The organism is Bradyrhizobium sp. (genome assembly GCF_049519115.1).
Taxonomy (GTDB): domain Bacteria; phylum Pseudomonadota; class Alphaproteobacteria; order Rhizobiales; family Xanthobacteraceae; genus Bradyrhizobium.
Genome location: NZ_JBEKRB010000007.1, coordinates 1 through 56461 on the forward strand (window position 1 = coordinate 1; position 56461 = coordinate 56461).

The following is a 56461-nucleotide window of genomic DNA, read 5'->3' on the forward strand; positions in this document are numbered from 1 at the left end:
GAAGATGATCTTGGCGTCGATCCGTTTACTATATCGGCGGATGCAAGCTTTCCACTTACGATAGGCGACTTCATCAAGGCCTATGAAAATGTCCCCGCGTGAAATTTTCGCGCTGCGTGATTTTCTCGATCCCGGCCTGAAGGGCCGCACGCTCTCGGACGCGCGGCACGCAGCATCGCTGACGGAACTATCTGATCGCACCTGCCTGAAGGGCCGCCTGGCGGAACTTTCCGGCCGCTCAGTGTTGCTGGCTGTTTCCAGCCAATTTCTCGCCAGTCTCGTGATGCTCGAGGTCGACGGCCTCGCGCGGCGCATGCTGCTGTGCCCGCCGGATATCAACATCGACCACCTTCAGGGCCTGATCGAAGACGCTGACATCGACGCTGTCGTCACTGATCAGCCCGATCGTTTTGTATCATTGGGAATTTCATTGGTCGTTACCGCCAGTGAAGAATTGATGGCTGCACCCCGCGCCCGGAGCGATCGCGGCCGACGGTCCGGCCCGCGGTTCCCGGCCGACCTGGGCGACGTTTTACGACATCCGCAGATATGGCGGCTTGCAGATTTTCCTGCGCGCGATCATCGGCGGCGGATCGCTGGTGCTGTCGAAGCCCGGCGAAGCTCCTGCCGACCACGTCGCTCGGTTGAACGAAAAAGCCGTCACGCATATTTCCGGCACGCCCTCGCACTGGCGCAAGCTGTTGATGAGCGGTGCGGCCTCGGCCTTCTCGCCACGCTATGTCCGCCTCTCCGGTGAAATCGCCGACCAGGCGGTGCTCGGCGGGCTGCATCAAGCTTTTCCGCAAAGCTCGATCGGCCATGCGTATGCATCGACCGAAGCCGGCGTCGGCTTTGCCGTCAATGACGGGCGCGAAGGTTTTCCCGCCGACATGATCGGCGTGAGCCGCGACGGCGTCGAGATGAAGGTCGTGGACGGTTGTCTTCTGATCCGTTCGCGGCGCGCGGCGCATGCCTATGTCGGCCGTCTTGCCGGCGCGCTGACGGACGACGAGGGTTTCGTCGATACCGGCGACATGGTCGAACTGCGCGGCGACCGCTATCACTTTGTCGGCCGCCGTGGCGGCATCATCAATATCGGCGGATTGAAAGTTCACCCCGAAGAAATCGAAGCCGTGATCAACCGCGATGACGCGGTGCGGATGTCGCGTGTCAAGGCACGCAAAAGTCCGATCACCGGCGCCATCGTGGTCGCCGACGTTGTTCTTGCCGACGGCTGCGATGCGAGCCGAAGCGACGACATCAAGCGCCGTATCGTTGCCGATTGCCGGGCGAGCCTCGCGCCCCACAAGGTGCCTGCCATGATCAAGTTTGTCGAAAAACTCGAGATCACGGCGGCCGGAAAGCTCGCGCGATCAGATGCATAATATTCTCGTTACAGGCGGCAGCCGGGGCATCGGGCTTGCGATCGCGCAAAGGCTCGCCGGCAGCGGCTATCACGTGATCGCGGTGGCGCGCCGCGAAAGCGACGAGTTGCGTGAGGCCATCGGTGTCGCCGGGAAAGAAGGCCGCGGGCAGATTCATTTCCGTCCCTTCGACCTCGGCGAGGTCGATGCCATTCCCGCTTTCGTGAAAAGCCTGCGCGACGAATTCGGCGCGATCTTCGGCCTCGTCAACAATGCCGGCCTGGGCACCGAAGGCCTGCTTGCCACGATGCACAACAGCGAAATCGAAGCGTTGACGCGCCTCAACGTGCTCTCGCCGATCATTCTGACCAAATATGTCGTGCGCCACATGATGGCCGACGGCGCCGGCGGCCGGATCATCAACATGTCCTCGATCATCGCCTCGACCGGCTATAATGGCCTGTCGGTTTACGGCGCGACGAAAGCCGCCGCGACCGGCTTCACGCGTTCGCTGGCGCGGGAAGTCGGCAAGCTCGGCATCACGGTGAACGCTATCGCGCCGGGCTTTATCGACACCGAACTGACGCACAGCCTCGGCCCCGAGCAGCGTCAGCGCATTGCGGGCCGCAGCGCGCTCCGCCGCCTGCCGGAAACCGGTGACGTGGCCAGCATGGTGGAATATCTGCTGAGTGAGGGCGGCCGCAACATCACCGGCACGGTCCTGACGGTGGACGCCGGGAATACGGCTTGACGCTTCAATTCGACCGGACGCCGATATAGCTTTATCGGTATATCTCTCTCGGTGCCGTGACGATTTGACCCGGTCAATCGGTGAGGCGCTGAACCTATCCTGCCGTCTCCTCCGTATCTCATGACCGAAAAGCCCAGCAAGCACCGCGCGCCATGACCGCATCCAACGGCAGCGACAAATTCTACGGCACCATTCCGGTGTTTCGCGGCTTCACGCGGCTGATGGACCCGTCACTCTACGCGCCGTTGCCGTCCGACTGGAGCATCGGGGTTGCCGATATCGTCGAGTCGACCAAGGCGATCGCGCAAGCGCGCTACAAGGCGGTCAATATGGCCGGCGCCGCCGTCATTGCGGCCGTGACCAACGCCCTTGAGGGCCGCGAATTCCCGTTTGTGTTCGGCGGCGACGGCGCAAGCTTCGCGGTTGCGCCGGACGATCTGGAGCGCACGCGGCAGGCACTGGCGGCGACCTCCGCCTGGGTCAAGGAAGACCTCGACCTCGAGATGCGGGTGGCGCTGATACCGGTCGCCGCGATACACGCGCAGGGGCTGGACGTTCGCGTCGCGCGTTTCGGGCCCTCGCCGAATCTTTCTTATGCGATGTTTTCCGGCGGCGGTCTCGGCTGGGCTGACGTTGCCATGAAGCGCGGCGAGTTTGCGGTCGCGCCAGCGCCGCCGGGTACACGGCCCGATCTCTCGGGGCTTTCATGCCGGTTCGAGGAGATACCGGCGGTACGTGGTCTCATTCTCGCGGTGCTGGTGATGCCGGTTCAGGGCGCGGATCCCGTCGCCTATCGCCGGCTGATCGACGACATTGTCGTGCTGGTCGAGCGCAGTCCCGACTCCGGCCGGCCGGTGCCGCCGGGCGGGCCGCCGCTGCGCTGGCCGCCGGCCGGCGTCGAATTCGAGGCGCGGGCACAGCGCGGAGGCGCTTTGTTGACCCGGCGGCTGCGTGTATTCGCCTGGACCCTGTTCTATTATTTTATCATGCGTTTCGGCATCAAGGTCGGCGGATTCGTTCCGCACATCTACGTGCAACAGCTCGTGGAGAATTCCGACTTCCGGAAATACGACGATGGCCTGCGGATGGTGCTCGATTGTACGCCGGAACTCGAACGCGAGTTGAGCGCGCGCCTGGCTGCGGCGTCATCCGCGGGCATCGCACGATATGGCCTTCACCGGCAGGATGCCGCGATGATGACCTGCTTTACCCCGTCGGCGATACGCAGCGATCACGTCCATTTCATCGACGGCGCGCGAGGCGGATACGCCTCGGCCGCGACCGCCTTGAAGGCGACGCTACCGCGACAATCCTGAACTTCACGTCAGCGTGAGCTGCGGCTCCAGTCCTCGCCGCCGCAGAGCGCGCCGACGCAACCTTCGACCTTCAGCGTCGCCGGCCCGGTGACGGAGACCTTGCTCGCATAGATCTTGCCGTCGTCGGCGTTATAAATCTGGCCCGACCATTGGCCGGGCCCGGCCGGACGCATGCCCAAGAATAACGAAATCCCGATGATGGGCCGCTTTGCCAGCGAGGGATTGGGGTTCTTGTCGTCAACTTGCGGCTTTCCGGTCAGAGGATCGATCGGCTCCTTCAGCCAGACCACGACCCCGCAAATCCCCGAGCCGCACTTCGAGACACGTACTTTTGCATCGCCTGCCTGGGTCAGCCAAATGCCGTCCGGGCTGCCGGCGGTGTTTTGGGCCTTTGCAGGGATTGCGACCAAGAAAGCGACCAGCGCGACAACGACGAATTCGAATCTGCGAGACATTTACCTCTCCGGCTACAACCGGGACTGCATAGCAACAAATGGCATTCCCGCAAGTCCGCCACTCGGGTCCCTCACCAGGGCAGCCCGCACAGGTCAAGCGTCCCGAGTGTTGGCGCGCGCCGCTTCAGATCCAGCACCATCGGCGCCATGATCTCAAAGTGAATCCGCCCCTCCGGCTGCTCGGCATAGACCGCTCCGGTAAATGCATGCCAGCCCCGCGACCGATAGAATTCGCTCATGTTCGGCTCGCAGAACAACAGCGCGAATTGTGCGGCGTCGTGATCGCGCATGGTGCGAACGGCGGCCTCAAGCGCGATGCTGGCATAGCCGCGGCGCCGGCAATCGGGGCGAGTGGCGACCTGGCCAATGCCGCCGACGTGAACTTTCTGGCCGTTCCAGGTCACGGTCCTGAAGAAAATACCGGTATGACAGGCGGGTTCGCCGTCGGGCGCGTCGATCAGCACGCGCAAATCCGGATCCGCCCACTTGATATGGCGCCAGGCGGCGGCGTCTCCCTCTTCAGCCGTCAATGACTGCGCGAACAGCCTCTCGACCAACGGCCCGGATTGACCGCCGTTCACAATCTCGATTTCGATACTCATCACGCCCCTCTGTATCCGCCTGGTAAAATACCGGAGCCGGCATGGAAACGACTGAATTCTAAATGCCGCACGGCGATATGATCCCTGAGCCGGGCAGGCGCGTGGATAGCAGACCGTCCGGTCACGGCAAATTCAGTGTGTCTAAGCGGATTGGAACCTTCTATAAGGGTTCCCGTTAGAGTTTGTCTCCCACCATTTTCGGACATGACCCCATGACCTTCACGCTCCCCGATCTTCCTTATGCCCATGACGCGCTTGCGCCATATATGTCGAAGGAAACGCTGGAATTCCATCACGACAAGCATCACCAGGCCTATGTGACCAACGGCAATAATTTGCTGAAGGGGACCGAATTCGAGGGCAAGTCCCTGGAGGAAATCGTCAAGGGCTCGTTCGGCAAGAACGCGCCGCTCTTCAACAATGCCGGCCAGCACTACAATCACATCCAGTTCTGGAAGTGGATGAAGCCCAACGGCGGCGGCACCAAATTGCCCGGCCGTCTGGAGAAGAAGATCAACGAAGACCTCGGCGGTCTCGAGAAATTCAAGACCGATTTTGCCGCGGCCGGCGTCGGCCAGTTCGGCTCGGGCTGGGCCTGGCTGTCGGTGAAGGGCGGCAAGCTCGAAATCTCCAAGACGCCCAACGGCGAAAACCCGCTGGTGCACGGCGCCACGCCAATCCTCGGCGTCGACGTCTGGGAGCATTCCTACTACATCGACTATCGCAATCGTCGCCCCGATTATCTGAAGGCGTTCGTCGATCACCTCGTGAATTGGGAATATGTCGACGAGCTGCTCGGCAAGGCCTGATCGGCATCGCATCGGTTTCATCAAAAGCGGCAGCCTCAGGCTGCCGCTTTTTCGTTGGCTTTTGCTAATTCGCTGCGCTTGCGGGCGTAGCCGGCTTGCGGCAAAGCTTGCGATGCCGGTGGTTTGAGATATGGAATGATACGATGAACTATCTTCTGGTTTTTGTCGGCGGCGGCCTCGGCTCGGTGCTGCGCCACACGGTAAACGTGATTTGCCCGAAATTTCTCGGGACCCATTTCCCGTACCACACATTCATCATCAACATCACCGGCTCGACCATCATGGGCCTGATCGCCGGTTATCTCGCCTTCAAGGGCGATGCCGCCCAGTCGTGGCGGCTGTTTCTGATGACCGGCATCCTCGGCGGCTACACAACTTTCTCGGCATTCTCGCTGGATGCCGGGCTGCTCTATGAGCGCGGCGAACTCGGGCTTGCGGCGCTTTATGTGCTGGGGTCGGTGGTCTTGTCGATTGTCGGCCTGTTTGCCGGGCTCGCTTTGGTGCGGTCGATGGTCTGAGGAGCCTTCAGGTCCGCTCCGGTGGACTCATCCAATGTTATATTATAACATTGAATGATGGTGTCTTCCCACTCCCACGATCACGCCCATCCGCACCCCCACGCCCATAGCCATGGCCCAGCTGCACCGCACCCCGCGCAGCCGGTCACCTGGTCGATTTTGCGCATGACGGTGCTTTCGCGGTTTACGGCGGCCGTCGCGGTCAGCGCCGCGCTCTGGGCGTTCGTCTGGCTGGCGATGAAGTGACGATGTCGGCGCAACTGCAATTTCGGGACGTCACGCTGGGCTATGACCGCCACCCCGCCGTTCACCACTTGAGCGGTGAGGTCGCAGCCGGCGCGCTGCTCGCCGTCGTCGGTCCCAACGGCGCCGGCAAGTCGACGCTGTTTCGTGGGCTCGTCGGCATCCTCAAGCCGCTGGCAGGCACCATTGTGACCGGCGGCATTGGCGCCAGGGATATCGCCTACCTGCCGCAAAGCGCCGACATCGACCGCAGCTTTCCGATTTCGGTGTTCGACTTCGTTGGCACCGGGCTGTGGCGCCGGACCGGCTTTTTCGGCGGCGTCGGCAAGGAGGCCCGTGCGAGTGTCGCGCAGGCGCTCTCCGCAGTGGGCTTGAGCGGGTTTGAAAATCGCGGCATCGGCACGCTGTCGGGCGGCCAGATGCAGCGCATGTTGTTTGCGCGGGTGGTGTTACAGGATGCGCGATTGATCGTGCTCGACGAGCCCTTCAACGCCATCGATACCAAAACCTCGGCCGACCTGATGGCGCTGGTCGAGCAATGGCATGCCGAGAAGCGCACCGTGCTGGCGGCACTGCACGATATGGATCTCGTGCGCGCCCGTTTCCCCGAGACCTTGCTATTGGCGCGCGGCAAGGTGGCCTGGGGCGCAACGGCCGAGGTGCTGACATCAGAAAATCTCACCGAGGCGCGGCGGATGTGCGAGGCCTTCGACGACAGTGCCGCCGCCTGCGTTGTCGACGCAGACGCCTCAAGGGCTGCCTAAACCATGATCTATGACGCGCTGATCGCGCCTTTCATCGAATTCGAATTCATGCGCCGGGCGCTCGCCGCCGTGGTGGCGCTCTCGCTTGGTGCGGCGCCGATCGGGGTGTTCCTGATGTTGCGGCGGATGAGCCTGGTGGGTGATGCGATGGCGCATGCCATCCTGCCGGGGGCGGCCGTCGGCTTCCTGCTCTCGGGCCTCAATCTGTTTGCTATGACCGCGGGCGGGCTGATCGCGGGGTTCGCGGTAGCGCTTCTGGCGGGCGTGGTGTCGCGCACCACCGATCTGAAGGAAGACGCTTCGTTGGCGACCTTCTATCTGGCGTCGCTGGCGCTCGGGGTGACCATTGTCTCCGTGAAGGGCACCAATATCGATCTGCTGCATGTGCTGTTCGGCAACATCCTCGCGATGGATGACCAGACGCTGCTCGTGGTCGCCTTCAACGCCACGCTCACCCTGATCGTGCTTGCGGTGATCTACCGGCCGCTCGTGATCGAAAGCGTCGATCCGTTGTTCTTGCGCACCGTCAGCCGCGCCGGCGCGCTCGCGCATCTGACGTTTCTGGCGCTCGTGGTCGTCAACCTGGTCAATGGCTTTCAGGCGCTTGGCACGCTACTCGCAGTCGGCCTGATGATCCTGCCGGCGGGCACGGCGCGGTTCTGGTCGCGCGAACTGACCGGCATGATTTCGATCGCGGTAGTAAGCGCGATCATCTCCGGTTATGCCGGATTGGTGCTGTCGTTCCAGACCCGCATTCCCTCAGGACCCGCGATCATCCTGGTCTCGGCCGCGCTCTATATCGTCTCGATCCTGTTCGGCAATGTACGCGGCGTGGTCAGGCAGTTGTTTCCCGCACCTCATCTCGAAGCGTGAGGCGTGCGATGCGAGGCTGGCACGTTCTTCTCTGGCGCGGTCTTCTGTTGGCCTTGGCGATATCGCTCGGCATAAGCCCCGCGCACGCGCAAACACGCCTGAACGTGGTCGCCAGTTTTTCGATCCTCGGCGATTTTGTGAAGAACGTCGGCGGCGATCGCGTCGCGGTCACGACGCTGGTCGGTCCCGACGGCGACGTGCATGTCTACACGCCGACGCCATCGGATGTGCGCAAGATTGCCGACGCCAAATTGCTGGTCATCAACGGCTTTGGTCTTGAGGGCTGGCTGCCGCGTCTGCTTCAGGCCGCCGGCAACAGGGCCTCGATCGTAACAGCAACATCGGGTATTACGCCGCTGAAGGCCGGCTCCGATGCCGATCCGCATGCCTGGCAATCGGTGGCCAATGCCGAAAGATACATCGCCAATATCCGCGACGCGCTGATATCAGCCGACCCGCCGGATGCGGATCATTTTCGGCAAAATGCGGTAGCGTATCTGGCCAAACTCGAGGCGCTGGACGCCGAGGTGCGGCAGGCGGTCGGCAAGATTCCGGAAAATCGCCGCAGGGTGATATCGACCCACGATGCCTTTGGCTATTTCGCCGCCCGCTACGGCATCCAGTTCATCGCGCCGGTTGGGGTCTCCACCGAAGCCGAGCCCAGCGCGCGGGACGTTGCAAAAATCATCGCGCAGGTCAAAGCCGAACGCATACCTGCGGTATTTCTGGAGCGGATCGGCGACCCCCGCCTGATGCAGCGAATATCGGTGGAGACTGGCGCCAGGGTCGGCGGGACGCTCTATTCCGACGCTTTGACCGATGAAAAGGGCGATTCCCCCACTTACATTGATATGGTCAGGCACAATATAAGAACGCTGACGAGCGCGCTGGCCAACTAGCGCGCTAATGACCGCCTTCCGGAGTAATCATGTCCGAACCGACGTCCTCCAAAATTCCAGTGCAAAAAATCCCCGTAACCGTGCTGACGGGCTATCTCGGCGCCGGCAAGACCACGCTGCTCAACCGCATCCTGTCGGAAAACCACGGCAAGAAATACGCTGTCATCGTCAATGAATTCGGCGAGATCGGCATCGACAACGATCTGATCATCGGCGCCGACGAAGAAGTCTTCGAGATGAACAACGGCTGCGTCTGCTGCACGGTCCGTGGCGACCTCGTGCGCATCCTCGAGGGCCTGATGAAGCGCAAGGGCAAGTTCGACGCCATCATTGTCGAGACCACCGGGCTCGCCGATCCCGCGCCGGTAGCCCAGACCTTCTTCGTCGATGAAGACGTGCAGAAGAACGCGCGCCTGGACGCGGTGGTGACGGTGGCTGACGCGAAATGGCTGAGCGATCGCCTGAAGGATGCGCCGGAAGCCAAGAACCAGATCGCGTTTGCCGACGTCATCGTGCTCAACAAGACCGATCTCGTCTCAACGGCCGAACTGGCCGAGGTCGAGGCGCGGATCAGGGGCATCAACCCCTATGCCAAACTGCATCGTACCGAGCGCTGCAAGGTCGCGCTGTCGGACGTGCTCGAGCGCGGCGCGTTCGATCTCGATCGCATCCTGGAGATCGAACCGGAGTTCCTCGAAGCCGGGGACGATCATCATCACCACGATCATGACCATCACCACCATCATGACCATGGTCATGGGCACGGCCTGAAGCATTACCACGACGAAGACATGCAATCGTTGTCCTTGAGCACCGACAAGCCGCTTGATCCGGCCAGGTTCATGCCGTGGTTGCAGGGTCTCGTCGCGAGTGAGGGGCAGAAGATACTGCGTTCGAAAGGGATCCTCTCCTTCAGCGACGATGACGAGCGTTACGTTTTCCAGGGCGTGCATATGATGCTGGAGGGCGATCACCAGCGGCCATGGAAAAACGGCGAGCCGCGCCTGAGCCGGCTCGTCTTCATCGGCCGCGAATTGCCGGAAGCGATGATCCGCGAAGGTTTCGAGCGCTGTATCGTTACGCAATGACCGATTTCGAGCCGGGCGAATCCGCCTCCATCATTTCCGTGACCGAGAAGGTGCGCAGCCTCGCAATCGGCGCGCCGCTCAGCGCCGTGCATTTTCTCGGGGATAGCGCGGCCTTCGTTGGGGCCGAAGAAAATATCTTCGTGGTCGCGGGCGATGGCGATCCTGTCGCGGTCTCTGTCCATGGCGGCGGCATTCTGTGCGCCACCTCCGACGGGACGCGTGTCGTCACTGGTGGCGATGATGGCAAGGTCGTCAGCCTCAACGCCAAAGGCGAAACCGGCGTGATCGCGACCGATTCGAAGCGGCGCTGGATCGACAATGTCGCGCTGCATCCGGACGGCGCCGTCGCCTGGTCGGCGGGCAAGACCGCCTTTATTCGTAGCAGCAAGGACCAGCAGAAATCGCTCGATGTGCCGACAACCGTCGGCGGGCTCGCTTTCGCGCCGAAAGGCTTGCGGCTCGCGGTCGCGCATTATAACGGCGTGACGCTGTGGTTTCCCAACATGGCCGCGCAGCCGGAATTTCTGGCATGGGCGGGTTCGCATCTGGCGGTGACCTTCAGTCCGGACAACAAGTTTCTGGTGACCGCGATGCACGAGCCGGCGCTGCATGGCTGGCGGCTCGCCGACAACCGGCACATGCGCATGACCGGCTATCCCGGCCGCGTGCGCTCGATGGCATGGAGCGCGGGCGGCAAGGCGCTGGCGACCTCGGGTGCAGACACCGTGATCATATGGCCGTTTGCCAGCAAGGACGGCCCGATGGGCAAGGAGCCCGCGATGCTGGCGCCGCTGAAAGCGCGCGTCACGGCGGTCGCCTGTCACCCCGATCAGGCTATTTTCGCCGCGGGCTATGAAGACGGCACCATGTTGATGGTGCGCATGGCAGATGGCGCAGAAATCCTGGTCCATCGCAACGGTGGCGCTGCAATTGCAGCGCTGGCCTGGAGCGCGAAGGGTACTTTGCTCGCTTTCGCGGCGGAAGACGGCGAAGCGGGTTTGCTGACGCTGTAAGTGAGCCTTAAGTTCCCGGGAACAACGCCTTCCCGGACCCGTTAACGCCTGCAAACTATTTGTAGGTGAAAAGCGATGTTGCCGAACGATCGAAAGCGCCGGACGGAATTTTTCCTCGCGTCAGCCATGCTGGCGGCGGGACTGGTGCTGACCGGTTTCTCGCTCGTCGCAACGACACGCGCCAACGTTCAACTCGCGCAGGCAACGCCACCCTTGCAGGGCTCACCGTCCGATACGACCAGTGATAAGCCCGCGGAATCGAAACCCGGCGGGACACGTCCGACCACGCCGGCGCCTGAGCCGGCAACGCCGACCACGGAGGCCCAGAAAGAGGGCGCGAAGGCAGCCCTTCCGCCCGCGCCGCCGGAAAAGATGGCGCCACCGATACAGTCGAAGTAGCCCGCAACGACCGGGCTTCGCTGTATCGGATCTCGCTCACTATCACGAGAAACCGCAAGATCGGCCGCGCGAGCTCGTCTCGTTTGTGTCACCTTGCTCCCCGATAGTTGTCGCTCATGCGCGAGGCGTGGCTCGCATCGGGAGAATGTCTATGAAAATCGAGGATGTCCGGCGAAACGCCTATTCCATGCCGCTAACCAGCCCGTCTTTCCCGCCCGGGCCCTACCGCTTCTTCAACCGTGAATATTTCGTCATCACCTATCGCACCGATCCCGAGGCGCTCGCCGCCGTGGTGCCTGAACCGCTTGAAGTAGTTGAGCCGATCGTCAAATACGAATTCATCCGCATGCCCGACTCGACGGGCTTCGGTGACTACACCGAAACCGGGCAGGTCATCCCGGTTCGCCTCAACGGCGAGGAGGGTGCCTATACCCACGCGATGTATCTCGATGACGACGCGCCGATCGCCGGCGGCCGCGAGCTCTGGGGATTTCCGAAAAAGCTCGCCAAGCCGAAGATCGAGGTGGAAAGCGACGTGCTGGTCGGCACGTTGCATTACGGTTCGGTGCTCTGTGTATCGGGGACCATGGGCTACAAGCATCGCGCGGTGGACCACGATACGGTGCTGAAGGGGATGAAAGCGCCGAACTTCATTCTGAAGATCATTCCCCATGTCGACGGCAGCGCGCGCATCTGCGAGCTGGTGCGCTTTCAACTTGAAGAAATCACACTGAAGGAAGCCTGGACCGGCCCGGCGGCGCTCGGCCTGTTTCCGCACGCGTTGGCCGATGTGGCGCGGTTGCCGGTACGCGAGGTGATCTCGGCGCTGCATTTCAAGGCCGATCTGACGTTGGGGCTCGGAAGCATCGCGTTCGACTACATGAAGAAGTGACGAGGTCGCTTCCGCTCGCCTATGCCCGGCCATCCACGTTTTGGTTGGAGAAAAGAAAAGGCGTGGATGCCCGGTACAAGGCCGGCATGACGGGGCGACATCACCAGACCGGCGGAAGAAGAAAATGAGAATCGGTCAATTCCCGAACAGGCCAAAACGCGGAGGCGGCGGGGCGCGCGGCGAATCCTCGGCGCTTCCGAACAAGCCAAAGCGGCGTGGCGGACCATCGATGACGCGCGGCGCATCATCCTCTTCGACGACCCGGTCGATCGCGCCGTCACGCGGCATCTGCCGAACAACGTTGGTTGCCTCGTCCAGATCTTGTCGCCGTTTGCGCTCCGAAAATTTTCGCTCGTCGCCTCGTTTGCGAGAGGTTTCCCTGTTGATATCGGCCGAACGAGATATTTCTCTGTTCGGTTCGACTGAACGGGCGTTCGTTCGCTCGGTCCTCGTGGGTGCTGCGTCCTCGCTCCTGGCCGTTTGCGGAGCCTGTTGGACATTGGTCGGCTGTTGAGCGTTTGCCGCATCAATCTTGGCCAAGACTGGAGCGGGCGGTTGAGGCTGCGGAACCGGTGCTGAATCAGCGGGTGGAGAAGGGGCGGCCGCGACAGACTGGGGCTGTTGCTGCGCCGCTGGCGGTGTCACGTTTGTTTGTTGCGACACTTGGCCCGACGACGCGGTCGAAGCCGGCGTTGCATTTGATGGCGCACTCGAAGGAGGCGGCGCAGCACCGGCAGCGACGCGTTCCAGCCTGTTGGGCGGTTGGACGGTGCTGGTCGTGATCATCGCTCCGCCCGCAAATCCAACTGCGATCGCAGCTAGCGCGGTTCCAACGCCAACGAAATAGGACGAACTGCTGAAGGCCATCGCGCTTTCTCCGATCTGAAGGAGAAGCAACGCGGCGTGCCCTGCCACGTTCCCGGGAACTCAAACGATCGAGGCGCCGACAATGCCTAGCTTTATCGCACCAGCACGTTCCTGAACTGCCACGGATCGCTCGTATCGATGTCCTCCGGGAAGAGTCCGGGGCGATCGGTGAGCGGTGTCCAGTCGGTGTAGTAGCCCTTCACCGGGCCGAGATACGGCATCTGGATTTCGAGCAGGCGGTCGTAATCCATCTCGTCGGCTTCGACGATGCCTTCCTTCGGGTTTTCCAGCGCCCACACCATGCCGCCGAGCACGGCAGAGGTCACTTGCAGGCCAGTGGCGTTCTGATAAGGCGCGAGTTTGCGGGTTTCCTCGATGGAGAGCTGCGAGCCGTACCAGTAGGCATTGTTGTCATGGCCGAACAGCAGCACGCCGAGTTCGTCGATGCCATCGACGATTTCGTTCTCATCGAGGATGTGGTGCTTTTCCTGCATCTTCGCTGCGCGGCCGAACATTTCATGCAGCGACAGCACGGCATCGTCAGCAGGATGATAGGCATAGTGGCAGGTCGGCCGATAGATCGCCGTGCCGGACGCGTCACGCACGGTGAAGTAATCGGAGATCGAGATCGACTCGTTATGTGTGACGAGGAAGCCATACTGCGCGCCGCGGGTCGGGCACCAGGTGCGCACGCGCGTATTGGCGCCGGGCTGCATCAGATAGATGGCTGCGCCGCAGCCAGCTTCATGGGTATGCGCATTCTCGGGCATCCATTTTTCATGAGTGCCCCAACCGAGTTCGGACGGCTGCACGCCCTCCGACAGGAAACCCTCCACTGACCAGGTGTTGACGAAGACATCCGGCTCTTTCGGCGTCTTGGAGCGCTGGGTGTCGCGCTCCGCGATGTGGATGCCCTTGATGCCAGCCTGTCGCATCAGGTCCGCCCATTCGGCCCTGGTCTTCGGCTTCGGGGCATTGAGCTTGAGATCAGCGGCGACATTGAGAAGCGCCTGCTTGACGAAAAAGGAGACCATGCCGGGATTGGCACCACAGCAGGAGACTGCCGTCGTCGAGCCCTTAGGCCGCGCCTTCTTGGCGGCCAGCGTCACTTCGCGAAGGGCATAGTTGGAGCGAGCTCCCGGACCCTGCGACGAATCGAAGTAGAAGCCCAGCCAAGGCTCGTTGACGGTGTCGATATAGAGAGCACCGAGCTCGTTGCAGAGCTCCATGATGTCCGTAGAGCCGGTATCGACCGAGAGATTAACGCAAAAGCCCTCGCCGCCGCCTTCGGTGAGCAGCGGGGTCAGTAATTCGCGGTAATTGTCCTTGGTCACGCCCTTCTGGATGAAGCGTACATCGTGTTTCTCGCAATGCGCCTTGCGCCCCTCGTCCTTGGGATCGATCACGGTGATCCGCGACTTATCATAATCCAGATGCCGCTCGATCATCGGCAGTGTGCCTTTGCCGATCGAGCCGAAGCCGATCATGACAATGGGGCCGGAAATTTTCGCGTAGATCTGCGGGGCGGGGCTCATGGGAATGGTGTCTCCGGAAAAGTGCTGGCGAATAATGGAGGGTTCAGGCGGTACGCCGCGTTACGGGCTGCGCCGCTTGGCGGTGACTTCGATCTCGACCTTCATTTCGGGCCTTAGAAGGCCGGCGACCACCAGCATCGTGGCGGCCGGGCGAATATTGCCGAGGGCTTCGCCGCAAACCGCAAAATGGGCGTCCGCATTTTTGACGTCGGTGAGGTAGTAGGTCGCGCGGACAATATCGGCCATGGCGAAACCGGCCTCCTTCAAGGCGGCTTCGATGGTCTTGAAGCAGTTTCGTGTCTGACTCGTGACATCCGCCGGCATGGTCATGGTGGCGTAATCGTAGCCGGTGGTCCCCGCGACGAAAGCAAAGTCGCCGTCGACGACCGCGCGGCTGTAGCCGGCGGCCTTCTCGAACGGCGAGCCCGTGGAAATGAGACGGCGGGACATGATGGAACCCTCGGCTTCGGATGACCGTGACGGCCCTTTATATCAGGGCAAACGCCGTGTCACGTCGGAGGAGGACGGCGTGGCCGAACCCCATCGAAGAATAATGATATCCCGGACGATCAGGAGGCTCAGCGCCATCACCAGCATCGTGGTGACGATGCTGCGATAACGCAGACGCGCGATCGCGTGAGCGGCTGGCGATTTCTGGCGCATGATGGGCCGCTACGCCGCACGGGCGCGCGGCGCGCGCCTGACAGGGTTGGCCTTCGCGCCGGTTGCAACGATCATCCCGCAGGCGCCGTCGAGCGCGCCTGGGATGAGTTCCAGGCCAAGCAGGCGGTCGCGCTCGAACGGGCCCGGCAGCGACAGCCCGGCCATCTTTTCAGACGAGAAGCCGAAGCGGGCGTAGTAGGGCGCATCGCCGAGTAAAATCACCGCGCGATGGCCCCGCGTCGTCGCCGCCGCGAGCGCGTGGTCCATCAGCGCGGTCCCGGCCCCGAACTTGCGGGAGGATGCCTCTACCGCAAGAGGGCCGAGCATGAGCGCCGGGATGCCCCCGGCGCTGACGTGCCACAACCGCAGCGTTCCGACCAGGTAGCCTCCCGCCATCGCCGAGAAGGCAAGGCCTTCGGCGGGCGCGCGTCCGTCGCGCAAGCGCTGGCAGGTGCGCAAGCTTCGGTTCTCGCCAAAGCAGGCATCGAGCAGCGCTTCACGGGCGACGACGTCCGAAGCCTCCTCCGCACGGATCGCGAACGGAGCGGCTTTCGGGGTGAGGGCGATGTTGGTCTTGCGCAAAGCAGTCATGGCACGTCAGTCCCCACAGCCCACGGGCGGCAAAGCCCGTGGCTGCGTTGTCCAAATCGGCAATGTCAGGGAGGGAGCCGGCGAGCCGGCTCCCGATGATGTCAGGCCTTCAAAGAGGCAGGATCAGATGTGGTAGGTCTTGAGCGGCGGAATACCGTTGAAGGCCACCGACGAGTAGGTCGACGTATAGGCCCCGGTTCCTTCGATCAGCACCTTGTCGCCGATCTCAAGCGTTACCGGAAGCGGATACGGCAGCTTCTCGTACATGACGTCGGCGGAATCGCAGGTTGGGCCTGCGAGGACGCACGGCGTCATCTCTGCCCCGTCATGCGGGGTGCTGATCGCGTAGCGGATCGACTCGTCCATGGTCTCGGCGAGACCACCGAACTTGCCGATGTCCAGGTACACCCAGCGCACCTCGTCTTCGTCGCTCTTCCTGGAGATCAGGACGACTTCGGACTCGATGATGCCAGCATTGCCGACCATGCCGCGTCCCGGTTCGATGATGGTTTCCGGGATCTGGTTGCCGAAATGCTTGCGCAGCGCGCGGAAGATCGACCGGCCGTACGTCACGACCGGTGGAACGTCCTTGAGGTACTTGGTCGGGAATCCACCGCCCATGTTGACCATGGACAGGTTGATCCCCCGCTCGGCGCAGTCGCGAAACACCTGGGAAGCCATCGCCAAAGCGCGGTCCCAAGCCTTCACCTTGCGCTGCTGCGAGCCGACGTGGAAGGAGATGCCGCACGGCTCCAGGCCCAGGCGCTTGGCGAGGTCGAGCACGTCGACCGCCATTTCCGGGTCGCAGCCGAACTTCCGCGACAGCGGCCACTCGGCGCCGGCGCAGTCGTAGAGGATACGGCAGAACACCTTCGCAGCCGGAGCCGCACGGGCGACCTTTTCGACCTCGGCGGCGCAATCGACTGCGAACAGCCGAATGCCGAGCGCGAAGGCACGCGCAATGTCGCGCTCCTTCTTGATCGTGTTGCCGAACGAGATGCGGTCAGCGGTCGCTCCCGCGGCCAGTGCCATTTCGATCTCCGCCACGGTGGCGGTATCGAAGCACGAGCCGAGCGAAGCAAGCAGCGACAGCACTTCCGGGGACGGGTTTGCCTTCACCGCGTAGAACACACGGCTGTCGGGCAGCGCCTTGGCGAAGTTCTGATAGTTGTCGCGTACGACTTCGAGGTCGACGACGAGGCACGGCTCGACGTCCTGGCCCTCGTTACGACGGTTGCGCAGGAATTCCCGAATACGTTCGGTCATAGCACCCTCCAAACGGCCCAAGCGACTGGGCCCGTTCAAAATGATCTCGGTCGTAGGTGCCGTGGCCGTCGTCGCACGATGGAGACGCGACGAGGCCAAGAACCTCAAACCGAATTGTGCTGCCGTGGATTGGTTGGGAAAGCTCCCGCCCGCACACCTGGCAATGAAGGACAAGCCTTTTCAGTAGCCCGCGCCGGCGGTGGAATGCCGGTAGAGACCAAAAAAGCCCGATCCGTCGTTGCTTTAAGTCGCGTCCCCCGTTGAGAACGAGGTGCGCCGGTTCGCCTCCGGCTGCCAGTCACGGTTGCAAAGGAAGAAGAGACCTTCAACGGCATCTCTGGAGAGAGATGCTGGCCTCTCAAGTCACCGACTTTTGGAAGTCTGGACTTGAAGCGACCCTCGGTATCTTCAACCCTTGGCGGCTGTCCGGCCTCTTGTCCGGATACCTACCGACTGACACACGACCACAGGCACGTGCGAAATTGGGCAAAGACGCAAATAATCTTTTTGAATCCGCTTCGCAACATTTTTTTTAGGCTAAGGACAAATTTCCCTAACGCGTGCTTACGTCGTCGCGGCCGAGGCGGCGAGCGCGGGATGAAAATGAATGGACGTTAAGTTTCTTTAACGAAGCGTAACGGTGGGAACGCAGCGGCGCGCGCTTCGTTGCCTCGACCTTCTCACGCGCGGCGCGTGAACGGCTCGACGCGCTGTGCCGCGCGGATGAACGCGATCATGATCAGGACGCCGAGCGCAAACAGCACGGCTTGCAGGATGTGGGCTCCGGTGTCGTCGAGCCCAAACAGGATCGCGAGCGCCCAGCCGCCGGCAAAAGCAGCTCCAAACACTTCAGCACCGATCAGGATTGCCGCGCTGATGACGGTGACGACGCTGGGCCAGGCGATCTGTCGGCTGCCGGTCGGAGACGGTTGCGCGTTCATGGTGTTTGATCCTGTTTTCGGGCCGCAATCTCTCTGAAAAGGCGGCATCTATCAAGCGCAAAAGGCCCAAAAAAGCCCCACCGCGTGATATAGCGTCACCCTTGAAATCGGCACCCAGTGTGGCGACTCTGACGTTCCTTTCAGTGTTGCCGCGAGTTCTTTGAAGGAACGTCAGAGTCAAAGCCACACTAGAGTCACATAGTTGCTAGTGTCCCTTTGGTTCTGACATTCGTAAAAGTGGGCGCTGCGATAGGAAACGAATGTCAGAACCGGGACACTAGACGGGATTTTCGATGTCAGAAACCCAACAAAACCACCCGCAAAACCACGCGCCTTTGTCCGCCGCCAATCCGCTGCTGAAGCCGTGGCAGACGCCATTCGAGACCCCGCCGTTTGCCGAGATCGCGCCGGACCAGTTCCTGCCGGCGTTCGAGCAGGCCTTTGCCGACCACTCAGCCGAGATATCGGCGATCACCCACGATCCCGCGCAGGCAGACTTCGACAACACGATCACGGCGCTGGAGCGCTCGGGCAAGCTGCTCTCCAAGGTCGCCTCTGTCTTCTACGCGCTGGTGTCGGCGCATTCCAACCCGGCGCTGCTCGAGGCCGACAAGGAAGTGTCGCTGCGGATAGCGCGGCACTGGAATCCGATCATGATGAACGCGGTGCTGTTCGGCCGGATCGCCCAGCTTCACGAGAACCGCGCTGCGCTTGGCCTCTCAGGCGAGCAGCTGCGGCTCCTGGAGCGCACCTACACGCGCTTCCACCGTGCCGGCGCCGGCCTCGATGAGGCTGCCAAAGCGCGGATGGCCGAGATCAACGAGCGGCTGGCCCATCTTGGGACCACCTTCAGCCACCACCTGCTCGGCGACGAGCAGGAGTGGTTCATGGAGCTTACCGAGGCCGATTGCGAGGGGCTTTCGGACAGTTTTGTCGCGGCCGCAAAGGCGGCGGCGGAGGAGCGGGGCCTCGCCGGCAAGGCGATCGTGACCCTGTCGCGCTCGTTCGTGGAGCCGTTCCTCAAGACCTCGCCCCGCCGCGACCTGCGCGAGAAGCTCTACAAGGCCTTCATTGCCCGTGGCGACAACGGCAATGACAACGACAATACCGCGACCATTGTCGAGATCCTGGCGCTTCGCGAGGAAAGCGCCAAGCTCCTGGGCTATCCGACCTTCGCCGCCTATCGGCTGGAAGATTCCATGGCCAAGACGCCAGAGGCCGTGCGCGGGCTTCTGGAGCGGGTCTGGAAGCCGGCGCGCGAACGGACGCTGCGGGATCGCGACGCGCTTCAGGGCCTGATTGTGAAGGAGGGCGGTAATTTTGCGCTCGCGCCGTGGGACTGGCGCTATTACGCCGAAAAGCTGCGGCAGGTCAGGGCCAATTTCGACGATGCCGCGATCAAGCCCTATCTCTCGCTCGACCACATGATCGAGGCGGCCTTTGACTGCGCCACCCGGCTGTTCGGCCTCTCCTTTGTCGAGCGCAAGGATGTCCCGGTCTGGCATCCCGACGTGCGGGTCTGGGAGGTCCGGGACCGCGATGGAAAGCACCAGGCGCTGTTCTATGGCGACTACTTCGCCCGGCCCTCCAAACGCTCCGGCGCCTGGATGACGTCGCTCCGCGACCAGCAGAAGCTCGACGGCGAGGTCGCGCCCGTAATCCTCAATGTGTGCAACTTCTCCAAGGGCGCTGACGGTGAGCCCTCGCTGCTGTCGCCGGACGATGCCCGCACGCTGTTCCACGAGTTCGGCCATGGCCTGCACGGCATGCTGTCGGACGTCTTCTATCCCTCGCTGTCCGGAACCAGTGTTTTTACGGATTTCGTCGAGCTGCCCTCGCAGCTTTACGAGCACTGGCAGGAGCAGCCGCAGGTGCTGCGGCAGTTCGCGCGCCATTATCAAACCGGCGAACCGCTGCCGGACGACCTGTTGCGGCGCTTCATCGCCGCGCGTAAGTTCAACCAGGGTTTTGCCACGGTCGAGTTCGTGGCGTCCGCGCTGCTCGATCTTGAGTTTCATACCCAGCCGGCTTCCGCGAGCGCCGACGTCCGCGCCTTCGAGCGGCGAGAGCTGGAAAAGATCGGCATGCCCGCGGAAATCTCGATGCGCCACCGGCCCCAGCAGTTCGGCCACATCTTCTCCGGCGATCATTATGCCTCGGGCTATTACAGCTACATGTGGTCGGAGGTGATGGACGCCGATGCCTTCGGCGCCTTTGAAGAGGCCGGCAACATCTTCGATCCCGCAGTCGCCAAGCGCCTGCACGACGACATCTATGCCTCCGGCGGCTCGCGCGACCCGGAAGACGCCTATATCGCCTTCCGCGGCCGCGAGCCCGAGCCGGATGCGCTGCTGCGCCGCCGCGGTCTGTTGGAAACCCCAGAGGCGGCATGATTGGTCAGAGCCGCCTTCGCGGGGACGGCGTGTTGCGAGGACTGCTCAGATTATTGGGCATGCTCGCCGCGTTGTCGGTTGGGATGGCGGCAGCCGAGGCCCATCCACATGTCTGGATCACGTCCACGAGCGAATTGATGTATGCGCCCGACGGCTCGATCACGGGCGTGCGTCACGCCTGGACCTTCGACGACATGTTCTCGACCTATGCGTTGCAGGGGATCGAGAGCAAGAAAAAGGGCGTCTACACCCACGAGGAACTGGCGCCGCTGGCCCAGACCAATGTCGAATCGCTGAAGGAGTTCGGCTTCTTCAGCTTTGCCAAGGCCGACGGCAAGAAGCAGAAATTCGAGGAGCCGGTGGATTACTTCCTCGAATACCAAGGCGGCCTGCTGGTGTTGCATTTCACCTTGCCGCTGAAGACACCGGTTAGACCTAAGGTCCTCGCGCTCGAAGTGTTTGATCCGACCTTCTTCGTCGACTTCAAGCTCGCCGAAAAGGACCCGGTACGGCTGGTCGGTGCGCCCGAGGCCTGCAAATTCGAGTTCCAGCGGCCGAACGACGGCGCGGCCAGCGCGCAGGCGCTGGGCGAGCAGAATTTTACCGATGGCGGCAACGGCAATTTTGGCGCGATGTTCGCCAACAAGATCACGGTGACATGTCCATGAGGCCTCAGCTTTGCCGTGCACTCGCGCTCGGCGCGCTGGCCGTGACGGCGGCGCTGGCGCTTGATGGCGCGATGCATGTTCTGACAGCGCAGACGCCGTTTGGCGGCCCGCGTTCACAGGTCGCCGAACAGGCCGGTGGAATTATCGGATGGCTGCTCGCCAAGCAGTCGGAATTTTATCGCGAAATGTCGTCCACCATCCGCGCCGCCAAGACCGACGGCAGCGCGGTTTGGGCGCTGCTTGCGATCTCGTTTGCTTACGGGATTTTTCATGCCGCAGGCCCCGGCCACGGCAAGGCGGTGATTTCGTCCTATCTGGTCGCCAACCGGGAAACCGCGCGGCGTGGCATCGCGCTCGCCTTTGTCTCCGCCCTGTTGCAGTCGCTGGTCGCCGTCCTGATCGTCGCGATCGGTGCGTGGTTGCTCAATATCACTGCGAAAACCATGTGTGGGGCGGAGAAGATCATTGCGATTGCGAGCTATGGCCTGATCGCGGCATTTGGCGCGCGCCTGGTCTGGACCAAGGGCGCGAACTTCATCCGGGCGTTGCAGGTTCATCCGCCCGCCTCCGCACTGGCGCTGGCGTCGGTCTCAACGTCCCACAGCCATGTGGGGCACGATCATCACGATCATTCCCATGCCTATCACCAGCACGCTCATCACGATCACGGACATGATCATGCCCACGGTCATGACGGCCACGTGCACGACGAACATTGCGGGCATTCCCATGGCCCGATGCCGAGCGAACTCGCCGGCCCCGGCGGCTGGCGCCGCGGCTTGGGTGCGATTTTCGCCGTGGGCTTGCGGCCGTGTTCCGGCGCCATTCTGGTTCTGGTGTTCGCGCTGGCGCAGGGCCTGTTCTGGGCCGGTATTGCCGCGACCTTCGCGATGGGGCTCGGCACCGCGATCACGGTCGCGGCGATTGCGGTGCTGGCGGTTACGGCCGGAGGCATCGCGCGACGTCTGAGCGGTGCAAGCGACGGCAGCGGCGCGCTGGTCATGCGCGGTATCGAATTTGCCGCCGCAGGGCTGGTGCTGTTGTTCGGCGTTGGACTTTTAACCGGCTATCTCTTTGCCGAGCCGCTGACCTGTCTGCAGTCGATTCTATAGCGGCAGAAGCCGGCCGAGTTCTGCTTTGGTGAGCAGCAACGGACATCGTCAGCCCGGCCAGCCATGTTCGAAAGGTGCCCCATGTCCGGACTCTCTAGCCGTACAGTGCTTCACAATATCGGCTGGCAGCTGGCCCGGTCGGATCGATCCGAGCGGGCCAGCTACGTTCTACAGCATCGTCCAGCCGACAACCGACAGTAAGATAACGACGATGAAAGGCGGCACCGCGCGCTTGTGTTCGCGGTGGTAGATCACGGTCGTCATCGCTGCGAGCATGACGGCGCAGCCCAACAGGACGCCGAAGGGCCGTGTCAACGTTGCCGATAGCAGCAGTGCTACCACCAGATCGAAACCGCCCGAGACAAAGTGAAACCAGCTTGGGTATCCCCAGCGCTTATATTCGGGGCCGACCTTGCTGACGGCGAAGGTGTTGATGAAGAAGCCGAGGGCGAAGAAGGCTGCGAGCGCCCATGCCAATCCCTGAACCCACGTCAGCCCTTGAAACCACGCGATCGTGCTCATTGCGACACCTCATGACTGCGGATGAAGCGCGCGGCCTGCTCGATCGAGGCCATGCCTTCGTCCAGCATGGGCGCGAATAGCTGCATGCCGTGGCACATGCCGTCGAAGATTTTGAGCTCGGTGCTGACGCCCGCCGCCTTCAGACGCGCGGCAAGTGTGGTCGAGTCGTCATGCAGCCGCTCCCAGCTTCCGACATGCACGAGAGTCGGTGGCAGGCCGCGGAAGTCGGCATCGAACGGCGTCACCTCAGGCGATTTGCGATCGCGGTCGACGAGATAGGCTTGCTTGAATTGATCGAGCATGGGTCGCAGCGTAACCGGATCGTCGGTGATGCGGCGATAGCTTTCGCCTTCCTCGGCGAAATCGAGCCAGGGCGAGAACAGCGCGAGCGCGCACGGCAAGGGCAGCTTGGCGTCGCGCGCGCGGACGGCGGTCGCGAGCGCCAGATTGCCGCCGGCGGAATCTCCAGCAAGCGCGATTTTGTCGGCGGTGTAGCCGTGGAGGAGGGCTGCCTGATAAACGCCGAACGCGTCGTCATGCGCGGCCGGCGCGGGATGTTCGGGCGCCAGGCGATAGTCGGGCGCGAACACCGCTATTCCCGCGGCGCGCGCCAGGTTGGTGGTGGTGACGCGGTAGGTTGCGGCGGAAAATATGAAGAAGCCGCCGCCATGATAGTAGATGATCAGGCGCGAGGGGTCGCCGTTTTCGGGCAGGATCAGGTCGCCTTGATAGGGCCCAATGCTCGTCCGGCTGATGGTGACGCGCTCGGCCAGCGGCGTGTGGCTGGTGATGGTTTCGGCCCAGGCCCGCAGGACGGGCGGCGTGGCGTTGGCGGGTGGCGGATTCTGGGCGCTCAACTCCAGAAGCTGAGCAAGCTGTTGCTTTGACATGGTCGGTCTCCTCGGTTGACGGCGCTTGCGTTCGAAAAAGCGGTGGCCGCGGTTGATGCGAGGAGACTTAAGATATTTCCGTATATGGATAAATTGGCTATAATGGAAAGTATTACTCCAAATATGAGAATATGAAATGCCGGCATCGGCGCTTGCTCCATCCGACCTGGAAGACATGATCTTCTTCGTAGAGGTCGCGCGCGCGTTGAATTTCACGCGGGCCAGCAAGACTTCTGGCATCCCGATCGCCACACTGTCGCGGCGCGTAGCAGCGATGGAAAAGCGCGTCGGTGTCCGGTTGCTTCAGCGCACCACGCGGCGTCTCGCTCTGACCGAGCCTGGCAAGCGTTACCTCGAGCGCTGCGAACGCATCTTGCAGGACGCCGCCGCCGCGCAGGAAGTGCTGAAAGAGGCGGCCGAACGGCTCACCGGTCACCTGCGGCTGTCGATGCCGGTCGAATTCGGCTTGTCCCTGATTGCCCCCGTTATCGACGAGTTCTCGCGCCTTTATCCGGACATCACTTTTGAGGCTGATCTGACACCGCGGCCCGCGAACTTCGTCGACGAAAACATCGATCTCAGCATCCGTCTCGGCGAGGTGGGCGATTCCTCACTGATCGTCAGGCGTCTCGGAACCGCGGCGCGGCTGTTTTACGCTTCACCATCCTATCTCGCCAAACATGGCGAGCCGGCGCATCCGAAGGATCTCGCGCGACACGAGTGCATCCTGCAATCTTATATGGCTGAGCCCGGCGTCTGGCGCGCCGTGTCGGGCAAGCGATCGATCGACGTCAACGTGCACGGGCGCTTTTCGACCAACAATGTCTCGATGACGTTGAAATTCGCCGAGCAGGGCCATGGCATCGCGGCGCTGTCGCCGCCGAATGTTCGCTCGTCGTTCGACAGCGGCGCGGTGCGCCCGATTCTCTCGGCTTGGAGCCTGCCGCCGATGCCGGTCCATGCGGTGATGACGTCGCGTTTGGTTCCTGCGCGGGTGAGGGTCTTTCTCGACTTTCTCGCCAACCGGCTGACGGTTATTTAAGGCTGGCCTGTCGAAGGCACAGCAGTATTGATCGATATCGAGAGCCGAAGTCCGCTCCGGGTCATTCGCGCCGTTTTGACGGCCTATCCTTCACTTCCGGTCTACCGATCAACGGACATCGTCAGACCGTTGCCACTAGCCCGGTCGGTGCCAACTTGCGACATTGAAATGCCGGTTGTCCCCGTTTTGACTATAGAAAAGGGTGGCGTCTTCCTCTTCTTCTCGGCGTTGCCCGGATGGGCCGGCTGATTTGCCCGACGGGCAAATCAGTGGCGTGCGTGTCCAGTCCCCTTTGCAAAAATATTTTTCTTAACCCGACGGGCAAATCACTCTTACAGCTTCGCCCGTCTCGTCCGAAAGAGGGGCGTTTGGCCATCGTCACGAACGTTGGGTGGGATGTGATGGATGTTTTCGTGCCTGATGACGAACGGCGCGAGAGCAGACGGCGAAGTCGTGTGGTCCTGACGCCCCGACGCTGGCGTCAAGTTGCCGGAATTCACTTCCGCTGATGACAGTGGCAAAAAAGCCCGGTCAGTGGGGAGCACGAAGGAAGCCGTTAAAACCATTCCCCGCGCCCTCTATCTTTCGAGGGACGACGTCAGTGCAAAACCTCGGGCGCATTCCGTGCCGCGGGAATGCGATTGTTTGGGAAATTGAGTCCGGAAATATCGAGTGCGAACATACCAGATAGTCGTACCTGCGAACGCAGGGACCCCGAGTTGTGATGCTTGCCGTTCTTACCCCTCGCTCTCCAGGGTAAAGCGAGCATGACTTTAAATCGGCAAAAACTTTCGCAGCGCCGGCAGGAAGAAGATCGCGATATTGATGGCAAAGCCGATGCTCCACAGGATCGAGCGAAGCGTCGGCCGGTTGCCGATATAGGTGAACACATAAGCGATCCGCACGATTACAAACAGCACGGCGAGTTCGTTGATCAGGTTTTGCGGACAGGCGCGAAATTCGGCGAGCAGGACCGCTGCGGCGAAGAACGGAAAGGCCTCGATCCCGTTCTGGTGGGCGCCGAGCGCGCGGGCGGCGACCGGACTTTCATAGAAGGCGGGGTCGCGCGGCTTGGAATTGTCAAAACGGCCAAACCGGAGCCATTTTACCGAGGCAATGCTCAACAGCGTGAGCATCAGGCTCGCGAAAATGCACCATTCGGCGACTGTCATCATTCCTCCAACGCGCGACACCTGGCGATGCCGGAACCGCCTAGCGAAGTGGCCTTGCGTGATCTTGAGAGTATCGAATCTGCCGTTATCTTGACAAGGATGGTCCGACGCGCGAAGCCAGCAGCATGAGCATGGTTTATCCGATCGATCGTTCGAAGCTCGCTCCCGGCGTCGCGCCGGAGCGCGTCGGCGTTCTCCTGGTCAATCTCGGGACACCCGATACCGCGGATGCGCCCGGCGTGCGGGTCTACCTCAAGGAGTTTCTCTCCGATCCCCGCGTGATCGAAAATCAGGGCTTGCTGTGGAAGCTCGCGCTCAATGGTATCATTCTGCGCACGCGCCCCCGCCGCAAGGCCCGCGATTACCTCAAGATCTGGAACACTGAGAAGAACGAGTCGCCGCTCAAGACGATCACGCGCGCGCAAGCCGAGAAACTGGCCGCCGACATCGCGAGCCAGGATCATGTCGTGGTCGATTGGGCGATGCGCTATGGAAACCCCTCGATCGCCGCGCGGATCAATGCGCTGACGGCGCAAGGCTGCGATCGCCTGCTGGTGGTGCCACTTTATCCGCAATATTCGGCGGCCACGTCGGCGACCGTTTGCGACGAGGTGTTTCGCGTGCTCGCCAATATGCGCGCCCAGCCGACGCTGCGGGTGACGCCGCCTTATTACGACGACCCCAGCTATATCGAGGCGCTTGCGGTGTCGATCGTGACGCATCTCAAGACACTTTCGTTTCAGCCTGAAGTCATCGTGGCGTCGTTTCACGGCATGCCGCAAAAATATGTCGACAAGGGCGATCCGTATCAACGCCAGTGCACGGCAACGACGGAGGCTCTTCGCAAACGCCTCGGTCTTGATTCATCCAAACTGCTTCTGACCTTTCAGTCGCGTTTCGGCTTCGACGAATGGCTTCAGCCCTATACCGACAAGACCGTGGAAAAACTGGCCAAAGACGGCGTGCGGCGTGTTACGGTCGTCACGCCCGGCTTTTCGGCCGATTGCCTGGAAACGCTGGAAGAGATCGCGCAGGAAAATGCCGAAATCTTCCAACACAATGGCGGCGAGCAATTTTCCTTCATTCCCTGCCTGAACGACAGCGAAGGCGGCATGGACATGATCCGCCAGCTCGTGCTGCGCGAGCTTCAGGGCTGGATTTAAACCACTCGCTTTTCTCCTCGCCGAACCCTAACTGGGGCATCGGCGACCAAGAAGAGGAGTTGTCGCTCTGCAATGATACCGTTGTAGGATGGCTCTTCGCCGCCCGAGGGAGACTTGTATGACCGGTTTCGACATCTTCGCCATTGCGCTCGTCCTGTTGGTGATTTTCACGCTGTTCGCCGGCGTCAAGACGGTGGGCCAGGGCTATAACTGGACCGTGGAGCGCTTCGGAAAATTCACCCGCACCCTGTCGCCGGGATTGAACATCATCGTTCCCTATTTCGACCGCATCGGCCGCAAGATGAACATGATGGAGCAGGTGATCAACATTCCCGAGCAGGAGGTGATCACCAAGGACAACGCCACGGTGACGGCCGACGGCGTGGCGTTCTTCCAGGTGTTCGATGCGGCGAAAGCAAGTTACGAGGTCTCCAATCTTGAGCAGGCGATCATCGTGCTGACGATGACCAATATCCGCTCGGTGATGGGCGCGATGGATCTCGACCAGGTGCTGTCGCACCGCGATGAGATCAACGAGCGCCTGCTGCGGGTCGTGGACGCGGCGGTCTCGCCCTGGGGGCTCAAAGTCAACCGCATCGAGATCAAGGACATCGTGCCGCCGGCCGATCTGGTCGAGGCGATGGGCCGGCAGATGAAGGCCGAACGCGTCAAGCGCGCCGACATTCTGCAAGCCGAAGGTCAGCGCCAGTCGGAAATCCTGCGCGCCGAAGGCGCCAAACAAGGCCAGATATTGCAGGCCGAGGGCCGCAAGGAGGCCGCGTTCCGCGACGCCGAAGCGCGCGAGCGGTCCGCTGAAGCCGAAGCCAAGGCGACGCAAATGGTGTCGGAAGCCATTGCCAAGGGCGACGTCGCCGCGCTGAACTATTTTATCGCCGACAAATATATCAAGGCGTTCGGACAATTGGCGGATTCACCGAACCAGAAGATCATCATGCTGCCGGTGGAGGCGATGAGTATTTTGGGATCGCTCGCCGGCATCGGCGAGATCGCCAAAGCAACTTTTGGCGAAAGTGCGCTATCGGCGCAGGCTGCGGCACGCCGCGGTTCGGTACCGGCCGCGGGTAATCCGCCGGCGACGCCGCCGGTGGGGTAAAAGCGGTTAAGGGGACGGCTATGAACGAGATGTTCGTCACGCTCGGCACCTGGAACTGGCTGATCTTCGGCGTCATCCTGATGGCGCTGGAGCTGATCGCGCCCGGCATCTTCCTGTTCTGGCTCGGACTGGCAGCGTTGCTGGTCGGGCTGCTGTCGTTCGCGTTCAATCCGTCCTGGCAGGTCCAGATTTTGATGTTTGCCGTCTTTGCCGCCGCCGCCGTGCCGGTATGGCGGCGGCTCGCGCGCAGCCATTCGGCCGGCAACGTCAATAGCCCGTTCCTCAACAAGCGCGCGGATGCGCTGGTCGGGCGCGTGTTCACGCTGGAAAAGCCGATCGTTGACGGCGCCGGCACGGTTCGGATCGACGATACGATCTGGCGGGTGGCTGGCCCCGATGCCCCGGCCGGCAGCCGGGTGCGAATCGTGCAAGCCGACGGCGCCAGCCTGACGGTGGCGGCGGCTTAGTCGCGCGAGCGTTCAGTCCCTATCCCTACGACCATTGCCCGGAGATGGATCATGTCGCGCATTGCACCTCTTGAGCCACCCTATGAGGCCGAAATCCAGAGCCAGTTCGATCGCATCATGCGCGGCGCGCCGCCGTTGATGCTGTTTCGCGTGATGGCGTCCGATTCGCGGGCGTGGGAAAAATTTCGCGCCGGCAGTCTTCTCGACCGCGGTCCGCTCACATTGCGGGAACGTGAAATCGTCATCGACCGCACCTGTGCGTTGACCGGCTGCGAATACGAATGGGGTGTGCACGTCGCGACATTTGCGCAAGCCGCCGGTCTCACCGAGGCCGAGATTCGCGCCACCGTGCATGAAAAGGCCACGGCGTCATGCTGGTCGGCCGCCGAGCAAGCGCTGATTGCGGCCGTGGATGCGCTGCATGCGCGTGCGACGTTGAGCGACGATGAGTTTGCCGCGCTGTCGTCACACTATGAGGACGCGAAGATCTTCGAAATCATCCTGCTCTGCGGCTTTTATCGTACCGTATCGTATCTGGCGAATGGGCTTCGCCTGCCGCTTGAGGAAAAGGCGGCGCGGTTTCCGAGCGAGTAGTCATTGCGGAAGACGAGCGCGCACGACGATTCTTTCGTCATGGCCGGGCTTGACCTGGCGATCCACGTCTTCGTTCTCAGAGAAGAAAAATAAGGTGTGGATCACCGGGACGAGCCCGGCGATGACAACCGGTGAGATGGTCGCCTACACAACACCCGCACGAAGCAGATCGTGCAGATGCACGATGCCGACCGGCTTGTTGGCCTCGGTCACGATCAAAGCGGTGATCTTCGAGGCGTTGAGGATTTCCAGCGCTTCGCTCGCCAATAAATTGCCGCGGATTGTCTTCGGATTTTTCGTCATGACGTCGTCGACCAGCGCCGTCATCAGGTCGGGCCGCATGTGACGACGCAGGTCGCCGTCGGTGACGATGCCGGCAATCGCGCCACGCGCGTCGACAATGCCAACACAGCCAAAACCTTTCGAGGTCATTTCGACCAGCGCTTCCGACATGCTGGTGCCGAGTGGCTTTACCGGTACCGCGGCGCCCGTATGCATGACCTCGCTGATATGTTTGAGCATGGCGCCGAGCTTGCCGCCGGGATGCAAGACGCTGAAATCGACGGAAGTAAATCCGCGGCCCTCCAGCAGCGCGATTGCGAGCGCATCGCCGAGCGCCAAGAGCATCAGCGAGGAGGTGGTGGGCGCCAGATTATGCGGACAGGCTTCGCGCGCCTTTGGCAGCGTCAGCGCCACGTCGGCCGCCTGGCTCAGCGTGGAGTCGCCCTCCGCCGTCATCGCGATCAGCGCGATCCTGAAACGTTTTGCATAGGTGATCAGCGTCTTCATCTCCGGCTGCTCGCCGGACCACGACAGCGCCAGAATGACGTCATCGCTCGTGATCATGCCGAGATCGCCGTGGCCGGCTTCCGCAGCATGCACGAAAAAGGCGGGCGTGCCGGTGGAGGCAAAGGTCGCTGCGATCTTGCGGGCGATATGGCCGGATTTGCCAAGCCCGGTGACGATGACGCGGCCTTTGGCTTGGCGAATAAGATCGGTGGCCTTCGCAAAGGCTTCTCCGAGATCGGACCGCAGCGCTGCTTCAATCGCGGCAATGCCGCTGCCTTCGGCCTCCAGGGTGCGCAAGGCCGACTGGACGGCGGCGTTGACGGGATCGGTGCCGGTTGGATTGGCCATCAGCGGTTTCGAAGCAGGCATGCGTGGTTCCGAAAGGGTAGCTTAAGGAAGGGCCGTCTTCCTAACACGGTCAGGCCGCCGAGGCGACGCAATGGGGCGCTCTCAACGCCTCATTAACCATAATTGTTTTAACTCCGTTAACGACGTTTTCCGGACCGGCCGCCACGGTCGTTCGGGGGCGGGGTTGTCAAGCGTATGAATTCACTGAGGTATTTTAATCGTGATGTCGGGGCCATTAACCGGCCGTCGCAAGCGCGCGACCCTGTTGCGTGCCGGCTTGCCATGCCTCGGTCCGCTTCTGGCGCTGATCACGATCACGTCCCCTCTTCATGCTCAAACCCTCACCTCTGATCTCTTTCGGCCGGCCCGCGACGGCTTTCTCACGCCGCAGGATTCGCCTCTGCGCAAAACCAGCGAGAACGTGAGCGATAATCCGGCCGATCCCACCATCGACGGGCAGCGTCAGGACAAGCCGGCGCCGTCGCGGATCGGCGATATTCCCAAATACGGCCTGCCGGCGGCGAGCGGCGCGGCGGAGGCCGGCTTTGACTCCCTCAATCGCAAACGCAAGCCACCGAAGTTTTATCCGGGGCAGGTCAAGCCAAAGCCCTCGCCGGGGCTAGGCACGCCGGCGCCGCCTGAAGCGAGAGCGCCGACCAATCCGAACGCACGCGTCCGCATCGCGCCGCCGCCATCGATCACGGCGAACCGTCAGCCGGTGGCAGCAGCAATGGCCGGCGTCGCCGACGGCCAGCCCGCGCGCAAGCCGTTGCCGCTCGATACCGACCCGTTCGGCGCGGTCGGCGATTATGCCGGCAGCTTCCTGATCAAGTCCGCGGTCGAATTGCGCGGCGGCTACGACACCAACCCCGGCCGCACCATCACGCCCCAGGGCTCGCCGTTCTGGGTGGTGGCCCCGGAATTCCTGGCGGTCTCGAACTGGGAGCGGCATGCGCTGGTCGCCGACCTGCGCGGCTCCTTCACCGGTTATGGCAACAGCCTGTCGCCGATCGTCGACGGCGGGATTTCGTCGGCGCCGACCGACATCAACCGGCCGGATTTCACCGGCCATATCGATGGCCGCCTCGATGTGACGGACTTTACCCACATCACCTCGGAAGTGCGCCTGCGCGTGGCGACCGACAATCCAGGCAGCCCCAACGTCGAGGCCGGCCTCGCCAAGTATCCGGTCTATGCGACCTTCGGCAGCACGATCGGGGTCGATCAGCAATTCAACCGGCTGGATGTCGCGGCGGGCGCCACGTTCGATCGCACCGTCTATCAGAACTCCGTGCTCACCGACGGCACCATCGCCAGTAACGCCGACCGCGCCTTCAACCAGTATGGCGGCGTCGGCCGCGTCAGTTACGACCTGTATCCCGGCGTGAAACCGTTCGTCGAGGTCGAGGGCGACAGCCGCTTCCACGATCAGCAGATCGACAATTCCGGTTATGCGCGCAACTCGAACGGCGGCTATGCCAAGGCCGGTACCTCGTTCGAATTCTCGCGGCTTCTCACCGGCGAAATCGCGGTCGGCTTTGCCGAGCGCAATTATGCCGATCCGCGGCTTGGCCAGCTTTCGGGCCTGTTGACCTCGTCGTCGCTGACCTGGACGGCGACGCCGCTGACCACCGCGAAATTCTACTCCACCACCTCGATCGACGAGACCATCGTGCCCGGCGTCTCCGGCGTGTTGACCCACACCTACACGTTCGAGGTCGATCACGATTTCCGCCGCTGGCTGACCGCGATCGGCAAATTCACCTACGGCACCTACGACTATCAGGGCGACGGCCGCTTCGACAAAACCTACTCGCTCGAGGGCGATCTCATCTACAAGATGACCCGCAATTTCTGGATCACAGGCACGCTGCGGCGCGACATCCTTGATTCCAACGTGCCCTTGGCAAGCTCGGCCTCGACGGTGGTGATGCTGGGCGTGCGGTTGCAGAACTGACGCTAGTCTAGACCCATCCCGCTCTAGCTGTCATACCCCGCGAAAGCGGGTTATCCAGTACGCCGCGGCCTATCGATGAAACACCAGCATCTCTGGAATACTGGATCACCGCTTTCCCGGGTGATGACGACTTTACTGTTTGCAAAGACAACTACCGCGGCAAACCCGTCGATCCCATCAGGAAGGTGTCGATCGAGCGCGCGCACAGCCGCCCTTCGCGGATCGCCCAGACGACCAGCGATTGTCCACGGCGCATGTCGCCCGCCGAAAAAACCTTCGACAGCGAGGTCTGATAGTCGGCCGTGTTGGCGCGGACATTGCCGCGCGGATCGAGTTCCACGCCGAGCGTCTTCAACAGACCCTCGTGCACCGGATGCACGAAACCCATCGCGAGCAGCACGAGCTGTGCGTCGAGTTCGAATTCAGTGCCCGCCACCGGCTTGAACTTGTCGTCGACCTGCACGCAATGCAGCTTTGCTACCTTGCCGTCCGCACCCGAAAACTTCTGCGTCAGCACCGCATATTCGCGCTTGGCGCCCTCGGCTTGGCTCGATGATGTCCGCATCTTCAGCGGCCAGTTCGGCCAGGTCAGGCCCTTGTTTTCGTGTTCGGGCGGCGCCGGCATGATCTCGAGCTGGGTCACCGACAGCGCGCCCTGGCGGAATGAAGTGCCGATGCAGTCACTTCCAGTGTCGCCGCCGCCGATCACGACGACATGCTTGCCGCCGGCGAGAATCTCGCGCACGGCGCCCAGCGGCTCGTTGCCGACGCGGCGGTTTTGCTGCGGCAGGAAATCCATCGCGAAATGAATGCCGTCAAGATCGCGGCCGGGAATCGGCAGGTCGCGCGGAGCTTCCGCGCCGCCGGTCAGCGCTATGGCGTCGTATTCCTCGGCCAGTTGGCGCGGATCGGTGCCGCCGCTGCCGACATGGGCGCCATAATGGAAGGTGACGCCCTCGGCCTCCATCTGGGTGACGCGGCGGTCGATGACGCCCTTTTCCATCTTGAAGTCGGGAATGCCGTACCGCAAAAGCCCACCGGCCTTGGCGAACTTCTCGAACACATGCACGTCGTGGCCGGCGCGGGCGAGCTGCTGCGCGCAAGCTAGCCCTGCGGGACCTGCGCCGATGACGGCGACCTTCTTGCCGGTCTTGACGGCGGCAATCTCGGGCGTGATCCAGCCATTTTCCCAGGCGCGGTCGACGATCGCGCATTCGATGGTTTTGATCGTGACCGGGTTGTCGTCGATGTTGAGCGTGCAGGAGGCTTCGCACGGCGCCGGGCAGATGCGGCCGGTGAACTCCGGAAAATTATTGGTCGACTGCAGGTTGCGCGCGGCTTCCTGCCAGTTGTCCTGATAGACCAGATCGTTGAAGTCGGGGATCTGGTTGTTGACCGGACAGCCCGAGGTGCCGGGCGCCACCGAGCCGGTGCCGTGGCAATAGGGAATGCCGCAATTCATGCAGCGCGCGGCCTGGTCGCGCGTTTCCTTCTCCGTCAGGGGAATGACGAATTCTTGAAAATTCTTCAGCCGATCGGCGACCGGCGCATATTTGCGGTCGTGCCGTTCGATTTCCAGAAAACCGGTTACCTTGCCCATTTAACTTGAAGCCCCTGCAGTTCCCGTCCCGTCGCTCCAGGATGCGCCAATGGCGCAGACCGGAATGACGCGTGATTTGTTTACGCCCCGATCGCGATCTTCGGCTCGGCGTCGGCGTTCGCCTTCAATTCCTTCAACGCGCGGCGGTATTCGACCGGCATTACCTTACGGAATTTCGGCAACCACGTCTTCCAGTCGCCGAGGATGTCGGCCGCGCGCTTCGAGCCCGCCAGCTTGGCATGACGGGTGATCAGGATGTGCAGCCGTTCGACGTCGGACTCCAGAAGGTTCTCGAACACGTCGACGCGGCCATGCGCTTCGAGATCGCCCGACTGATGGTAGGCGTTCTCGTTGATCATCTCCTCCGACAGCACCGGCTCGAGCTCGACCATTGCCATGTTGCAGAGTTTTGGGAAGTCGCCGGCTTCGTCCAGCACATAGGCGATGCCGCCCGACATGCCGGCCGCGAAGTTGCGCCCGGTCTTGCCGAGCACGACGACGATGCCGCCGGTCATGTATTCGCAGCAGTGATCGCCCGCGCCTTCGACCACGGCGACCGCGCCGGAGTTGCGCACTGCGAAGCGCTCGCCGGCGATGCCGCGGAAATAGCACTCACCCTTGATCGCGCCATACATCACAGTGTTGCCGACGATGATGGATTCTTCCGGCACGATCGCCGAATTACCCGGCGGCTTGACGATGATGCGCCCGCCCGACAGGCCCTTGCCGACATAGTCGTTGGCGACGCCTTCCAGATCGAAGGTGATACCGCTCGCGAGCCAGGCGCCGAACGCCTGACCGGCGGTGCCTTTAAGCTTCACTTGAATCGTGTCGAGCGGCAGGCCGGCGTGGCCGTAGATCTTGGCAATCGCGCCCGACAGCATCGCGCCGGCGGAGCGGTTGGTGTTGTTGATCTCGGTTTCGATCTTTACCGGCGCGCCGCGGTCGAGGGCGGCTTGCGCCTGTTCGATCAGCTTGCGGTCGAGCACGGCCTCCAGATGATGGTTCTGGGATTCCGAATGATAGATCTTCTGGCCCTTTTCTTCCTTCTGCCGCACGAACAGCTTCGAGAAGTCGAGACCCTTGGCTTTCCAGTGCGCGACCAGCTTGGTCTGGTCGAGCATCTGGGTCTGGCCCACCATCTCGTTGAAGGTGCGGTAGCCGAGGCCGGCCATGATCTCGCGGACTTCCTCGGCGACAAAGAAGAAGTAGTTGATGACGTGCTCGGGCTGGCCGGTAAAGCGCTTGCGCAGCACCGGGTCCTGCGTCGCGACGCCGACGGGACAAGTGTTGAGGTGGCACTTGCGCATCATGATGCAGCCCGCCGCGATCAAGGGTGCGGTAGCAAAGCCGAATTCATCGGCGCCTAACAGCGCGCCGATCACGACATCGCGCCCGGTGCGGAAGCCGCCGTCGACCTGGACCACGATGCGGCTGCGCAAGCGTTCGCGCACCAGCGTCTGGTGGGTTTCGGCGAGGCCAATTTCCCAAGGCGAACCGGCGTGCTTGATCGAGGTCAGCGGGGAAGCCCCGGTACCGCCTTCGAAGCCCGCAATGGTGACATGGTCGGCGCGCGCTTTCGCAACGCCCGCGGCCACGGTGCCGACGCCGATTTCGGAGACGAGCTTCACCGAGACCAGCCCGTCCGGGTTGACGTTCTTCAGGTCGTAAATGAGCTGCGCCAGATCCTCGATCGAATAGATGTCGTGGTGCGGCGGCGGCGAGATCAGGCCGACGCCGGGCGTCGAATGCCGCACCTTGGCAATCGTCGCATCGACCTTATGGCCGGGCAGTTGTCCGCCCTCGCCGGGCTTTGCGCCTTGCGCCATCTTGATCTGCATCATGTCGGCGTTGACGAGATATTCCGTCGTGACGCCGAAGCGGCCCGAGGCGACCTGCTTGATCGCCGAACGCATGGAGTCGCCGTTCGGAAGCGGCTTGAAGCGATCGGATTCCTCGCCGCCTTCGCCGGTGTTGGACTTGCCGCCGATCCGGTTCATCGCGATCGCAAGCGTCGTATGCGCCTCGCGCGAGATCGAGCCGAACGACATCGCACCGGTCGCAAAGCGCTTGACGATGTCCTTGGCCGGCTCGACCTGGTCGAGCGGGATGGGCTTGCGCTTCTCGTCCTCGGCGGACTTGATCTTGAACAGGCCGCGCAGCGTCAACAGCCGCTCGGACTGCTCATTGAGGATTTTGGCAAAGGCGCGGTAGCGCTCCAGCGAGTTGCCACGTGTCGCGTGCTGCAGGAGCGAAACCGACTCGGCCGTCCATGCATGATCCTCGCCACGGGTGCGATAGGCATATTCGCCGCCGACGTCGAGCGCGGTCTTGTAGACGAGCTGGTCGCCGAAAGCGTCCGAATGCCGGCGCGCGGTTTCTTCCGCGATTTCGGCCAGCCCCACGCCCTCGATGCGGGTGTGGGTGCCGGCGAAATATTTTGCGACAAAATCGGCCTTGAGGCCAACGGCGTCGAAAATCTGCGCGCCGCAATAGGACTGGTAGGTCGAGATGCCCATCTTGGACATTACCTTCAACAGGCCCTTGCCGATCGACTTGATGTAGCGCTTGACGATTTCGTAGTCGTCGAGCGAGGCCGGCAAACGGTCCTTCATGGCGATGATGGTCTCAAACGCCAGATACGGATTGATCGCCTCGGCGCCATAGCCGGCGAGGCAAGCGAAATGATGCACCTCGCGCGGCTCGCCGGATTCGACGACGAGGCCCACGGATGTACGCAAGCCGGTGCGGATCAGATGGTGATGCACGGCCGCGCAGGCGAGCAGCGAGGGAATCGGAATCCGGTCCGTGCCCGCCATGCGGTCGGACAGGATGACGATGTTGATGCCTTCGCGGACTGCTGCTTCGGCGCGCGCGCACAGTTCGTCGAGCACCTGCTCCAATCCCGCCGCGCCGAGACCGGCATGGAAGGTCGTGTCGAGCGTGCGCGACTTGAAATGCGTATCGGCGATCTCGGAGATCGAACGGATCTTTTCGAGGTCGGCGTCGGTCAGGATCGGCTGGCGCACTTCGAGGCGCTTGCTCGCGGCGACGCCTTCGAGATCGAACAGGTTCGGCCGCGGCCCGATGATCGAGACGAGGCTCATCACCAGCTCCTCGCGGATCGGGTCGATCGGCGGGTTGGTGACCTGGGCGAAGTTCTGCTTGAAGTAGGTAAACAGCGGCTTCGGCTTATCCGACAGCGCCGAGATCGGGGTGTCATTGCCCATCGAGCCGGCCGCTTCTTCGCCGGTGGAGGCCATCGGTGTCATCAGGATGGTGATGTCTTCCTGGGTGTAGCCGAATGCCTGCTGCCGGTCGAGCAGCGGCAGGTTCGAACGCATGCCCTTGGTCGGCGCTTCCGGCAATTCCTCAAGCACGATCTGCGAGCCGTCGAGCCACTTGCGATAGGGATGGCTCTTGGCGAGCGCCGCCTTGATTTCGTCGTCCGGGATCAGCCGGCCCTGTTCGAGATCGACCAGCAGCATCTTGCCCGGTTGCAGCCGCCATTTGGTGACGATCTGATCCTCGGGGATGCTTAGGACGCCCATTTCGGACGCCATCACGATGCGGTCGTCTTTGGTGACGAGATAGCGCGCCGGACGTAGGCCGTTGCGGTCCAGCGTCGCGCCGATCTGGCGGCCGTCGGTAAACGCGATCGCGGCGGGGCCGTCCCACGGCTCCATCATCGCGGCATGATATTCGTAAAACGACCGGCGCTCTTCATCCATCAGCGGATTGCCGGCCCAGGCCTCCGGAATCATCATCATCACGGCGTGCGGCAGCGAGTAGCCGCCCTGCACCAGGAACTCGAGCGCGTTGTCGAAGCAGGCGGTGTCGGACTGGCCTTCATAGGAGATCGGCCACAGCCGGCTGATGTCCTTGCCGTAGAGTTCCGAATGCACCGAGGCCTGGCGGGCGGCCATCCAGTTGGTGTTACCGCGCAGCGTGTTGATCTCGCCGTTATGGGCGACCATGCGGTAGGGATGGGCCAGCGACCAGGTCGGGAAGGTGTTGGTGGAGAAGCGCTGATGCACCAGCGCCAGCGCGCTCTCGAAATCGGGCTCGTGCAGGTCGGGATAATAGCTGCCGAGCTGGTCGGCGAGGAACATGCCCTTGTAGATCACGGTGCGGCACGACATCGAGCACGGGTAGTAGCCCGCCATGCCACGGTCGCGGCGCTGATAGATCGCCTGCGAAATCGACTTGCGCAGAATGTAGAGACGCCGCTCGAACTCGACCTCGTCCTTGATGTGCGCGCCGCGGCCGATGAACACCTGCATGTTGGCAGGCTCGGTCGGTTTGACGGTTTCACCCAGCGAAGCATTGTCGGTCGGCACGTCGCGCCAGCCAAGCAGCGTCAACTGTTCGGCCTTGATCTGGTCGGCGATGATGCTCTGGATCACCTTTCGCCAGGCCTTTTCCTTCGGCATGAACAGCGCGCCGACGGCGTAGCTGCCAGGCTCCGGCAGCGTAAAGCCGAGCTCCTTGGTCTTGCGGGCGAAGAAGGCGTGCGGAATCTGCACCAGAATGCCGGCGCCGTCGCCGGCGCGCGGGTCGGCGCCGACGGCGCCGCGGTGTTCGAGATTGCAGAGAATGCTGATCGCGTCGGAGACGATCTGATGCGACTTCTTGCCCTTGATGTTGGCGATGAAGCCGACGCCGCAGGAATCCTTTTCCAGCGCCGGATCGTACAGGCCTTCAGCCGGCGGCCGGTAGGTGTGTTTTTCGATTGTCTGCGAAGAATCGAGGGATTTCGAGGCTGCGACCGGCAGCCCAGCGGCCACGATATTTTCGCGCTCGATTTCCGACCGGCTCATTCTCTGCGTCCTCTCACTCAATAAGGCGTTGGCCTCACCGTCGGCGGCGCACCTTCGGCGTTGCGGCACCCACCGGGCCACCGCTCGTCCTTCGCGAGCCGCAATTTCTTAAATTTAGGCTGGCCGCTGCAAACCCCGTGCCGGGAGAGCAGCCCAAAATTGAGACAGTACTACTGTCCTAACTCTGACCATGCCAAATTTTTATCTACCATACAAGCGCGTGAAAGTCGCTCGCCATGCTGGTCGGCCATGCTCTCGACGTGGACGTCCTGCCTCGGATTTGCGGCAGGCGCGCCGCGATCCCGCCCAAGGACCGCCGAAATCGGCGATGAAATTGGCCGCCGGGATGAGGGCTGACTGGGCTTTCCAGACGAGAGCATCACAGGAGCTTCGAAAATGAAGGCGTTCAAAGGGTGGACCATCTCGGTCGGGCTGCTGTTGGCGGCCACCACCGCCAATGCTCAGGGGACGGCGCCTCAAGACACGAGCCGGCCGCGCTATTTGGCGGCGTCCGATTTCAGCGGACCTAACGCCGATGTGCCGCCGGGCCCCGCCGTTCCAGCGCCGGTCTATGGTCGACCAGTGTACGGGCCCCAGGGATACGGAGCGCAAGTTGGACCTGGGCCGTCAGAATACGGTCCGCCGCTGATGCCGCCGACGGAAGTCTATGCCGTGCTGCGCGAAAACGGGTTCTCCCCACTCGGGGTGCCGCGACTGCGCGGTCTTTTCTATTCGGTCTCCGCCATCGACCGCCGGGGCGACGATGGCCGGCTGGTGATCGATGCCCGGAATGGACGTATCGTGCGTTTCGTGCCCGCCGACCGCTTTAGCGGCCTGGGTGGCTATGGCGGCTACGGTGACGGCTATTATGGAGGTGCGCCGCGGCCTTCGTATGGACCGCTGGAACCCATGACCCGTCTTGATGCGCCGCGGCCGCCGGGTGCATTGCCTCCGAAGATCGCCAGCCGCCTGCCGCAGTCGATTCCGATGCCGCAGGCTGCGCCGTCAAGGCTTGGCGAGAAGAGGCCCGCCGACGCGAAGCCGTTGGCTGACAAGCTGACGCCCGCAGCCCCGATGCAGCAATCGGCCGCGGTCCATGCCAAGCCCGCCGATGTCGCGCCGGCCGCGCCTTCTGCAAGCCCCGTAGAGGCCAAGCCGGCCGCGCCGGCCATTCAAGCGACGCAACCGATGCCGAAGGTACAGGGGCTGGAATAGCTCTTAGTCGCTCCGGCCTTGAGCCGGGGGACCGGCGATTATTTCAAGGCCGCCGGAGCGCCATTCCGCATAGTAGTCGCTGCCTGCGGTTATGGGTTCTCGCGTTCGCGAGAACGACTGCCCAAACAAAAACGCCCCGGTTTTTCCGGGGCGTTTTCGCTTCAGCCAATACCAGTTGAAGACTCAACTAGCTCAGGCGGCAGCTTTCTCGGCCGTGCCCTCGATCACAGGTGCGTTCTGCACACTGCCGGAGATCGGAATGTTGCGGGGCTTCTTGGCTTCCGGAATTTCGCGGACGAGATCGACATGCAGCAATCCGTTCTCGAGGGAAGCGTTCTTCACGACCACGAAATCGGCGAGCTGGAATGCGCGCTCGAAGGCGCGGGCCGCGATGCCGCGGTAAAGCACTTCGGATTTTTCCTTGTCGTTCTCATTGGCGACTTTCTCGCCCTTGATCGTCAAGGTGTTTTCCTTGGCGACGATCGAAAGCTCAGCCAGCGCGAAGCCGGAAACCGCCACGCTGATGCGATAGGCATTCTCGCCGGTGCGCTCGATATTGTAGGGCGGGTAGCCGGGGCTGCCGTCGGCGGTGGCCTGATCGAGCAGGGAGAAGAAGCGATCGAAGCCGACGGTGGAACGATAAAACGGGGTGAGATCAAAGGTACGCATGGTTAGTCCTCCATTGAGCGACTGTTTGAAGTGAACCCGCCCGCCATGGGGCCGGGCTGTTGCTGTGCATCCTTTCAAGCGCCTTCCGGGTTCTCTTCGGAAACGCTGGTCGTGGCCTGCACGAAGGTGATATGGGAGGGAACCGAACGCGTTCAAGTCTGCACCCAGCCCGCCTTTTTGACGCTTTGGATCCTTGATTTCCCGCGCTTCCTGCCTAACCGGTTGGCTTCCATGACGCTCGTCTCGATCCCCGCCAATCCCGTTCCCGAAGATGTCGTGTCCGGCACCATCGAGACGCCCGATGGCGCCGAATTGCGCTTCGCGCGCTGGGCGCCGCCGGCCAACCGCAAGGGCACCGTCTGCGTCTTCACCGGCCGCAGCGAGCACATCGAAAAATATTTCGAGACGGTTCGGGATTTGCGCGACCGCGGTTTTGCGGTGGCGATGATCGACTGGCGCGGGCAGGGGCACTCGTCGCGGCGCTTGCGCGATCCGCGCAAGGGCTATGTGCGTGACTTCTCCGACTACGAAATCGACGTCGAGACATTCGTGCAGCAGGTGGTGTTGCCGGATTGCCCGCCGCCGTTCTTTGCGCTGGCCCATTCGATGGGCGGCGCGGTGATGCTGCGGATTGCGCATGCGGGAAAACGCTGGTTCGACCGCATGGTGTTATCGGCGCCGATGATCGACCTGCCCGGCCATCTGACGGCGTTGCCGGCACGCGTGCTGTTGCGCACCTTACGGTTTGCCGGGCTCGGCGGCCGCTATGTTCCGGGCGGCAGCGACGCCCTGACCGGCACTGCGTCGTTCGTCAACAATCCGCTCACCAGCGATCCGGTTCGCTACGCCCGCAACGCCGCAATTCTGGCCGAAGATCCGACGCTGGGTCTCGGTTCTCCGACGGTTGCCTGGGCCGATTCCGCCTTCCGCGCCATGCACGGCTTTCGCGCCAGCACCTATCCGCTGGAGATTCGCCAGCCGATCCTGATGCTCGCCGCCAGCAGTGACACCGTCGTTTCCACCTCGGCGATCGAAGAGTTCGCCTATCATTTGCGGGCGGGTTCGCATCTGGTCATCGCCGGTTCCAAGCACGAAATCCTGCAGGAGCAGGATCGCTACCGGTCGCAATTCTGGGCGGCGTTCGATGCCTTCGTGCCCGGCACGCCATTATTCGGGTGAGGCGTGATGTTCGGCATTCACGATTTTGGGCTCTTCATCGTCTCCGGGCTTTTGCTCAACATCGCGCCGGGACCCGACATCGCCTATATCGCCGGACGTAGCGTGCAACTGGGATGGCGCGGCGGGGTCACGGCGGCGCTTGCCGTCGCCACCGGCTGTCTCACCCATGTGTTTGCGGTCGCGGTCGGACTGTCGACGCTGCTGGTCGCCTCGGCAACGGCATTCACCGCCGTGAAATGGCCGGGCGCAGCCTATCTCTGTTACGTCGGTTTGACGATGCTGTTCTCGCGGCCGGCCAATCCGAGCGAATCGGCTGTGCGTGAGAGCCGCGATATTTCGTTGTCGTGGGTGTTCTGGCAGGGCGCGTTGACCAACGTGCTCAATCCGAAAGTGGCGATGTTCTTTCTCGCCTATCTGCCGCAGTTCGTCGACGCGGATGCGCCACACAAGCGCCGGCATTTTTAATGCTCGGCTTGATCTTCATCTTCAATGGGACGCTGTGTTGCCTGGCCATTGCCGTGATGGCAGCGCGGGCGGCAAGCGGTGTACGAAACTCCGGCGGCGCGATGGCCTGGATCAATCGTTCGCTCGGCGCGTTGTTCGTCTATCTCGGCGTCCGGATCGCTTTTGCTCAGGCGAAATAGATCTCGTAAGTCTCCGCTGCGGCCAGATAGATCCCAAGCACGATCATCGAGATCAGGAACCAGCGGCGAAACGAGTCGGGCTCAAGCCGCGTGCGCACCGTCTGGCCGACCGCCATGCCGGTGAACGAACAGGCGAGCGCGATCACACCGGGCAATGCGGTTGATTCATCGAGTAGCCCAGCGGCGGAGAGGTTGAAGGCCTGCACCAGCGTGGCGACCGTGAAGAACACCCCTAGCGCCTGAATCAGTTCGTCCTTCTTCATGCCCAGCGCCTGCATGAAGGGCATTGATGGAACGACCTGTACGCCGGTGGCGCCCGAGATGACTCCGGTGGTCAGCCCGATGACGCCGCCGACCCACTTCTCGTGCTGCGGCAGCACGGTGACGGTGAATTTACGGAGACTGACGATCGCGTACGTCACCAGCAGGACGCCGATCAGCACCGTTCCATAACGCGCGTAAGGGCCGGTCATCATGCCGCCATCGAGTCGGATGCCGACGGCCAGCCCCAGCAGCAGCGGCCATAGCCGCTTGACGATCCCGAGGAAATAAGGTCCGGCAAAAGTCTGCCAGATGTTCGTGAGAACGCCCGGCACGATTACGATGGCGAGCGCATGCGCGGGCGGCATCGACACCGCGAGCAGTCCCATCGATACCGTCGGCAGGCCAAGCCCGATCACACCTTTGACGAAGCCCGCCAGGAGGAACACCGCGGCAATGAAAATCAGGAGTGTGTGGGTCATGGCTAGTGGTCCGATTCTAACATTCGCATCACTTCTCAGCGGCCACTTTTGCGAATGTTAGAATCAAAGGACCACTAGCAGAGATCGGTTCTAGTGTCCCGATTCCGAAGTTCGTCGCATCTTGCGGGGCCACGTCTCGAACTTCGGAATCGAAAGGACACTAGCTAATTTATTGATCTAGTGTGGCTGTGGTTCAGAAGTCCGCATCAAGAAACCGCGGCGAAAATGATGCGCCTTCTGAGCCGCCACACTAGTGGTGTGCAGGATTTGACATTCGCTTCCCTGACTCGCGGCTGGGTGGGGAGCGAATGTCAAATCCACTCCGCTGGTACATTGACCGATCGGCGACACCGGCACAATCTGGAGCTTATTGAACAAGCCTTCGGGTATGACGAAGGCAGATAGTTTAAGGGTTTGCCATGCGTTTTGATCTGGTCGATCTTCAGCTTTTCGTGGCTGTGGCGGACAGCGGCAGCATCACCCATGGCGCGACGCGTGCCCATCTGGCTCTCGCATCTGCGAGCGCCCGGATCAAGGGGCTCGAAGCTGATCTGGGCGTGACGCTGGTGAGGCGCCGCCGCCGCGGCGTCGAGTTGACCGCTGCCGGCGAAAGCCTGCGCGATCATGCACGAGTGATCATGCACCAGGTCGCCATGATGCAAGGCGACATTGCCAGCTTTGCGAGCGGCGTCCGCGCCAGTGTCCATCTGCTCGCCAACACGTCCGGCCTGTCGGAACATCTGCCGAAGGCGCTTGCATCCTTTCTGCGCGAATATCCCGATATCAGCCTCGATGTCGAGGAACGCGAGAGCGTCGATATCGTCGGCGCCATTGCCAGCGGCGCGGCCGATCTCGGCTTTGCCGCCGAACATGCGTTGCCGGAGCACTTCGAGCGCTTCTCCTTTGGTGAAGATCGCCTGATGCTGGTGGCGCCCAAGCGCGGCGCATTCTCAACCCGCCGCCAGATCGATTTCATCGAGGTGACGGATTGCGACTTTGTCGGGCTCACCAGCACGACCGCACTCGCCGTTCATATCGGCAGGCAGGCCGCCCGGCTCGGCGTGCGCTTGCGGGTCCGGGCGCGGTTGCGGGATTTCGATGCGATCTGCCGGATGGTCGCCGCCGGCGTCGGCGTCGCGGTGGTGCCGGAAGCAGCCGCGAAGCGCTGCGCCCAAACGATGCCCATTACGTTGCTGGCGATCCGCGATTCCTGGGCCAACCGGCAGCTCACGATTTGCGCCCGCAGCTTCAAAAGCCTGCCGAAGCCGGCCAAGCTTCTCGTCGATCATTTGCGTAAAGCCGCGCGATAGGGAAGTTTACTTCTCGACGGCGACGCCGGCATCCTTGATCACCTTCGCCCATCGGGTGATCTCGCTTTCCATGAAGGCGTGGAAATGCTCTGGGCTGTCGCCGATCAGCTCGGCGCCCTGGACCGCGAGCTTTTCCTTCACCGCCGCGTCGCGCATGGCTTCGGTCGCGATCTGGCTCAGCTTCTCGACGATCGGCGCCGGCGTGCCGGCGGGCGCCACGAAGCCGTACCAGTTTTCGGCCTGAACATCCGGCAGCCCGACCTCGGTTGTGGTCGGCACGTCCATCGCCGTCGGCGCGCGCTTAGGCGCCCCGAGCGCAATCGCGCGCACGCCGCCAGACTGGATCTGCGGCAAAAGAATTGGCAGGTCGAGGAACACCATCTGCACCTGCTGCCCAAGCAGGTCGTTCACCGCCGGCGCGGCTCCACGATAGGGCACATGCACGATGTCGATCTTGGCCGTCAGCTTCAGCAGTTCGCCGGCGAGATGCGGCAGGCTGCCGGGGCCGGACGACGCGAAGTTGAGCTTTCCGGGCTTCGCCTTGGCGAGCGCGACCAATTCAGCCATGTTCTTGGCCGGAACGTCGTTCGCCACCACCAGCATCTCCGGCACTTTCGCCACCAACGTGATGGCTTGCAAATCCTTCAGCGGATCGTAGGCGACGTTCTCCATGGTCGGGCTGATGGCGAGCGCGCCTGCGCTCGAAAGCGCGATGGTGTAGCCATCCGGTTTTGACTTCGAAAGCGCGTCGGTGCCGAGCACGCCGCCTTGCCCGCCGCGATTGTCGATGATCACAGGCTGTTTGGCGATTTCCGACATGCGCTGGCCGATCACGCGCGCGATGATGTCGCTGGGGCCGCCGGCCGGGAACGGCACGATCAGCCGGATTTGTCGTGCCGGAAAATCCTCCGCGCCGGCCGATGCCGGCACAAGCAGCAGAGACAGGCCAGCGAGAAGCGCACGGAATGTTCTCATGGAAGAATTACCTTAACCGTTGAGCAGCTTGAGCGCCGCTTCATGAATGCGTGCATCGCCCGCCGCGACGATGCGGCCGCCGCCTTGCGCGGGTTCGCCTTCCCAGGTCGTCACAATGCCGCCGGCGCCGGTGATGATCGGAATTAACGCGGCAATGTCGTAAGGCTTCAACTCGGTCTCGATGACGAGATCGAGATGACCGGCCGCGAGCATGCAATAGGAATAGCAGTCGCCGCCGTAGCGCGTCAGCCGCGCGGTGTCGGCAACGCGGCCGAAGGCGGCACGGTCGGCCTGGTTCATCAGAAGCGGGCTGGTCGTATACAGTGTCGCGTCCGAAAGCTGCGCGCAGCGGCGCACTGCTAAGCGCCGCTGACCGGCCGATCCCGAATAATTGGCTGAGCCGTTGTCGCCGGAAAAGCGTTCGCCGACATAAGGCTGGTGCATCATGCCGTACACCGGCATTTTCCGGTGCATCAGCGCGATCAGCGTGCCCCAGGTCGGAAAGCCCGAGATAAAGGATTTGGTGCCGTCGATCGGGTCCAGCACCCAGACATACTCGGCATCCTCGCGCTCATTGCCGAATTCCTCGCCGACAATGCCGTGCTGCGGGAAATTGGACTGGATCAGCCGGCGCATCACCGCTTCGGCGGCGCGGTCGGCTTCCGTTACGGGATCGAAATCGCGGGTGCCTTTATTGTCGATGCCAAGCGACGTCCGGAAGAAGGGCAGAATGGTTTCGCCGGAGGCAGTCGCAAGGCGGCCAATGAAGGCGGTGAAATCGATGACCGTCACGACGACTCCTGGCTTACGGCTCTTGTAGTTTAGGGCTCTTGGCTAAGGCTCTAGCGCAATCCCATGAATTCCGCACGGCCAACGCGCGGCGGGTTGATGGACCATGCCCCGCTTTATTGTTGCTGCGAATCGGTGGGCGCAAAGGGGTAAATTTCCGATAACCGGGCTCGATCACGAGTTCGAGAGCAAATTTAGTATCCCCGCTATCCACATGTGAAGAAGCATCTTTTTATCCTATAAGTCACTCATTTTATTGAGATATTTATATCAGTGCCATGTTGGGGAATTCACGTAATGTACCGGATATACACCGCTAAAGATGGAAAAGGTCTTGCACTTTGTGCAGCGCGGTCGCATATTGTTGCGGTGCGGTAGCGCCTCGCGCTATCGCTGCCCTCCTTGGGCGTTTCCTCCCTAGACTTGGGCCGCTTGTTCATTCAGGCGGCCCTTTTTTCTTGGGGCGCGGCCGCTTTCTTCGAATTGTCATGGTGTCACCTGGCGCGATGGTGCCGTCGCGATGACAACTATCATTCAGCGGCAGATGCGAACGGCTCAAGTCCATCCAGTGGAAGCGCCGCCAGCACGTCGGCCAGAACCGCGAAATCCTCGGCCACCTGGGCAAACCGTTCACCACGAGACCGCCGCCGCTCATCCATATAGATGGCGCGGTTGAGTTCGAGCTGGATCGTATGCAGCCCGGAGGCCGGGTTGCCGTAGTGTTCGGTGATGAAGCCGCCCGCATAGGGCTTGTTGCGGCCGACCGAATAACCGAGCCGGCTCATGGTTTCCTCGATCGTATCGGCCAGCACCGAGGCGCAACTGGTGCCGTAGCGGTCGCCGATCACCACGTCCGGCCGCCGCGGCTCCTCGCGCGACACGCCGACCGATGGCATCGAGTGACAATCGACGACGATGGCGGTGCCGAAAGCGCGGTGGGCCTTGTTGATCAGCCGTCGCAGCGCGCGGTGATAGGGTTTGTAGAGCTGCTCGATCCGGGCCAGCGCGTCATCGACCGCGATGCGTTCGCCGTAGATTTCCTGGCCGTCGCCGACCACGCGCGGAATGGTGCCGAGCCCGCCGGCGACCCGCATCGAGCGCGTATTGGCAAAGCTCGGCAGCCGTCCTGAAAACATCCTGGGATCGAGCTCATAGGGCTCGCGATTGACGTCGACATAGGAGCGGGGAAAGTTGACGCTCACGGTCGGAAAGCCGAGATCGCTGAGACCTGCGATCAACTCGTCCATGAACGAGTCTTCCGAACGGCGTAAGCCCGCGATGTCGATGCGAGAGGCTTTCAAAAATTCAGGGGGATAGGCCGAGCCGGAATGCGGCGAATTAAAGATGATGGGCGCCCGCCAATCGGCCGGCTCGACGATCTCGAACGGCGGCGGCAATTCTTCGTCAAGCTGGGTCATCGTTCGTCGCCGTCCCTGGAATCCGCCCGTCTGAGGAGTAGCATTTCCGCCAAAAGGCGCGGCTTTTAGGGCCGCATTGTCGGTAATCGCGGCCGCTCTGCCAAGCAAAAAAACTCTAAACTGGTCAAAACTCTAAACTGGTCGAAACGAAAGACTTGCGGCGGGAATGAGCCGTCTCGATTGATTCGTGCCGCATTCAGGTCCAGAAATACTGGCACGAGACGTCGCTGACACCGTCCCTTTCACCCGAAATTTACTCTCGTCGGGCTTAGTGGGCGGACCGATCCTCAAATCCGGATTCGACGATTCCCGCCATGCACAAGATTCTCCTCGCCGAAGACGACAACGACATGCGCCGCTTTCTGGTCAAGGCGCTGGAAAATGCCGGCTTCCAGGTCTCGCCACACGATAACGGGATGTCGGCCTATCAGCGGTTGCGCGAGGAACCGTTCGAGATGCTGCTCACCGATATCGTGATGCCCGAAATGGACGGGATCGAACTGGCGCGCCGTGCGTCCGAGCTCGACCCCGACATCAAGATCATGTTCATCACCGGCTTTGCCGCCGTCGCTCTCAATGCGGACTCCGAGGCGCCCAAGAATGCCAAGGTGCTGTCGAAGCCGGTCCACCTTCGCGAACTGGTCAGCGAAGTGAACAAGATGCTGGCGGCCTGATATCCGGCTGCAAAAGACCTCCGTGGGCGCCAAAAACGGCTTTCGGCAACCTTGCCTGCCCCCCACGGAGCCGTTATACGGACCCCCACCTAATACGACTTTCGGGCACGTAGCTCAGCGGGAGAGCACTACCTTGACATGGTAGGGGTCACAGGTTCGATCCCTGTCGTGCCCACCACGCACAATCTAAAGTTGTATAGAGTAATAGATACTCGCAATAGCTCCGTGATGTCAAAGACATGTCTGCCAAAATCTCTCACTGGCGCGGTCTCTGCTCCTGCAATCGCCGCGAATGAGGCCATTTCGGCCCCCGGTCTCTGCCCTTTAAAATTCCGTTCATGACGTCCGCGACGATTGTACCGAGTCGTCTCACCTCAACGTGGGTTCGGTCCCCAGTTCGACACGGCTGCGTGCTTAGCAGGCAGTCTTTCATCCAATGACTTTGCAATTCGCAGATCAGTTGTTCAGTCATTGATCGTAACGCGACAGTGCACATTTCAAAACCGGGCTATCTTGTTTGCATCGCGGGTTTGGTGGACCGTGAGCGGGGGATGAGTGGGACGCAGGCAAATGGCTGCCGACGATCACGCAGAAATCGCTTCATTGAAGAAACGCCTCGCGGAACTCGACGTGGAGCGTGAGGGACTTCTGGCGTCGCTTGAGCAACTCCAGCAACGAAACAATGTGGAAGCAAAGCTTTCCTCTCAAGCATTGAATGCTGCTTCGGCCGCGACGGCACCCTCCAATGCCGAGAAGGTCATGCTCTTTCGATCGCTCTTCCGAGGTCGAGACAACGTCTTTCCCCAGCGTTGGGAAAATTCAAACTCAGGCAAGTCCGGCTACTCACCTGCATGCCATAACGAATGGGTACGCGGCGTTTGCGAGAAGTCGCGAGTCAAGTGCAGCCACTGTCCAAACCAGGCCTTCATTCCTGTAGCTGACGACATTGCAAGAAGCCATCTTCAGGGAAGGGACCTCGCGAACCCGAAGCGGACGCTTAAGTTCGTCGCTGGCGTTTATCTTAACACTAGGGAAACGCTAAAGGGTGGACCATGTCCGACTTTGTCAAAACCGTCTGCGCCTATAAGGAAACCAAATGTCAGTTGATAAGACCAAAGACGCTGCGTCCAAAAAAGCGATCGCCGAGAATAAGGTTGTAGAAGCCAAACCAGACGCCGTTGGCAAGACTGAGAACAAACCTGATTCGCCCTCTATGACTGAAAGCAAACCGGACGCTCCGGCAAGCAAGCAAGGTATGGGCGAGGGTCAGAAGGCAGTTTCTAAAGCTTACAAGGACAACTGGAACGACATTTTTGCGAAGAAGAAAAAGCGATAGCACCTGATCGTCTACTGCATGGAGATCCAGTTGTACGTAAAGGCCCGGCATTGTTGCCGAGCCTTTTTGTTTTTGATCGCGTCAAAGCTGGAACTTAGAAGTCCATACCGCCCATGCCGCCGCCCGGGGGCATACCGCCGCCGCCGCCGCCGGCGCTCTTCTTCGGCAACTCGGCGACCATGGCTTCGGTGGTGATCAGGAGCCCGGCGACGGACGCCGCGTTCTGGATCGCCACACGAACGACCTTGGTGGGATCGATGATACCCTTGGAGATCAGGTTGACGTATTCGCCGGTCTGGCTGTCGTAGCCATAGGAGTATTGATCCTTTTCCAGGATCTTGCCGACGATGACCGAACCGTCTTCGCCTGCGTTGATCGCGATCTGGCGCGCCGGCCAGGACAGTGCTTTGCGCACGATCTCGACGCCGGTCTTCTGGTCGTCGTTCTTGGTGCGGATGCCCTTGAGGTGCTCGGAGGCGCGCAGCAGGGCGACGCCGCCGCCCGGTACGATGCCTTCTTCCACAGCCGCGCGGGTCGCATGCATCGCGTCATCCACGCGATCCTTGCGCTCTTTCACTTCGGTTTCAGTCGCGCCGCCGACGCGGATCACCGCGACGCCGCCTGCGAGCTTGGCCAGACGCTCCTGGAGCTTCTCACGGTCGTAGTCCGAGGTGGTTTCCTCGATCTGCGCCTTGATCTGCGCAACGCGGGCTTCGATGTCGGCCTTCTTGCCGGCGCCGCTCACGATGGTGGTGTTCTCCTTGTCAATCATCACCTTCTTGGCGCGACCGAGCATGGCGAGCGTGACATTCTCCATCTTGATGCCGAGGTCTTCCGAGATCGCCTGACCACCGGTCAGGATTGCGATGTCCTGCAGCATGGCCTTGCGGCGATCGCCGAAGCCCGGCGCCTTGACGGCGGCAACCTTCAGGCCGCCACGAAGACGGTTCACGACCAGCGTGGCCAGAGCCTCGCCTTCGACGTCTTCCGCGACGATGACCAGCGGCTTGCCGCTCTGCACCACGGCCTCAAGCAGCGGCAGCAGTTCATTCAACTGGGAAAGCTTCTTTTCGTTGATCAGGACGTAGGCATCGTCCATTTCAACGCGCATCTTGTCGGCGTTGGTGACGAAGTAGGGCGAGATATAGCCGCGGTCGAACTGCATGCCTTCGACGACCTCGAGTTCGGTCTCAAGCGACTTGGCTTCCTCAACCGTGATAACGCCCTCGTTGCCGACCTTCTTCATCGCATCGGCGAGGAACTTGCCGATCTCGGCGTCGCCGTTGGACGAAATGGTGCCGACCTGGGCGATTTCCTCGTTCGAGGTGACCTTCTTGGAGTTCTTGACGAGGTCGGCGACCACGGCCTCCACGGCCAGGTCGATACCGCGCTTCAGATCCATCGGGTTCATGCCGGCGGCAACCGACTTGGCTCCCTCACGGATGATGGCCGCGGCCAGCACGGTCGCGGTAGTGGTGCCGTCGCCGGCAGCATCGGCCGCCTTGGAAGCCACTTCGCGCACCATCTGGGCGCCCATGTTTTCGAACTTGTCCTCGAGCTCGATTTCCTTGGCAACAGTGACGCCGTCCTTGGTGATGCGGGGTGCGCCGAACGACTTGTCGAGCACGACGTTGCGGCCTTTGGGGCCGAGCGTCACCTTGACCGCGTTGTTGAGAATGTCGACGCCGCGCAACATTTTGTCCCGCGCTTCAACACCGAATTTAACTTCTTTACTAGCCATGTTTGCTTGTCCTTGTGAGATGATTTAGAGAGACGGCGCTTAAGCGGCCTTCTTCTTCGCGGCGGGGATGTCGGTGAGAACGCCCATGATGTCGCTCTCCTTCATGATGAGGAGATCTTCGCCATCGATCTTGACTTCAGTGCCCGACCATTTGCCGAACAGCACGCGGTCGCCAACCTTGAGATCGATCGGGATTAGCTTGCCGGCCTCGTCGCGGCCACCAGGACCGACAGCTGTGATTTCGCCCTGCGACGGTTTCTCCTTGGCGCTGTCGGGAATAATGATGCCGCCAGCAGTCTTCTCTTCGGCGTCGATACGCTTGACCACAACGCGGTCGTGAAGCGGACGGAATTTCATGCGATCCTCCTTGTTTAGCTTATGGATTTTGCATTGGCAGTCACAATTAGTGAGTGCTAATCATGCGTATACGCCTGTAAGAACGAGATACAAGGGCGAGCGGGCCCTCGCTGCTGAAATAGCGCCGATCTATCGAGATGGATTCGAGGGCAAATTTTCGGCCTGAGACCTGCGCAATTATGCCGCCAACCGGTTCGATTACCGGCTGGAGAAATTGCGGCAAATTTGCCTGTTTCGCCTCGTTGCCTCTGCATCGAAAAATTTCGTTCCGGACTCGCGCGTCTGAGACCGGTTCGATGACTGGGTGGGGAGTTGGCAGTTCGAACCATACTGTTCCCACCACGCACAATCCTTAGTTGTTCGATAAAACGAACACTCTCGTTACGTTAACTATATCAAAGGCATGTGCGCCGAATTTGCAGAGTGTCGCGGTCTCTGCCGGCAGAGACGCGGCAAATTGGCCGGTTTCCTCGCTCAATCTCTGCACCGAAAAATCCCGTTCCCGGCGGCTTGTTCTTCAGCCTGAAATCCTGGGGCAGTTGGGCCAGATTGCGGGATTTTCACCGCCGAAGTTCGTTTCGTAATAGAACGATCCAAAAGGGACGCAGAATGTCACATGCTTACCAGCTAAACGATGAAGTCCGTCACCGCGGTCAAGGACCGCAGGGGCGGGTGCAGGTCGAGATGCCAAAGATCTACACCATCGTTCAATGTATGCCGGTCGAGTCAGACGGCCGTCTTAGATACCGCATCAAGTCTGACAAGATCGAGCGTGTAGTGACGGAAGATGAGCTTGCGTATTGTCAGTAAGGCGCCGTGACCGGTGACGTCGAAGGAAAAAGCATGCTGAATGATCGAGACAATATCTTGAGCGCTCTGCGCGAAAAGGCGCTCAAGGTTCGTGAGATCATGATCCGAGCCAATGTTGAATGAGGAAGCTTGCCAATCCCTCCTGCTGAAAATGGGAGGCGAGGGCGCTGTGAAATTCGATATTCACAGCGGCCGATGGCTTCTCGGGTGATGCCCAGAAGTCTCGGAGAAAGTTTTTTGCCTCGGGCGCTTATTTTACTGCTGGTGCAAGACTTCTGAAATCCACGTCCGATGCCGCCGCAAGATAAGTGAAGACCGACCACACTGCGACCGCTTGGGCAAGCTGCTTCGGATCGATCTTGTCGAGCGTGTCGTCAGCGGTGTGATGGGTATCGAAATAATCCAGTCCGTCTTGGCGCAGTGATACCACGGGCACGCCGGCTGTTTGAAGATCGCGAATGTCGTCGCCGCCGCCAAGGGCTGGCCGGCGATCGAGGTTTGCGCCGAGTGGCGCAATTATCCGATCTAGTGTTCGGCCAAAATCATTTGTCGCGGCGCCGGATGGAAGCTGCACAGAATATACATTGCGTGCGCCGAAATCTGCCTCGCCCGCCACAACGATCTTGCCGGTTTCTCCTTCGTGGGCTTTGGCATAGGCGGCACCGCTGAAGTTCATCTCTTCGGCGCCGAATAGGACGACACGAATCGTGCGGCTGGGACGCTGGGGCAATCTGGCGATTAGCCTGGCGGCGCCGAAGACAATAGCAACGCCGGCACCGTCATCAGTCGCGCCGGTGCCGAGATCCCATGAATCGAGATGCCCACCGACAAGAACGATCTCGTCTGGCCGCGCTCCACCCTTTATCTCGCCGACGACATTCCAGGACGGCGCGCTCTCTCGAACCGTCGGTGTCAGCAGAAGTCGGATCCTTACCGGACCCTGCGCAGCCAGCCGTTCGAGCTGATCGGCGTCCGGGACGGCTAAAGCAGCCGCAGGAATTCGTTGCGCACTATCTTCGTAACTAAGCGCGCCGGTATGAGGCAAACGATGGTTGTCGGTACCGAGCGAGCGCAGCAGGTAGGCGACGGCGCCTCGCTTTGCTGCTTCGGAGGGACCACGACGCCGAATTGGGTTGGCGGCGCCATAGCCGCTGCCGTCCTGTGCTCGCACCATGCGCTGGGTCACAACGGCGATTTTGCCGTTGAGCGACCCCGGAGCGGCCGCCAGCAAATCGTCGTAGGTTCGGAACAGCGATATCTCGGCTTCAATGCCGTTAGCATCCGTCGCGACCGAGCCTCCCAATGCGGTCACGACGAGATGTTGCGGCACTGGACCAACGATCTCCGCGCTTTCAGCGCCGCGGATCCAGGCAGTAAGGGTAAATGGCTCGGAATGAACGTTCTCGAATCCTGCTGCTGTGAGCTTGGACTCGGCCCATGCAACCGCGCGCCTATGGGCTTCGGTACCGGCCAGACGCTGTCCGATCTCGGTGGTCAGCGATTCCACGAAATTAAAAGCGGATGGATCGCCGAGCGCACTCTGCCCGAGGCTCGATGCGGTGGCGATCAACGAACTCGGAGGCAGCGGGTCGGCGATCATCACTCCAGCGCTAACCGCGAGGGCAACCGCAGCGACTAGAAAGCGCAACATCTTGCCCATGGGATTGCTCCTTCGCCAAAAAGCGCTAACTACAATATAACGCTGTATCCGATCTGTAGATCTAAACTAAATAGCGAAAACGATTGAACCTCGAGCAAGATGCCAAACGAGCTTGAACCATATAGTCGGCGCGATCTTCTGGCCCTGATCGGCGCAGTTTCCGGTAGCGCCGCGATGTATCATGCGATGACCAGTCTGGGGTTTGCCTCTGATTCCGGATACAAAGGACCGATCAAGCTCGAAGGTGATCCTAAGGGCGCTTCTGTCCTGATACTCGGCGCGGGACTTGCCGGGATGACTGCCGCTCTTGAGTTACGCAAAGCCGGCTACAAAGTCCAAATCCTCGAATTCAACAGCAGGGCAGGGGGACGCAATTGGACTTTGCGCGGAGGAGATACGTTTACCGAACTCGGTGGGTTCAAGCAAACCTGCGAATTTGAGCAAGGCCTCTACATCAATCCGGGCCCATGGCGAATTCCCTATCACCATCGCGCGGTTCTCGATTACTGCAAGCGCCTGGGCGTCACGCTTGAGCCATTCGTCCAGCTTAATCATAACGCGTTTCTGCACGCGACCAACGCGTTCGGAGGTACTCCGCAGCGTATTCGTGACATCAAGAGTGACTTTCAAGGACAGATTTCGGAATTACTCGCCAAGGTAACGCAACAGGGAAAGCTTGACGAAGCTGTATCGAAAGAGGATCGCGAGATCTTGTTGCAAGCGCTGAAATCATGGGGCGCGCTGGACGGTGACTACGCTTACAAGGCAAATCCAATTTCTGCTGAATTTCGTGGTTACGCTACTTCTCCGGGCGGCGGCCTCGGCGCAGGGCCGATCCCGGGTGAAGTGATCAATTTGTCTGATATCCTCAAATCGCGGGTCTGGCGCTATTTGCAGATTTTTGCGCGCCATACGTTCCAGGACACGATGTTTCAGCCGGTAGGAGGCATGGACGCGATCGGCAAGGCGTTTGCCAGGGAAGTCGGCGACATCATCCAATACAATGCCAAGGTGACGCGGATCCAACAGGACGACCACGGCGTCACGGTCACCTACACAAACCTCAAGGCTCCGGCAACGCCGCAACTGGCCAAAGCCGACTGGTGCGTTTGCACGATCCCGCTTTCCATTTTGAGTCAGATTCCGGTCGACGTTGGCGCTAGCATGAAAGCAGCCATCGACGCCGTGCCTTATGCAGCGTCCGTCAAGATTGGTTTGCAATTCAAGCGCCGCTTCTGGGAAGAGGACGAGGCGATCTACGGCGGCATCAGCTACACCGATCTGCCGATACTGCAAATCGCCTATCCAAACACCGGGTTCAATAGCACTGGCAGGGGTGTGCTGTTGGGCGCATACATTTTTGGCGGTCCGAATGCATACGAATTCACGTCGATGTCACCGGCCGAACGGATCGCCCGCGCTGTCGAATTAGGTGCCAACATCCACCCGCAATACCGTACCGAATTCGAGAACGGCGTTGCGGTGGCCTGGCATCGCGTTCCCTATACACTGGGATGCGCCGGCAACTGGACCGAAAAGGCAAGGGCGGATCACTACGATAACCTTTGCCAGATCGACGGCAGGATCGTTTTGGCTGGCGAGCACGCATCCTACATTCCGGCATGGCAAGAGGGAGCTATTCTATCGTCCCTTAACGCGATCACCCGGTTGCACGATCGGGTAGCCAAAACGTAAAGCGCTTGCTCATCAGAGTTGGGACGGCATTGCCAGATCATGCAGAGAAATTTGGGCCTTCGAAAAATAAGCTTCGTCGTGACGGTGTTAGCGGCGTCTTTGCTGGTATCGTGCGTTGCCCAAGCCCAAAGCCCCGAGCTTTCGGCATCCAAGCCCGCATTAAGCTCAGGTTCCGTATTCACTGAGAAGAGCGGCGAGCAATTGTTTTCTAGTGTTTGCCGGGGCTGCCACATGCCCGATGGCAAAGGTGCGGCAGGCGCAGGAACATATCCATCACTTGCGGGAAACAGAAACCTCGAAGCCAGCGGATATCCCATCGAAGTTGTCGTCAACGGACAGCGCGGAATGCCATCATTCGGATCGATGATGAGCGACGATCAGGTTGCTGCCGTCGTGAATTATCTTCGGACTCATTTCGGCAACAATTACAGGGACGAGGTGAGGGCCGACGACGTAAAAGCCGTTCGTCGATAGACATTGATCCGCCGTACCGGTGCTGACCCGAGTTTCGGAGACTAGTTCGATGACTGCGTGGGGGGTAGCCAGTTTGGTCCAGATGGTCCCCACCATCCAGTTTCAGGCTCGAACCTCGTTCGCCCTTCTCGCCGCCGGCTAACCGGAATTGGGCTTTCTGGCATCCGTGCGACTCTCTGTGCGCCACCCTGGCAGGCAAATCGGTAGCATTTCGCCTCGCCGTAACCGCATCGCCGGACCGCGTGGCGCTCGATGAACGCGGAACGACAGAT

At 61.5% G+C, this 56461-nt stretch carries 51 protein-coding genes, 1 tRNA gene and 3 pseudogenes; 33 read left to right on the forward strand and 22 right to left on the reverse strand.

Annotation, left to right across the window (positions count from 1 at the left end; genetic code table 11):
• The 4 genes and pseudogenes from ABSE61_RS07465 to ABSE61_RS07480 all read left to right on the forward strand — a co-directional run.
• Window positions 1-102: pseudogene (locus ABSE61_RS07465) on the forward strand (acyl carrier protein); the annotation flags it as partial.
• Window positions 89-1385, forward strand: a pseudogene (locus ABSE61_RS07470) (AMP-binding protein). The pseudogenes ABSE61_RS07465 and ABSE61_RS07470, both read left to right, overlap by 14 nt.
• A complete protein-coding gene (locus ABSE61_RS07475) occupies window positions 1378-2115 on the forward strand; it encodes an SDR family NAD(P)-dependent oxidoreductase (protein ID WP_423870448.1) in 738 nt (245 codons plus the stop codon). Before ABSE61_RS07470 ends, ABSE61_RS07475 begins: the two are co-directional and overlap by 8 nt.
• Window positions 2116-2267: 152 nt before the next feature.
• On the forward strand, window positions 2268-3431 hold the full coding sequence (locus tag ABSE61_RS07480) for a DUF3095 domain-containing protein (RefSeq protein WP_423870449.1): 1164 nt from the start codon (window positions 2268-2270) through the stop codon (window positions 3429-3431).
• Between the two features lie 8 nt (window positions 3432-3439).
• Here the strand turns inward: ABSE61_RS07480 and ABSE61_RS07485 are convergent, their stop codons facing one another.
• Together ABSE61_RS07485 and ABSE61_RS07490 are read right to left on the reverse strand one after the other, a co-directional pair.
• Window positions 3440-3886, reverse strand: coding sequence for a DUF2147 domain-containing protein (locus tag ABSE61_RS07485; RefSeq protein WP_423870450.1), 447 nt, complete (start codon window positions 3884-3886; stop codon window positions 3440-3442).
• Window positions 3887-3957: 71 nt separating this feature from the next.
• Complete coding sequence (locus tag ABSE61_RS07490) at window positions 3958-4488, reverse strand: GNAT family N-acetyltransferase (protein ID WP_423870451.1); 531 nt, start codon at window positions 4486-4488, stop codon at window positions 3958-3960.
• A gap of 212 nt (window positions 4489-4700) precedes the next feature.
• Here ABSE61_RS07490 and ABSE61_RS07495 point away from each other — a divergent pair, with 212 nt between their 5' ends.
• The 10 genes from ABSE61_RS07495 to ABSE61_RS07540 all read left to right on the forward strand — a co-directional run bounded on the left by ABSE61_RS07495 (window position 4701) and on the right by ABSE61_RS07540 (window position 11986).
• Window positions 4701-5297 (forward strand): superoxide dismutase, encoded by a 597-nt coding sequence (locus ABSE61_RS07495; RefSeq protein WP_423870452.1) that lies wholly within the window; start codon window positions 4701-4703, stop codon window positions 5295-5297.
• 143 nt (window positions 5298-5440) lie between these two features.
• Window positions 5441-5815, forward strand: coding sequence for a fluoride efflux transporter CrcB (gene crcB / locus ABSE61_RS07500; RefSeq protein ID WP_423870453.1), 375 nt, complete (start codon window positions 5441-5443; stop codon window positions 5813-5815).
• Between the two features lie 54 nt (window positions 5816-5869).
• The gene (locus ABSE61_RS07505; protein ID WP_423870454.1) at window positions 5870-6061 is read left to right on the forward strand and encodes a hypothetical protein; all 192 of its coding nucleotides are present in this window, start codon (window positions 5870-5872) and stop codon (window positions 6059-6061) included.
• 2 nt (window positions 6062-6063) lie between these two features.
• The gene (locus ABSE61_RS07510; RefSeq protein WP_423870455.1) at window positions 6064-6822 is read left to right on the forward strand and encodes a metal ABC transporter ATP-binding protein; all 759 of its coding nucleotides are present in this window, start codon (window positions 6064-6066) and stop codon (window positions 6820-6822) included.
• A gap of 3 nt (window positions 6823-6825) precedes the next feature.
• Window positions 6826-7695, forward strand: a complete 870-nt coding sequence (locus ABSE61_RS07515) for a metal ABC transporter permease (protein WP_423870456.1) — start codon at window positions 6826-6828, stop codon at window positions 7693-7695.
• 8 nt (window positions 7696-7703) lie between these two features.
• The gene (locus tag ABSE61_RS07520; protein WP_423870457.1) at window positions 7704-8594 is read left to right on the forward strand and encodes a metal ABC transporter substrate-binding protein; all 891 of its coding nucleotides are present in this window, start codon (window positions 7704-7706) and stop codon (window positions 8592-8594) included.
• Between the two features lie 29 nt (window positions 8595-8623).
• Window positions 8624-9682: a CobW family GTP-binding protein gene (locus ABSE61_RS07525; protein ID WP_423870458.1), complete on the forward strand. Its 1059-nt coding sequence runs from the start codon at window positions 8624-8626 to the stop codon at window positions 9680-9682.
• On the forward strand, window positions 9679-10695 hold the full coding sequence (locus ABSE61_RS07530; protein ID WP_423870459.1) for a WD40 repeat domain-containing protein: 1017 nt from the start codon (window positions 9679-9681) through the stop codon (window positions 10693-10695). Before ABSE61_RS07525 ends, ABSE61_RS07530 begins: the two co-directional genes overlap by 4 nt.
• Window positions 10696-10770: 75 nt before the next feature.
• Window positions 10771-11094, forward strand: a complete 324-nt coding sequence (locus ABSE61_RS07535) for a superantigen-like protein SSL4 (protein ID WP_423870460.1) — start codon at window positions 10771-10773, stop codon at window positions 11092-11094.
• A 151-nt stretch (window positions 11095-11245) separates the two neighbouring features.
• Window positions 11246-11986 carry an acetoacetate decarboxylase gene (locus ABSE61_RS07540; protein ID WP_423870461.1) on the forward strand — a complete coding sequence of 247 codons (741 nt, stop codon included), beginning with the start codon at window positions 11246-11248 and terminating at the stop codon, window positions 11984-11986.
• 959 nt (window positions 11987-12945) lie between these two features.
• On the opposite strand, the gene ABSE61_RS07545 is transcribed toward ABSE61_RS07540, so the two are convergent.
• The 6 genes from ABSE61_RS07545 to ABSE61_RS07570 form a co-directional block, all read right to left on the reverse strand.
• On the reverse strand, window positions 12946-14388 hold the full coding sequence (locus ABSE61_RS07545; RefSeq protein WP_423870462.1) for a homospermidine synthase: 1443 nt from the start codon (window positions 14386-14388) through the stop codon (window positions 12946-12948).
• A 60-nt stretch (window positions 14389-14448) separates the two neighbouring features.
• Complete coding sequence (locus ABSE61_RS07550) at window positions 14449-14838, reverse strand: RidA family protein (protein ID WP_423870463.1); 390 nt, start codon at window positions 14836-14838, stop codon at window positions 14449-14451.
• 42 nt (window positions 14839-14880) lie between these two features.
• Window positions 14881-15051, reverse strand: coding sequence for a hypothetical protein (locus tag ABSE61_RS07555; protein WP_423870464.1), 171 nt, complete (start codon window positions 15049-15051; stop codon window positions 14881-14883).
• A 9-nt stretch (window positions 15052-15060) separates the two neighbouring features.
• Entirely contained in the window at window positions 15061-15642 is a 582-nt protein-coding gene (locus ABSE61_RS07560; protein WP_423870465.1) for a GNAT family N-acetyltransferase, read from the reverse strand.
• Window positions 15643-15765: 123 nt separating this feature from the next.
• On the reverse strand, window positions 15766-16908 hold the full coding sequence (locus tag ABSE61_RS07565; protein ID WP_423870466.1) for a type III PLP-dependent enzyme: 1143 nt from the start codon (window positions 16906-16908) through the stop codon (window positions 15766-15768).
• Between the two features lie 680 nt (window positions 16909-17588).
• Window positions 17589-17849, reverse strand: coding sequence for a hypothetical protein (locus ABSE61_RS07570; RefSeq protein ID WP_423870467.1), 261 nt, complete (start codon window positions 17847-17849; stop codon window positions 17589-17591).
• A gap of 293 nt (window positions 17850-18142) precedes the next feature.
• Here ABSE61_RS07570 and ABSE61_RS07575 point away from each other — a divergent pair, with 293 nt between their 5' ends.
• Genes ABSE61_RS07575 through ABSE61_RS07585 form a run of 3 tightly spaced genes read left to right on the forward strand, consistent with a single transcriptional unit; the run spans window position 18143 to window position 22022 of the window.
• Complete coding sequence (locus tag ABSE61_RS07575; RefSeq protein WP_423870468.1) at window positions 18143-20242, forward strand: M3 family metallopeptidase; 2100 nt, start codon at window positions 18143-18145, stop codon at window positions 20240-20242.
• Window positions 20239-20910 (forward strand): DUF1007 family protein, encoded by a 672-nt coding sequence (locus tag ABSE61_RS07580; protein WP_423870469.1) that lies wholly within the window; start codon window positions 20239-20241, stop codon window positions 20908-20910. Before ABSE61_RS07575 ends, ABSE61_RS07580 begins: the two co-directional genes overlap by 4 nt.
• On the forward strand, window positions 20901-22022 hold the full coding sequence (locus ABSE61_RS07585; protein ID WP_423870470.1) for a nickel/cobalt transporter: 1122 nt from the start codon (window positions 20901-20903) through the stop codon (window positions 22020-22022). The genes ABSE61_RS07580 and ABSE61_RS07585 overlap by 10 nt, the downstream gene beginning before the upstream one ends.
• Window positions 22023-22190: 168 nt before the next feature.
• Here the strand turns inward: ABSE61_RS07585 and ABSE61_RS07590 are convergent, their stop codons facing one another.
• Complete coding sequence (locus tag ABSE61_RS07590) at window positions 22191-22544, reverse strand: DoxX family protein (protein ID WP_423870471.1); 354 nt, start codon at window positions 22542-22544, stop codon at window positions 22191-22193.
• Complete coding sequence (locus tag ABSE61_RS07595) at window positions 22541-23434, reverse strand: alpha/beta hydrolase (RefSeq protein ID WP_423870472.1); 894 nt, start codon at window positions 23432-23434, stop codon at window positions 22541-22543. Before ABSE61_RS07595 ends, ABSE61_RS07590 begins: the two co-directional genes overlap by 4 nt.
• A gap of 136 nt (window positions 23435-23570) precedes the next feature.
• Here ABSE61_RS07595 and ABSE61_RS07600 point away from each other — a divergent pair, with 136 nt between their 5' ends.
• Entirely contained in the window at window positions 23571-24476 is a 906-nt protein-coding gene (locus ABSE61_RS07600) for a LysR family transcriptional regulator (RefSeq protein WP_423870473.1), read from the forward strand.
• 773 nt (window positions 24477-25249) lie between these two features.
• Here the strand turns inward: ABSE61_RS07600 and ABSE61_RS07605 are convergent.
• Window positions 25250-25648, reverse strand: coding sequence for an MAPEG family protein (locus tag ABSE61_RS07605; RefSeq protein ID WP_423870599.1), 399 nt, complete (start codon window positions 25646-25648; stop codon window positions 25250-25252).
• A 125-nt stretch (window positions 25649-25773) separates the two neighbouring features.
• On the opposite strand from ABSE61_RS07605, the gene hemH reads away from it, so the two are divergent.
• The 4 genes from hemH to ABSE61_RS07625 all read left to right on the forward strand — a co-directional run bounded on the left by hemH (window position 25774) and on the right by ABSE61_RS07625 (window position 28986).
• The gene (gene hemH, locus ABSE61_RS07610; protein WP_423870474.1) at window positions 25774-26811 is read left to right on the forward strand and encodes a ferrochelatase; all 1038 of its coding nucleotides are present in this window, start codon (window positions 25774-25776) and stop codon (window positions 26809-26811) included.
• 118 nt (window positions 26812-26929) lie between these two features.
• Window positions 26930-27925 carry an SPFH domain-containing protein gene (locus ABSE61_RS07615; protein WP_423870475.1) on the forward strand — a complete coding sequence of 332 codons (996 nt, stop codon included), beginning with the start codon at window positions 26930-26932 and terminating at the stop codon, window positions 27923-27925.
• A 20-nt stretch (window positions 27926-27945) separates the two neighbouring features.
• Window positions 27946-28392, forward strand: a complete 447-nt coding sequence (locus ABSE61_RS07620; protein ID WP_423870476.1) for an NfeD family protein — start codon at window positions 27946-27948, stop codon at window positions 28390-28392.
• 51 nt (window positions 28393-28443) lie between these two features.
• Window positions 28444-28986, forward strand: coding sequence for a carboxymuconolactone decarboxylase family protein (locus ABSE61_RS07625; RefSeq protein WP_423870477.1), 543 nt, complete (start codon window positions 28444-28446; stop codon window positions 28984-28986).
• Window positions 28987-29130: 144 nt separating this feature from the next.
• Here the strand turns inward: ABSE61_RS07625 and ABSE61_RS07630 are convergent, their stop codons facing one another.
• The gene (locus ABSE61_RS07630; RefSeq protein WP_423870478.1) at window positions 29131-30144 is read right to left on the reverse strand and encodes a KpsF/GutQ family sugar-phosphate isomerase; all 1014 of its coding nucleotides are present in this window, start codon (window positions 30142-30144) and stop codon (window positions 29131-29133) included.
• 199 nt (window positions 30145-30343) lie between these two features.
• Between ABSE61_RS07630 and ABSE61_RS07635 the strand changes: the two genes are divergently transcribed.
• Window positions 30344-32080 carry an outer membrane beta-barrel protein gene (locus tag ABSE61_RS07635; RefSeq protein ID WP_423870479.1) on the forward strand — a complete coding sequence of 579 codons (1737 nt, stop codon included), beginning with the start codon at window positions 30344-30346 and terminating at the stop codon, window positions 32078-32080.
• A gap of 151 nt (window positions 32081-32231) precedes the next feature.
• Here the strand turns inward: ABSE61_RS07635 and ABSE61_RS07640 are convergent, their stop codons facing one another.
• Window positions 32232-33680, reverse strand: a complete 1449-nt coding sequence (locus ABSE61_RS07640; RefSeq protein WP_423870480.1) for a glutamate synthase subunit beta — start codon at window positions 33678-33680, stop codon at window positions 32232-32234.
• 80 nt (window positions 33681-33760) lie between these two features.
• Entirely contained in the window at window positions 33761-38500 is a 4740-nt protein-coding gene (gene gltB, locus ABSE61_RS07645; RefSeq protein WP_423870481.1) for a glutamate synthase large subunit, read from the reverse strand.
• Window positions 38501-38896: 396 nt separating this feature from the next.
• Between gltB and ABSE61_RS07650 the strand changes: the two genes are divergently transcribed.
• Complete coding sequence (locus tag ABSE61_RS07650) at window positions 38897-39715, forward strand: hypothetical protein (RefSeq protein ID WP_423870482.1); 819 nt, start codon at window positions 38897-38899, stop codon at window positions 39713-39715.
• A 192-nt stretch (window positions 39716-39907) separates the two neighbouring features.
• Here ABSE61_RS07650 and ABSE61_RS07655 read toward each other — a convergent pair whose 3' ends face one another.
• A complete protein-coding gene (locus ABSE61_RS07655) occupies window positions 39908-40384 on the reverse strand; it encodes an Hsp20 family protein (protein WP_423870483.1) in 477 nt (158 codons plus the stop codon).
• 231 nt (window positions 40385-40615) lie between these two features.
• Here ABSE61_RS07655 and ABSE61_RS07660 point away from each other — a divergent pair, with 231 nt between their 5' ends.
• Window positions 40616-41563 (forward strand): alpha/beta fold hydrolase, encoded by a 948-nt coding sequence (locus tag ABSE61_RS07660; protein ID WP_423870484.1) that lies wholly within the window; start codon window positions 40616-40618, stop codon window positions 41561-41563.
• A gap of 6 nt (window positions 41564-41569) precedes the next feature.
• Window positions 41570-42207: pseudogene (locus tag ABSE61_RS07665) on the forward strand (LysE family translocator).
• Here ABSE61_RS07665 and ABSE61_RS07670 read toward each other — a convergent pair.
• Window positions 42195-42950: a sulfite exporter TauE/SafE family protein gene (locus ABSE61_RS07670; protein ID WP_423870485.1), complete on the reverse strand. Its 756-nt coding sequence runs from the start codon at window positions 42948-42950 to the stop codon at window positions 42195-42197. The pseudogene ABSE61_RS07665 and the gene ABSE61_RS07670 sit on opposite strands and share 13 nt — an antisense overlap.
• A gap of 419 nt (window positions 42951-43369) precedes the next feature.
• Here ABSE61_RS07670 and ABSE61_RS07675 point away from each other — a divergent pair, with 419 nt between their 5' ends.
• The gene (locus ABSE61_RS07675; protein WP_423870486.1) at window positions 43370-44260 is read left to right on the forward strand and encodes a LysR substrate-binding domain-containing protein; all 891 of its coding nucleotides are present in this window, start codon (window positions 43370-43372) and stop codon (window positions 44258-44260) included.
• Window positions 44261-44266: 6 nt separating this feature from the next.
• Here the strand turns inward: ABSE61_RS07675 and ABSE61_RS07680 are convergent, their stop codons facing one another.
• The 3 genes from ABSE61_RS07680 to ABSE61_RS07690 form a co-directional block, all read right to left on the reverse strand.
• Window positions 44267-45235: a Bug family tripartite tricarboxylate transporter substrate binding protein gene (locus ABSE61_RS07680; RefSeq protein ID WP_423870487.1), complete on the reverse strand. Its 969-nt coding sequence runs from the start codon at window positions 45233-45235 to the stop codon at window positions 44267-44269.
• 12 nt (window positions 45236-45247) lie between these two features.
• Window positions 45248-46027 carry a histidinol-phosphatase gene (gene hisN / locus ABSE61_RS07685; RefSeq protein WP_423870488.1) on the reverse strand — a complete coding sequence of 260 codons (780 nt, stop codon included), beginning with the start codon at window positions 46025-46027 and terminating at the stop codon, window positions 45248-45250.
• Between the two features lie 527 nt (window positions 46028-46554).
• Window positions 46555-47442, reverse strand: a complete 888-nt coding sequence (locus ABSE61_RS07690) for an N-formylglutamate amidohydrolase (protein WP_423870489.1) — start codon at window positions 47440-47442, stop codon at window positions 46555-46557.
• Between the two features lie 314 nt (window positions 47443-47756).
• On the opposite strand from ABSE61_RS07690, the gene cpdR reads away from it, so the two are divergent.
• From cpdR to ABSE61_RS07710, 4 genes are all read left to right on the forward strand, one after another.
• Window positions 47757-48116 carry a cell cycle two-component system response regulator CpdR gene (cpdR, locus tag ABSE61_RS07695; protein ID WP_072826226.1) on the forward strand — a complete coding sequence of 120 codons (360 nt, stop codon included), beginning with the start codon at window positions 47757-47759 and terminating at the stop codon, window positions 48114-48116.
• Window positions 48117-48219: 103 nt separating this feature from the next.
• Window positions 48220-48294: transfer RNA gene (locus ABSE61_RS07700), tRNA-Val, on the forward strand.
• A 392-nt stretch (window positions 48295-48686) separates the two neighbouring features.
• Window positions 48687-49223, forward strand: coding sequence for a TOTE conflict system archaeo-eukaryotic primase domain-containing protein (locus ABSE61_RS07705; RefSeq protein ID WP_423870490.1), 537 nt, complete (start codon window positions 48687-48689; stop codon window positions 49221-49223).
• Window positions 49213-49452, forward strand: a complete 240-nt coding sequence (locus ABSE61_RS07710) for a hypothetical protein (protein WP_423870491.1) — start codon at window positions 49213-49215, stop codon at window positions 49450-49452. The genes ABSE61_RS07705 and ABSE61_RS07710 overlap by 11 nt, the downstream gene beginning before the upstream one ends.
• Before the next feature lie 94 nt (window positions 49453-49546).
• On the opposite strand, the gene groL is transcribed toward ABSE61_RS07710, so the two are convergent.
• From groL to ABSE61_RS07725, 3 genes are all read right to left on the reverse strand, one after another.
• Window positions 49547-51193 carry a chaperonin GroEL gene (gene groL, locus ABSE61_RS07715; protein WP_423870492.1) on the reverse strand — a complete coding sequence of 549 codons (1647 nt, stop codon included), beginning with the start codon at window positions 51191-51193 and terminating at the stop codon, window positions 49547-49549.
• A 39-nt stretch (window positions 51194-51232) separates the two neighbouring features.
• A complete protein-coding gene (locus ABSE61_RS07720; protein WP_423870493.1) occupies window positions 51233-51550 on the reverse strand; it encodes a co-chaperone GroES in 318 nt (105 codons plus the stop codon).
• Window positions 51551-52610: 1060 nt separating this feature from the next.
• On the reverse strand, window positions 52611-54020 hold the full coding sequence (locus ABSE61_RS07725; RefSeq protein WP_423870494.1) for a M20/M25/M40 family metallo-hydrolase: 1410 nt from the start codon (window positions 54018-54020) through the stop codon (window positions 52611-52613).
• A 99-nt stretch (window positions 54021-54119) separates the two neighbouring features.
• On the opposite strand from ABSE61_RS07725, the gene ABSE61_RS07730 reads away from it, so the two are divergent.
• A complete protein-coding gene (locus ABSE61_RS07730; protein WP_423870495.1) occupies window positions 54120-55715 on the forward strand; it encodes a flavin monoamine oxidase family protein in 1596 nt (531 codons plus the stop codon).
• Between the two features lie 39 nt (window positions 55716-55754).
• Window positions 55755-56189, forward strand: coding sequence for a c-type cytochrome (locus tag ABSE61_RS07735; protein WP_423870496.1), 435 nt, complete (start codon window positions 55755-55757; stop codon window positions 56187-56189).
• The last annotated feature ends 272 nt before the right edge of the window (window positions 56190-56461 follow it).

Excerpts from the sequence above, each read along its gene's own strand:
- ABSE61_RS07475 (WP_423870448.1), top strand. The coding sequence starts at position 1,378 with ATGCATAATATTCTCGTTACAGGCGGCAGCCGGGGCATCGGGCTTGCG.
- ABSE61_RS07480 (WP_423870449.1), top strand. The coding sequence starts at position 2,268 with ATGACCGCATCCAACGGCAGCGACAAATTCTACGGCACCATTCCGGTG.
- ABSE61_RS07485 (WP_423870450.1), bottom strand. The coding sequence starts at position 3,886 with ATGTCTCGCAGATTCGAATTCGTCGTTGTCGCGCTGGTCGCTTTCTTG.
- ABSE61_RS07490 (WP_423870451.1), bottom strand. The coding sequence starts at position 4,488 with ATGAGTATCGAAATCGAGATTGTGAACGGCGGTCAATCCGGGCCGTTG.
- ABSE61_RS07495 (WP_423870452.1), top strand. The coding sequence starts at position 4,701 with ATGACCTTCACGCTCCCCGATCTTCCTTATGCCCATGACGCGCTTGCG.
- crcB (WP_423870453.1), top strand. The coding sequence starts at position 5,441 with ATGAACTATCTTCTGGTTTTTGTCGGCGGCGGCCTCGGCTCGGTGCTG.
- ABSE61_RS07505 (WP_423870454.1), top strand. The coding sequence starts at position 5,870 with ATGATGGTGTCTTCCCACTCCCACGATCACGCCCATCCGCACCCCCAC.
- ABSE61_RS07510 (WP_423870455.1), top strand. The coding sequence starts at position 6,064 with ATGTCGGCGCAACTGCAATTTCGGGACGTCACGCTGGGCTATGACCGC.
- ABSE61_RS07515 (WP_423870456.1), top strand. The coding sequence starts at position 6,826 with ATGATCTATGACGCGCTGATCGCGCCTTTCATCGAATTCGAATTCATG.
- ABSE61_RS07520 (WP_423870457.1), top strand. The coding sequence starts at position 7,704 with ATGCGAGGCTGGCACGTTCTTCTCTGGCGCGGTCTTCTGTTGGCCTTG.
- ABSE61_RS07525 (WP_423870458.1), top strand. The coding sequence starts at position 8,624 with ATGTCCGAACCGACGTCCTCCAAAATTCCAGTGCAAAAAATCCCCGTA.
- ABSE61_RS07530 (WP_423870459.1), top strand. The coding sequence starts at position 9,679 with ATGACCGATTTCGAGCCGGGCGAATCCGCCTCCATCATTTCCGTGACC.
- ABSE61_RS07535 (WP_423870460.1), top strand. The coding sequence starts at position 10,771 with ATGTTGCCGAACGATCGAAAGCGCCGGACGGAATTTTTCCTCGCGTCA.
- ABSE61_RS07540 (WP_423870461.1), top strand. The coding sequence starts at position 11,246 with ATGAAAATCGAGGATGTCCGGCGAAACGCCTATTCCATGCCGCTAACC.
- ABSE61_RS07545 (WP_423870462.1), bottom strand. The coding sequence starts at position 14,388 with ATGAGCCCCGCCCCGCAGATCTACGCGAAAATTTCCGGCCCCATTGTC.
- ABSE61_RS07550 (WP_423870463.1), bottom strand. The coding sequence starts at position 14,838 with ATGTCCCGCCGTCTCATTTCCACGGGCTCGCCGTTCGAGAAGGCCGCC.
- ABSE61_RS07555 (WP_423870464.1), bottom strand. The coding sequence starts at position 15,051 with ATGCGCCAGAAATCGCCAGCCGCTCACGCGATCGCGCGTCTGCGTTAT.
- ABSE61_RS07560 (WP_423870465.1), bottom strand. The coding sequence starts at position 15,642 with ATGACTGCTTTGCGCAAGACCAACATCGCCCTCACCCCGAAAGCCGCT.
- ABSE61_RS07565 (WP_423870466.1), bottom strand. The coding sequence starts at position 16,908 with ATGACCGAACGTATTCGGGAATTCCTGCGCAACCGTCGTAACGAGGGC.
- ABSE61_RS07570 (WP_423870467.1), bottom strand. The coding sequence starts at position 17,849 with ATGAACGCGCAACCGTCTCCGACCGGCAGCCGACAGATCGCCTGGCCC.
- ABSE61_RS07575 (WP_423870468.1), top strand. The coding sequence starts at position 18,143 with ATGTCAGAAACCCAACAAAACCACCCGCAAAACCACGCGCCTTTGTCC.
- ABSE61_RS07580 (WP_423870469.1), top strand. The coding sequence starts at position 20,239 with ATGATTGGTCAGAGCCGCCTTCGCGGGGACGGCGTGTTGCGAGGACTG.
- ABSE61_RS07585 (WP_423870470.1), top strand. The coding sequence starts at position 20,901 with ATGTCCATGAGGCCTCAGCTTTGCCGTGCACTCGCGCTCGGCGCGCTG.
- ABSE61_RS07590 (WP_423870471.1), bottom strand. The coding sequence starts at position 22,544 with ATGAGCACGATCGCGTGGTTTCAAGGGCTGACGTGGGTTCAGGGATTG.
- ABSE61_RS07595 (WP_423870472.1), bottom strand. The coding sequence starts at position 23,434 with ATGTCAAAGCAACAGCTTGCTCAGCTTCTGGAGTTGAGCGCCCAGAAT.
- ABSE61_RS07600 (WP_423870473.1), top strand. The coding sequence starts at position 23,571 with ATGCCGGCATCGGCGCTTGCTCCATCCGACCTGGAAGACATGATCTTC.
- ABSE61_RS07605 (WP_423870599.1), bottom strand. The coding sequence starts at position 25,648 with ATGACAGTCGCCGAATGGTGCATTTTCGCGAGCCTGATGCTCACGCTG.
- hemH (WP_423870474.1), top strand. The coding sequence starts at position 25,774 with ATGAGCATGGTTTATCCGATCGATCGTTCGAAGCTCGCTCCCGGCGTC.
- ABSE61_RS07615 (WP_423870475.1), top strand. The coding sequence starts at position 26,930 with ATGACCGGTTTCGACATCTTCGCCATTGCGCTCGTCCTGTTGGTGATT.
- ABSE61_RS07620 (WP_423870476.1), top strand. The coding sequence starts at position 27,946 with ATGAACGAGATGTTCGTCACGCTCGGCACCTGGAACTGGCTGATCTTC.
- ABSE61_RS07625 (WP_423870477.1), top strand. The coding sequence starts at position 28,444 with ATGTCGCGCATTGCACCTCTTGAGCCACCCTATGAGGCCGAAATCCAG.
- ABSE61_RS07630 (WP_423870478.1), bottom strand. The coding sequence starts at position 30,144 with ATGCCTGCTTCGAAACCGCTGATGGCCAATCCAACCGGCACCGATCCC.
- ABSE61_RS07640 (WP_423870480.1), bottom strand. The coding sequence starts at position 33,680 with ATGGGCAAGGTAACCGGTTTTCTGGAAATCGAACGGCACGACCGCAAA.
- gltB (WP_423870481.1), bottom strand. The coding sequence starts at position 38,500 with ATGAGCCGGTCGGAAATCGAGCGCGAAAATATCGTGGCCGCTGGGCTG.
- ABSE61_RS07650 (WP_423870482.1), top strand. The coding sequence starts at position 38,897 with ATGAAGGCGTTCAAAGGGTGGACCATCTCGGTCGGGCTGCTGTTGGCG.
- ABSE61_RS07655 (WP_423870483.1), bottom strand. The coding sequence starts at position 40,384 with ATGCGTACCTTTGATCTCACCCCGTTTTATCGTTCCACCGTCGGCTTC.
- ABSE61_RS07660 (WP_423870484.1), top strand. The coding sequence starts at position 40,616 with ATGACGCTCGTCTCGATCCCCGCCAATCCCGTTCCCGAAGATGTCGTG.
- ABSE61_RS07670 (WP_423870485.1), bottom strand. The coding sequence starts at position 42,950 with ATGACCCACACACTCCTGATTTTCATTGCCGCGGTGTTCCTCCTGGCG.
- ABSE61_RS07675 (WP_423870486.1), top strand. The coding sequence starts at position 43,370 with ATGCGTTTTGATCTGGTCGATCTTCAGCTTTTCGTGGCTGTGGCGGAC.
- ABSE61_RS07680 (WP_423870487.1), bottom strand. The coding sequence starts at position 45,235 with ATGAGAACATTCCGTGCGCTTCTCGCTGGCCTGTCTCTGCTGCTTGTG.
- ABSE61_RS07690 (WP_423870489.1), bottom strand. The coding sequence starts at position 47,442 with ATGACCCAGCTTGACGAAGAATTGCCGCCGCCGTTCGAGATCGTCGAG.
- cpdR (WP_072826226.1), top strand. The coding sequence starts at position 47,757 with ATGCACAAGATTCTCCTCGCCGAAGACGACAACGACATGCGCCGCTTT.
- ABSE61_RS07705 (WP_423870490.1), top strand. The coding sequence starts at position 48,687 with ATGGCTGCCGACGATCACGCAGAAATCGCTTCATTGAAGAAACGCCTC.
- ABSE61_RS07710 (WP_423870491.1), top strand. The coding sequence starts at position 49,213 with ATGTCAGTTGATAAGACCAAAGACGCTGCGTCCAAAAAAGCGATCGCC.
- groL (WP_423870492.1), bottom strand. The coding sequence starts at position 51,193 with ATGGCTAGTAAAGAAGTTAAATTCGGTGTTGAAGCGCGGGACAAAATG.
- ABSE61_RS07720 (WP_423870493.1), bottom strand. The coding sequence starts at position 51,550 with ATGAAATTCCGTCCGCTTCACGACCGCGTTGTGGTCAAGCGTATCGAC.
- ABSE61_RS07725 (WP_423870494.1), bottom strand. The coding sequence starts at position 54,020 with ATGGGCAAGATGTTGCGCTTTCTAGTCGCTGCGGTTGCCCTCGCGGTT.
- ABSE61_RS07730 (WP_423870495.1), top strand. The coding sequence starts at position 54,120 with ATGCCAAACGAGCTTGAACCATATAGTCGGCGCGATCTTCTGGCCCTG.
- ABSE61_RS07735 (WP_423870496.1), top strand. The coding sequence starts at position 55,755 with ATGCAGAGAAATTTGGGCCTTCGAAAAATAAGCTTCGTCGTGACGGTG.